The 56,670-nt window shown below is 58.6% G+C and carries 55 protein-coding genes, 1 tRNA gene and 1 pseudogene (1 of these 57 running past the window's edge); 16 read left to right on the forward strand and 41 right to left on the reverse strand.

The window, feature by feature from the left end; all coding sequences use genetic code 11:
* The 4 genes from mutM to radC form a co-directional block, all read right to left on the reverse strand.
* A protein-coding gene (mutM, locus tag GPM19_RS03920) for a bifunctional DNA-formamidopyrimidine glycosylase/DNA-(apurinic or apyrimidinic site) lyase (protein WP_160417556.1) crosses the window boundary here: on the reverse strand, positions 1-521 show its 5' portion. 307 nt of this gene lie to the left of the window's left edge; only the first 521 of its 828 coding nucleotides appear in the window; the start codon lies at positions 519-521; its stop codon lies beyond the left edge, outside the window.
* 131 nt (positions 522-652) lie between these two features.
* Positions 653-808, reverse strand: coding sequence for a 50S ribosomal protein L33 (gene rpmG / locus GPM19_RS03925; RefSeq protein ID WP_027337782.1), 156 nt, complete (start codon positions 806-808; stop codon positions 653-655).
* 45 nt (positions 809-853) lie between these two features.
* Positions 854-1,090 carry a 50S ribosomal protein L28 gene (gene rpmB / locus GPM19_RS03930; RefSeq protein ID WP_160417557.1) on the reverse strand — a complete coding sequence of 79 codons (237 nt, stop codon included), beginning with the start codon at positions 1,088-1,090 and terminating at the stop codon, positions 854-856.
* 228 nt (positions 1,091-1,318) lie between these two features.
* Positions 1,319-1,993: a RadC family protein gene (gene radC / locus GPM19_RS03935; RefSeq protein WP_160417558.1), complete on the reverse strand. Its 675-nt coding sequence runs from the start codon at positions 1,991-1,993 to the stop codon at positions 1,319-1,321.
* 196 nt (positions 1,994-2,189) lie between these two features.
* On the opposite strand from radC, the gene coaBC reads away from it, so the two are divergent.
* From coaBC to argB, 4 genes are all read left to right on the forward strand, one after another.
* Positions 2,190-3,425 (forward strand): bifunctional phosphopantothenoylcysteine decarboxylase/phosphopantothenate--cysteine ligase CoaBC, encoded by a 1,236-nt coding sequence (gene coaBC, locus GPM19_RS03940; RefSeq protein ID WP_202114672.1) that lies wholly within the window; start codon positions 2,190-2,192, stop codon positions 3,423-3,425.
* A complete protein-coding gene (gene dut / locus GPM19_RS03945; protein WP_160417560.1) occupies positions 3,422-3,889 on the forward strand; it encodes a dUTP diphosphatase in 468 nt (155 codons plus the stop codon). The genes coaBC and dut overlap by 4 nt, the downstream gene beginning before the upstream one ends.
* 97 nt (positions 3,890-3,986) lie before the next feature.
* On the forward strand, positions 3,987-5,381 hold the full coding sequence (locus tag GPM19_RS03950) for a phosphomannomutase/phosphoglucomutase (RefSeq protein ID WP_160417561.1): 1,395 nt from the start codon (positions 3,987-3,989) through the stop codon (positions 5,379-5,381).
* Between the two features lie 26 nt (positions 5,382-5,407).
* Complete coding sequence (gene argB / locus GPM19_RS03955; protein WP_160417562.1) at positions 5,408-6,307, forward strand: acetylglutamate kinase; 900 nt, start codon at positions 5,408-5,410, stop codon at positions 6,305-6,307.
* Positions 6,308-6,379: 72 nt separating this feature from the next.
* Here argB and rpoH read toward each other — a convergent pair whose 3' ends face one another.
* The 4 genes from rpoH to ftsY all read right to left on the reverse strand — a co-directional run bounded on the left by rpoH (position 6,380) and on the right by ftsY (position 10,400).
* A complete protein-coding gene (rpoH, locus tag GPM19_RS03960; protein WP_160417563.1) occupies positions 6,380-7,246 on the reverse strand; it encodes an RNA polymerase sigma factor RpoH in 867 nt (288 codons plus the stop codon).
* A 231-nt stretch (positions 7,247-7,477) separates the two neighbouring features.
* Positions 7,478-8,449, reverse strand: a complete 972-nt coding sequence (gene ftsX, locus GPM19_RS03965; protein WP_160417564.1) for a permease-like cell division protein FtsX — start codon at positions 8,447-8,449, stop codon at positions 7,478-7,480.
* Positions 8,446-9,114, reverse strand: coding sequence for a cell division ATP-binding protein FtsE (gene ftsE / locus GPM19_RS03970; RefSeq protein WP_160417565.1), 669 nt, complete (start codon positions 9,112-9,114; stop codon positions 8,446-8,448). Before ftsE ends, ftsX begins: the two co-directional genes overlap by 4 nt.
* Complete coding sequence (ftsY, locus tag GPM19_RS03975; protein ID WP_160417566.1) at positions 9,111-10,400, reverse strand: signal recognition particle-docking protein FtsY; 1,290 nt, start codon at positions 10,398-10,400, stop codon at positions 9,111-9,113. The genes ftsE and ftsY overlap by 4 nt, the downstream gene beginning before the upstream one ends.
* Before the next feature lie 175 nt (positions 10,401-10,575).
* Here ftsY and rsmD point away from each other — a divergent pair, with 175 nt between their 5' ends.
* Entirely contained in the window at positions 10,576-11,115 is a 540-nt protein-coding gene (gene rsmD, locus GPM19_RS03980; RefSeq protein ID WP_319928090.1) for a 16S rRNA (guanine(966)-N(2))-methyltransferase RsmD, read from the forward strand.
* Positions 11,116-11,235: 120 nt separating this feature from the next.
* Complete coding sequence (locus GPM19_RS03985) at positions 11,236-11,424, forward strand: cell division protein ZapB (RefSeq protein ID WP_114485992.1); 189 nt, start codon at positions 11,236-11,238, stop codon at positions 11,422-11,424.
* 8 nt (positions 11,425-11,432) lie between these two features.
* On the opposite strand, the gene GPM19_RS03990 is transcribed toward GPM19_RS03985, so the two are convergent.
* From GPM19_RS03990 to GPM19_RS04025, 8 genes are all read right to left on the reverse strand, one after another.
* Entirely contained in the window at positions 11,433-11,891 is a 459-nt protein-coding gene (locus GPM19_RS03990) for a GNAT family N-acetyltransferase (protein ID WP_160417568.1), read from the reverse strand.
* Positions 11,881-12,783, reverse strand: coding sequence for a hypothetical protein (locus GPM19_RS03995; protein WP_202114673.1), 903 nt, complete (start codon positions 12,781-12,783; stop codon positions 11,881-11,883). Before GPM19_RS03995 ends, GPM19_RS03990 begins: the two co-directional genes overlap by 11 nt.
* Positions 12,780-13,088, reverse strand: a complete 309-nt coding sequence (locus GPM19_RS04000; protein ID WP_160417569.1) for a BolA family protein — start codon at positions 13,086-13,088, stop codon at positions 12,780-12,782. The genes GPM19_RS03995 and GPM19_RS04000 overlap by 4 nt, the downstream gene beginning before the upstream one ends.
* Before the next feature lie 39 nt (positions 13,089-13,127).
* Positions 13,128-14,531 (reverse strand): MFS transporter, encoded by a 1,404-nt coding sequence (locus GPM19_RS04005; protein WP_160417570.1) that lies wholly within the window; start codon positions 14,529-14,531, stop codon positions 13,128-13,130.
* A 76-nt stretch (positions 14,532-14,607) separates the two neighbouring features.
* The gene (locus tag GPM19_RS04010) at positions 14,608-14,988 is read right to left on the reverse strand and encodes a hypothetical protein (protein ID WP_160417571.1); all 381 of its coding nucleotides are present in this window, start codon (positions 14,986-14,988) and stop codon (positions 14,608-14,610) included.
* 81 nt (positions 14,989-15,069) lie between these two features.
* Entirely contained in the window at positions 15,070-16,623 is a 1,554-nt protein-coding gene (lysS, locus tag GPM19_RS04015) for a lysine--tRNA ligase (RefSeq protein WP_160417572.1), read from the reverse strand.
* 115 nt (positions 16,624-16,738) lie between these two features.
* Positions 16,739-17,837 (reverse strand): peptide chain release factor 2 gene (gene prfB, locus GPM19_RS04020; RefSeq protein ID WP_160417661.1). Its coding sequence is split into 2 segments (ribosomal slippage): positions 16,739-17,761 and positions 17,763-17,837, totalling 1,098 coding nucleotides; the frame shifts between segments, so codons are not numbered across the junction.
* A gap of 244 nt (positions 17,838-18,081) precedes the next feature.
* Positions 18,082-19,425, reverse strand: coding sequence for an OmpP1/FadL family transporter (locus GPM19_RS04025; RefSeq protein WP_160417573.1), 1,344 nt, complete (start codon positions 19,423-19,425; stop codon positions 18,082-18,084).
* 280 nt (positions 19,426-19,705) lie between these two features.
* Between GPM19_RS04025 and GPM19_RS04030 the strand changes: the two genes are divergently transcribed.
* Positions 19,706-20,119 (forward strand): MerR family transcriptional regulator, encoded by a 414-nt coding sequence (locus GPM19_RS04030; protein WP_160417574.1) that lies wholly within the window; start codon positions 19,706-19,708, stop codon positions 20,117-20,119.
* A complete protein-coding gene (locus GPM19_RS04035) occupies positions 20,116-22,701 on the forward strand; it encodes a heavy metal translocating P-type ATPase (RefSeq protein WP_227842119.1) in 2,586 nt (861 codons plus the stop codon). The genes GPM19_RS04030 and GPM19_RS04035 overlap by 4 nt, the downstream gene beginning before the upstream one ends.
* A gap of 133 nt (positions 22,702-22,834) precedes the next feature.
* On the opposite strand, the gene GPM19_RS04040 is transcribed toward GPM19_RS04035, so the two are convergent.
* The 11 genes from GPM19_RS04040 to ffh all read right to left on the reverse strand — a co-directional run bounded on the left by GPM19_RS04040 (position 22,835) and on the right by ffh (position 33,722).
* Positions 22,835-23,470 carry a YitT family protein gene (locus GPM19_RS04040; RefSeq protein ID WP_160417575.1) on the reverse strand — a complete coding sequence of 212 codons (636 nt, stop codon included), beginning with the start codon at positions 23,468-23,470 and terminating at the stop codon, positions 22,835-22,837.
* Positions 23,471-23,520: 50 nt separating this feature from the next.
* The gene (locus tag GPM19_RS04045; RefSeq protein ID WP_160417576.1) at positions 23,521-25,317 is read right to left on the reverse strand and encodes a single-stranded-DNA-specific exonuclease RecJ; all 1,797 of its coding nucleotides are present in this window, start codon (positions 25,315-25,317) and stop codon (positions 23,521-23,523) included.
* A gap of 7 nt (positions 25,318-25,324) precedes the next feature.
* On the reverse strand, positions 25,325-26,713 hold the full coding sequence (thrC, locus tag GPM19_RS04050; protein ID WP_160417577.1) for a threonine synthase: 1,389 nt from the start codon (positions 26,711-26,713) through the stop codon (positions 25,325-25,327).
* A gap of 2 nt (positions 26,714-26,715) precedes the next feature.
* Complete coding sequence (locus tag GPM19_RS04055; RefSeq protein ID WP_160417578.1) at positions 26,716-28,032, reverse strand: homoserine dehydrogenase; 1,317 nt, start codon at positions 28,030-28,032, stop codon at positions 26,716-26,718.
* Positions 28,033-28,127: 95 nt separating this feature from the next.
* Positions 28,128-28,895: a DsbC family protein gene (locus GPM19_RS04060; protein WP_160417579.1), complete on the reverse strand. Its 768-nt coding sequence runs from the start codon at positions 28,893-28,895 to the stop codon at positions 28,128-28,130.
* Positions 28,870-29,751, reverse strand: a complete 882-nt coding sequence (gene xerD, locus GPM19_RS04065) for a site-specific tyrosine recombinase XerD (protein WP_160417580.1) — start codon at positions 29,749-29,751, stop codon at positions 28,870-28,872. The genes GPM19_RS04060 and xerD overlap by 26 nt, the downstream gene beginning before the upstream one ends.
* Before the next feature lie 100 nt (positions 29,752-29,851).
* Entirely contained in the window at positions 29,852-30,208 is a 357-nt protein-coding gene (gene rplS / locus GPM19_RS04070) for a 50S ribosomal protein L19 (RefSeq protein WP_160417581.1), read from the reverse strand.
* A gap of 175 nt (positions 30,209-30,383) precedes the next feature.
* Positions 30,384-31,145 carry a tRNA (guanosine(37)-N1)-methyltransferase TrmD gene (gene trmD / locus GPM19_RS04075; protein ID WP_160417663.1) on the reverse strand — a complete coding sequence of 254 codons (762 nt, stop codon included), beginning with the start codon at positions 31,143-31,145 and terminating at the stop codon, positions 30,384-30,386.
* Between the two features lie 50 nt (positions 31,146-31,195).
* Positions 31,196-31,741 carry a ribosome maturation factor RimM gene (gene rimM, locus GPM19_RS04080; protein ID WP_160417582.1) on the reverse strand — a complete coding sequence of 182 codons (546 nt, stop codon included), beginning with the start codon at positions 31,739-31,741 and terminating at the stop codon, positions 31,196-31,198.
* A 60-nt stretch (positions 31,742-31,801) separates the two neighbouring features.
* On the reverse strand, positions 31,802-32,050 hold the full coding sequence (gene rpsP / locus GPM19_RS04085) for a 30S ribosomal protein S16 (RefSeq protein WP_114487608.1): 249 nt from the start codon (positions 32,048-32,050) through the stop codon (positions 31,802-31,804).
* Between the two features lie 238 nt (positions 32,051-32,288).
* A complete protein-coding gene (gene ffh, locus GPM19_RS04090) occupies positions 32,289-33,722 on the reverse strand; it encodes a signal recognition particle protein (RefSeq protein ID WP_160417583.1) in 1,434 nt (477 codons plus the stop codon).
* Between the two features lie 233 nt (positions 33,723-33,955).
* On the opposite strand from ffh, the gene GPM19_RS04095 reads away from it, so the two are divergent.
* A complete protein-coding gene (locus GPM19_RS04095; protein ID WP_160417584.1) occupies positions 33,956-34,756 on the forward strand; it encodes a cytochrome C assembly family protein in 801 nt (266 codons plus the stop codon).
* A gap of 96 nt (positions 34,757-34,852) precedes the next feature.
* On the forward strand, positions 34,853-36,133 hold the full coding sequence (locus GPM19_RS04100) for an HlyC/CorC family transporter (protein WP_160417585.1): 1,281 nt from the start codon (positions 34,853-34,855) through the stop codon (positions 36,131-36,133).
* On the opposite strand, the gene GPM19_RS04105 is transcribed toward GPM19_RS04100, so the two are convergent.
* Together GPM19_RS04105 and GPM19_RS04110 are read right to left on the reverse strand one after the other, a co-directional pair.
* The gene (locus tag GPM19_RS04105; RefSeq protein ID WP_160417664.1) at positions 36,123-36,836 is read right to left on the reverse strand and encodes a 1-acyl-sn-glycerol-3-phosphate acyltransferase; all 714 of its coding nucleotides are present in this window, start codon (positions 36,834-36,836) and stop codon (positions 36,123-36,125) included. The two genes, GPM19_RS04100 and GPM19_RS04105, sit on opposite strands and share 11 nt — an antisense overlap.
* Before the next feature lie 29 nt (positions 36,837-36,865).
* Positions 36,866-37,480, reverse strand: a complete 615-nt coding sequence (locus GPM19_RS04110; RefSeq protein WP_160417586.1) for a TetR/AcrR family transcriptional regulator — start codon at positions 37,478-37,480, stop codon at positions 36,866-36,868.
* 195 nt (positions 37,481-37,675) lie between these two features.
* On the opposite strand from GPM19_RS04110, the gene GPM19_RS04115 reads away from it, so the two are divergent.
* Entirely contained in the window at positions 37,676-38,362 is a 687-nt protein-coding gene (locus GPM19_RS04115) for an SOS response-associated peptidase (RefSeq protein ID WP_160417587.1), read from the forward strand.
* The gene (locus GPM19_RS04120) at positions 38,362-41,232 is read left to right on the forward strand and encodes an insulinase family protein (RefSeq protein ID WP_160417588.1); all 2,871 of its coding nucleotides are present in this window, start codon (positions 38,362-38,364) and stop codon (positions 41,230-41,232) included. Before GPM19_RS04115 ends, GPM19_RS04120 begins: the two co-directional genes overlap by 1 nt.
* Before the next feature lie 26 nt (positions 41,233-41,258).
* On the opposite strand, the gene sbcB is transcribed toward GPM19_RS04120, so the two are convergent.
* The 4 genes from sbcB to minC all read right to left on the reverse strand — a co-directional run bounded on the left by sbcB (position 41,259) and on the right by minC (position 44,696).
* Positions 41,259-42,752: an exodeoxyribonuclease I gene (sbcB, locus tag GPM19_RS04125; protein ID WP_160417589.1), complete on the reverse strand. Its 1,494-nt coding sequence runs from the start codon at positions 42,750-42,752 to the stop codon at positions 41,259-41,261.
* An 88-nt stretch (positions 42,753-42,840) separates the two neighbouring features.
* Positions 42,841-43,101: a cell division topological specificity factor MinE gene (minE, locus tag GPM19_RS04130; RefSeq protein WP_114487617.1), complete on the reverse strand. Its 261-nt coding sequence runs from the start codon at positions 43,099-43,101 to the stop codon at positions 42,841-42,843.
* Positions 43,098-43,916, reverse strand: a complete 819-nt coding sequence (gene minD / locus GPM19_RS04135; RefSeq protein WP_160417590.1) for a septum site-determining protein MinD — start codon at positions 43,914-43,916, stop codon at positions 43,098-43,100. Before minD ends, minE begins: the two co-directional genes overlap by 4 nt.
* Positions 43,917-43,949: 33 nt before the next feature.
* A complete protein-coding gene (gene minC / locus GPM19_RS04140) occupies positions 43,950-44,696 on the reverse strand; it encodes a septum site-determining protein MinC (protein WP_160417591.1) in 747 nt (248 codons plus the stop codon).
* A gap of 253 nt (positions 44,697-44,949) precedes the next feature.
* Here minC and GPM19_RS04145 point away from each other — a divergent pair, with 253 nt between their 5' ends.
* Complete coding sequence (locus GPM19_RS04145; RefSeq protein WP_160417592.1) at positions 44,950-47,766, forward strand: DUF349 domain-containing protein; 2,817 nt, start codon at positions 44,950-44,952, stop codon at positions 47,764-47,766.
* A gap of 73 nt (positions 47,767-47,839) precedes the next feature.
* On the opposite strand, the gene phbB is transcribed toward GPM19_RS04145, so the two are convergent.
* The gene (phbB, locus tag GPM19_RS04150) at positions 47,840-48,586 is read right to left on the reverse strand and encodes an acetoacetyl-CoA reductase (protein WP_160417593.1); all 747 of its coding nucleotides are present in this window, start codon (positions 48,584-48,586) and stop codon (positions 47,840-47,842) included.
* A gap of 286 nt (positions 48,587-48,872) precedes the next feature.
* Between phbB and GPM19_RS04155 the strand changes: the two genes are divergently transcribed.
* Positions 48,873-48,949: transfer RNA gene (locus tag GPM19_RS04155), tRNA-Met, on the forward strand.
* A 251-nt stretch (positions 48,950-49,200) separates the two neighbouring features.
* Here the strand turns inward: GPM19_RS04155 and GPM19_RS15725 are convergent.
* The 5 genes and pseudogenes from GPM19_RS15725 to GPM19_RS04180 form a co-directional block, all read right to left on the reverse strand.
* Positions 49,201-49,423, reverse strand: a pseudogene (locus GPM19_RS15725) (DDE-type integrase/transposase/recombinase); the annotation flags it as partial.
* Between the two features lie 505 nt (positions 49,424-49,928).
* Complete coding sequence (locus tag GPM19_RS04165; protein WP_160417595.1) at positions 49,929-50,753, reverse strand: MipA/OmpV family protein; 825 nt, start codon at positions 50,751-50,753, stop codon at positions 49,929-49,931.
* A gap of 84 nt (positions 50,754-50,837) precedes the next feature.
* Positions 50,838-51,737 carry an IS66 family transposase gene (gene tnpC, locus GPM19_RS04170; RefSeq protein WP_319928091.1) on the reverse strand — a complete coding sequence of 300 codons (900 nt, stop codon included), beginning with the start codon at positions 51,735-51,737 and terminating at the stop codon, positions 50,838-50,840.
* A 108-nt stretch (positions 51,738-51,845) separates the two neighbouring features.
* A complete protein-coding gene (gene tnpB / locus GPM19_RS04175; protein WP_160417596.1) occupies positions 51,846-52,181 on the reverse strand; it encodes an IS66 family insertion sequence element accessory protein TnpB in 336 nt (111 codons plus the stop codon).
* 457 nt (positions 52,182-52,638) lie between these two features.
* Positions 52,639-53,199, reverse strand: coding sequence for a nucleoside deaminase (locus GPM19_RS04180; RefSeq protein WP_160417597.1), 561 nt, complete (start codon positions 53,197-53,199; stop codon positions 52,639-52,641).
* A 126-nt stretch (positions 53,200-53,325) separates the two neighbouring features.
* Between GPM19_RS04180 and GPM19_RS04185 the strand changes: the two genes are divergently transcribed.
* Together GPM19_RS04185 and GPM19_RS04190 are read left to right on the forward strand one after the other, a co-directional pair.
* Positions 53,326-53,814: a pyridoxamine 5'-phosphate oxidase family protein gene (locus GPM19_RS04185; RefSeq protein ID WP_160417598.1), complete on the forward strand. Its 489-nt coding sequence runs from the start codon at positions 53,326-53,328 to the stop codon at positions 53,812-53,814.
* A 122-nt stretch (positions 53,815-53,936) separates the two neighbouring features.
* On the forward strand, positions 53,937-55,121 hold the full coding sequence (locus GPM19_RS04190) for a thiolase family protein (protein ID WP_160417599.1): 1,185 nt from the start codon (positions 53,937-53,939) through the stop codon (positions 55,119-55,121).
* A gap of 69 nt (positions 55,122-55,190) precedes the next feature.
* Here the strand turns inward: GPM19_RS04190 and GPM19_RS04195 are convergent, their stop codons facing one another.
* Together GPM19_RS04195 and GPM19_RS15590 are read right to left on the reverse strand one after the other, a co-directional pair.
* Positions 55,191-55,505: a chaperone modulator CbpM gene (locus GPM19_RS04195; protein WP_160417600.1), complete on the reverse strand. Its 315-nt coding sequence runs from the start codon at positions 55,503-55,505 to the stop codon at positions 55,191-55,193.
* Between the two features lie 3 nt (positions 55,506-55,508).
* Positions 55,509-56,450 (reverse strand): DnaJ C-terminal domain-containing protein, encoded by a 942-nt coding sequence (locus GPM19_RS15590; protein WP_160417601.1) that lies wholly within the window; start codon positions 56,448-56,450, stop codon positions 55,509-55,511.
* Between the last annotated feature and the right edge of the window lie 220 nt (positions 56,451-56,670).

The following is a 56,670-nucleotide window of genomic DNA, read 5'->3' on the forward strand; positions in this document are numbered from 1 at the left end:
CCCACCCCGACCACCACCCGGTTATCCATCAGGAAGGGCTTCACCGCTATTCGACGGCCGCGCGACATCTCGTATAACCGTCTACCGTTGAAGGCCTCGGAAAGCGGTTCGGGACCCAGGTGAACCAAGCGCTTGTCGCTATGCTCGTCGCCCTGCAGCCAATCGACGAAACCAAACCGGCGCGGGTCGTGATAGCGCAGCATCCAGCCATTATCCAGCACCAGATCCACATGGTCGTGCTTGCGTGGAAGCTCTCCCACCCGGGAAATACGCAAGCTACCGGACATGCCCAGGTGCCACAGCAAGGTGGCGCTTTCCTCAGGCGAATCCAGGGGCATCAGCAGGTATTTTGCCCGGCGGGAAAGTGGCTCGATGCGTGCACCGATCAGACGCTCAACAAGGTCCGAAGGCACCGGCACGCGCAAGCGTGACTGACGCACCCGAACCTCGGTAATTTCGGCACCTTCCAGGTAGGGTGCGATACCGCGACGCGTGGTTTCGACTTCGGGCAGCTCAGGCATGATAGCGGCCTATAATGACAGTTTCTGCATACAGCGATTTTACATACAGCGGACATGCAAGAACCCGGCGGCTAGCCGGGTTCTTCAACAGGCACTCGCCTGCGGTGAAAGCGCAATCAACAAGCAAATGCTTACTTGATTTTAGCTTCCTTGTACATCACATGCTTACGCACTACCGGGTCGTATTTCTTGAATTCGAACTTATCCGGCGTGTTGCGCTTGTTCTTATCAGTGGTGTAGAAGTGGCCGGTACCGGCACTGGACACCAGCTTGATCTTGTCGCGCATGGTTTTAATCTCCCAAAAACGTCTGCTTGCAGCCGTAGCTCAAGCTTAAATGGTTTCGCCGCGCTTGCGGATATCAGCCAGAACCGTGTCGATACCTCTCTTGTCAATGATACGCATGCCCTTGCTGGAGACGCGCAACTTGACGAAGCGATTTTCGGCTTCCACCCAGAAACGGTGGCTGTGCAGGTTAGGCAAGAAGCGACGACGCGTCTTACGCTGGGAGTGAGAAACGTTATTTCCAGTCACCGGACGTTTGCCGGTAACCTGACATACTTTGGACATGAGAGCCTCCAACCGCTTGGCGAGTAGTTCAAAACCTGTCGGGCAAACCGGAAAAGGGCGCGCCGGATAACCTCGTAACATCCGTTACCGCGCGACTCAGCCCTGTCCGTGATTCGACCCAAGTTCAAAGGGGGAACTTTATACCAGAGAGACTCCCGCCGGGCAAGCAAAGCCGCTAAATACCTTTGAAAAAGCCCCGAAACCGCTTTATTCTTCATATTCAATTTTTTAGACCCAGCCGCGCTCGGCGAACGAAACCACCTCGCCGTCACCGACCACAAAGTGATCCAGCACCCGCACCTCGAACAACGCCAAGGCTTCCTTGAGCCTCTCGGTGATGCGCCGGTCGGCATCGCTCGGCTCGGCGATACCGGAAGGATGATTGTGCGCCAGGATGACCGCCCCCGCGCCTAGCTCCAGCGCACGCTTGGCGACCTCCCTCGGGTACACCGAGGCGCTGTCCAGGGTGCCGCGAAACAGCGATTCGTAACGGATAATTCTGTGCTGCGTATCCAGAAACAACACGGCAAACTCCTCATGGCCGAGATGGCGCATCTGAGAGCTCAGGTAGTGCTTGACCAAGGCCGGTGACGTCAGTGCATTGCCCCGTGCCAACTGGCTGGCCAGATGACGCCGGGAAAGTTCGAGTGTCGCCTGCAGCTGGGCATATTTGGCGTTACCCAGGCCGTGCGCTTCACAAAAACGCACTTGGTCGGCCTCGAGAAATTGGCGTAGACCACCAAAGGCACTCAGCAAGTCGCGTGCCAGATCCACCGCCGAGCGCCCCTGCACGCCCACCCGAAGAAAGATTGCCAAAAGCTCGGCATCGGATAATGCCTGAGCGCCCAGGTTGAGCAATTTTTCCCGGGGCCGCTCACCTTCCGGCCAATGATTGATTCCCATTCTATCCGCCTCCCTGCCTGATTGTCCCTGGCTTGCCAGGCGGGCCTCGTGACACCGCCCTTCATTATTTTTAGTCCCACCAGTATACCCAGTTGTTTTAGTGAGATAACACTCAGGATAATCCGCGCACTGCCTACGCAAGGCATGGCTGTGGTGGTATGGTAAAATCCCTCAATTAACGATGCGGGAACCCCACATGCTCCCCTTTGCTGGAAAGCGCATCCTGCTCGGCGTGAGCGCCGGCATTGCCGCTTACAAAAGCGCGCTGATCATTCGCCTGCTCAAGCAGGCGGGTATGGAGGTGCGCGTGGTCATGACCGACGGTGCCCAGGCATTTATTACCCCCTTGACGCTGCAAGCCCTTTCCGGCGAGCCGGTGCGCACCTCACTGCTCGATCCCAACGCCGAGGCCGGCATGGGCCATATCGAACTCGCCCGCTGGGCCGACTTGATCTTGATCGCTCCGGGCACCGCCGACTTGATGGCCCGCCTGGCCCATGGCATGGCGGATGACTTGCTCACCACCCTGTGCCTGGCCAGTGAAGCCCCAAGGCTGATGGCCCCGGCAATGAACCAGGCCATGTGGCGCCACCCGGCGACCCAGCGCAACCTTGAGCAGCTTTCCCGCGATGGCTGGCAATGGGTTGGCCCCGATGCAGGGGACCAGGCCTGCGGCGATACCGGCCCCGGGCGCATGAGCGAGCCGGAAGCCGTGGCCGAGGCCGTGTTCAATATCTTTCGCCCCACCCAATCGAGTCGTTCGCGTCACATCGTGATCACCGCCGGCCCCACCCGTGAAGCCCTGGACCCGGTGCGCTACTTATCCAATCACAGCTCCGGGAAGATGGGCTATGCCCTGGCTGGCGCAGCCGCCAGAACCGGCGCCCGGGTCAGCCTGATCAGCGGGCCGGTCAACCTGCCCACCCCTGCCGGGGTGGAGCGCATCGATGTGGACAGCGCCGCCCAAATGCATTCTGCCGCCCAGCGGCTCGCTCAGGGTGCAGATATCTTCATCGGCTGCGCCGCAGTGGTGGATTTTCGCGTTGAAATGCCCGCCGAGCACAAGATAAAAAAACGCCAGAACGAAGACAGCTTGACGCTCATCCTGGTGAAAAATCCTGACATCATCGCGGATATCGCCGCCCTGCCCACCGCCTCACGCCCACTGGTAGTCGGCTTTGCTGCAGAAACTCAGGATGTTGAACACTACGCGCGCGACAAGCTGGCTCGCAAGGGACTGGACATGATTGTGGCCAATGATGTGTCCCAGGCGGGGGGTGTCTTCGGCAGCGATGACAACGCCGCCTGGCTGCTGTGGAAGACACCCGATGGCCAAGCCAGCGAAGCGCTACCATCGCAACCCAAGACACGACTCGCCAGCGATATTATCCAGCGCGCCCTGAATCTGCTAGCTTTTGGAGAGACCCCATGACTGCCTCGGCTTCAGCGCCACGCCTGCAACTCAAACTGCTTGATGAACGCATGCGTGAGTATCTGCCGCATTACGCGACCCAAGGCTCGGCAGGCATGGACCTTCGCGCCCTGCTCGATGCCCCGCTGACGCTTGCTCCGGGGCAGTGCGAGCTGGTTCGCACGGGCCTGGCCATTCATATTGCCGACCCCGCTCTTGCCGGCATGATCCTGCCACGCTCCGGCCTGGGGCATAAACACGGCATCGTGCTGGGCAACCTGGTGGGGTTGATCGACTCCGACTACCAAGGCGAGCTGATGATTTCAGTGTGGAACCGGGGCACGCAAGCCTTCACGCTGGAGCCTTTCGAACGGTTGGCGCAGTACGTGCTTGTGCCCGTGGTGCAAGCCAAGCTTGAACTGGTGGACATGTTCACCGACAGCCTTCGCGGCAGCAGCGGCTTCGGTAGCACCGGCTCTCACTGAGGTATTTGCCAATAGCTTTTTTGCCAAGAGCGTTACCAAGGGCTTTACCAAGGGCTTTGCTCAGCCCTTTTCACTGACACATTCTGCAGGGACGATCATGAATTCCAACTTCGAAAACCCGGTACCCGCTTCCATTTTTCGTGCCTACGATATTCGCGGTATCGTGGACGACACCCTGACCGAAGCCAACGTCGAACTGATCGGCCGCGCCATCGGCAGTGAAGCCGCCGCTCGTGGTGAATCCACCGTCGTCGTCGCCCGTGACGGCCGTCTTTCCGGACCGCGGCTGCAGGCCGCCTTGATGCGCGGGCTCAACGCCGCCGGGCGGGATGTGGTGGATATCGGCATGGTGCCCACCCCGGTGCTTTACTTCGCCACCCATGTTCTCGAGGGCACCTCCTCCGGTGTCATGGTCACCGGCAGCCACAACCCACCAGACTATAACGGTTTCAAGATCGTGCTGAAGGAAGAAACGCTTTCCGGCGAAGCGATTACCGCCCTTCATCAGCGCCTGCAGGACAACCAGCTCGAAAGCGGCCAGGGCAGCATACGCCAGGAAGACCTGCGTTCAGCCTATCTCGATCGCATCCTGGGTGATGTGGTGGTCTCGCGCCCGCTCAAGGCCGTGGTGGATTGCGGCAACGGCGTTGCCGGGGAACTCGGCCCGCAGTTGATCGAAAAACTCGGTGTGGAGACGGTTCCCCTGTTCGCCGAGATCGATGGCAACTTTCCCAATCACCACCCCGACCCCGGCAAGCTGGAAAACCTCCAGGATCTGATCAAAAGCGTTGCCGACACCAATGCCGACATCGGCCTGGCATTCGATGGCGACGGCGACCGCCTGGGGGTGATCACCCCCAAGGGCCGGTTAATCTATCCGGATCATCTGCTGATGGTATTCGCCGCCGACATGCTCGAGCGCAACCCGGGCGCCAAGGTGATTTTCGACGTCAAATGCACCGGCAACCTGACCCGCGTGATCAGCGATGCCGGGGGCGAGCCGGAAATGTGGCGCACCGGGCATTCCCTGATCAAGGCTCGCATGAAGGAAACCGGCGCCGCGCTTGCCGGCGAAATGAGCGGCCACATCTTCTTCAAGGAGCGCTGGTATGGCTTCGATGACGGCCTCTATGCGGCCGTGCGGCTACTCGAAATACTGGCCAAGCAGGACCTCGATGCCGACACCTTCTTCGACAGCTTCCCTCAGGACGTAGGCACCCCGGAAATCAACATCGAGGTCACCGACGAGAACAAATTCGACATCGTGGCTCGACTTGCTCGCGAAGGCGACTTCGGCCAAGGTGTCAAAACCACCCTGGACGGTATTCGAGTGGATTACCCGGATGGCTGGGGTCTGTGCCGCGCCTCCAACACCACGCCCATGCTGGTGCTGCGCTTCGAAGGCAAGGACGATACCGCCTTGGCACGTATTCGCGAGCAATTCGCCCAAGCACTCAAGCAGGCAGCACCGGAACTGGAAATACCTCTCTGAGTGAAAACTGTAGCAAGGGAAACCCGATGAACCCAACCAGCCGCGACCCTCGTGTCGTCGTGGAGGTGCTTTCCGAAGCCCTTCCCTATATCCAGCAGTTCTCCGGCAAGACCGTCGTGGTCAAGTACGGCGGCAATGCCATGACCGAAGACACTCTGATTGACTCCTTCGCTCGCAACATCGTGCTGATGAAGGAAGTCGGCATCAATCCGGTGGTGGTACACGGCGGCGGCCCTCAGATCGGAGAGTTGCTGAAGAAACTCAATATCGAGTCGCGCTTCGTCAACGGCATGCGCGTCACCGATGCCGAAACCATGGACGTTGTAGAGATGGTGCTCGGCGGGCTGGTCAACAAGAGTATCGTCAACCTGATCAATCAGAGCGGCGGCAAAGCCATCGGTTTGACCGGCAAGGACGGCGCTCAGATCCGTGCTCGCCAGCTCCAGGTGGAACACCAGAGCCCGGAAATGACCGCCCCCGAGATCATCGATATCGGCCATGTCGGCGAGGTCGAACACATCTCCACCGAACTGATCGAAATGCTCGCCGCGCGGGACTTTATTCCGGTGATCGCCCCCATAGGCGTGGACGAGAAAGGCCGCAGCTACAACATCAATGCTGATTTGGTCGCCGGAAAGATAGCCGAGGCGCTGGGCGCAGAAAAACTCATGCTGTTGACCAACGTTGCCGGCCTGATGAACGCTGAAGGTGAGGTATTGACCGGGCTTTCCACCGCTCAGGTGGATGATCTGATCGCTGACGGCACCATCCACGGCGGCATGCTGCCCAAGATTCGCTGCGCCCTCGATGCGGTCAAAGGCGGGGTCAAGAGTGCTCATATCATCGACGGGCGCGTGGCTCATGCCGTCTTGCTGGAGATCTTCACCAATGCCGGGGTCGGCACCTTGATCACCGATACCGACTAACCGCAAACGAGACTGAAAAACCCGCTTCCCCGGCCAAGGCCGAAGAAGCGGGTATATTTCAACCTAAAGCCGTTATGCTGCCATGGTATCGCCCATCTTTTGACGAATCTTCTTCATCGCATTCTTTTCCAGCTGACGAATCCGCTCGGCACTGACCCCGTAGATATCCGCCAGGTCATGCAAGGTCGCCTTGTCTTCGCTCAACCAGCGACGCTGAAGAATATCCTGCGAACGCTCGTCCAAGGTCTCCAGCGCCAGCTGCAAGCGGCGCGTGGCATCACCGGCAAAGTCGCTGTCTTCAATCTTGGTAGCCGGATCGGAGGCGGCATCATCCAGATAATGCGCCGGCGACTGATAAACGCTGTCTTCATCGTCGCTGGGTGAGGCATCGAAGCCAGCGTCATAGGCCGAGAGACGCCCTTCCATGTCGCGCACCACTTCCGGCTTGACGTCAAGATCCTTGGCGATGGCCTCGACTTCACTGTTGTTCAGCCATGCCAGGCGTTTTTTCGCGCCGCGCAGATTGAAGAACAGTTTACGCTGAGCCTTGGTGGTGGCGATCTTGACGATACGCCAGTTACGCAGCACGAATTCGTGGATTTCCGCCTTGATCCAGTGCACCGCGAAGGACACCAGCCGAACGCCCTGGTTGGGGTCGAAACGCTTGACGGCTTTCATCAAGCCCACATTACCTTCCTGGATCAGGTCTGCCTGGGGCAGGCCGTAGCCGGAATAGCTGCGTGCGACATGCACCACAAACCGCAGATGCGACAATACCAGACGACGCGCCGCTTCCAAATCGCTTTCATCGTATAAGCGAAAGGCCAGCTCGCGCTCTTCATCAGCGCTAAGCACTGGAATTCCGTTCACGGCCTGGATGTAGCCGCCCAAGTCATGCCCCGGAGAAATCTGGCCTATCGGTAGAAGACTTTTACTCATGTGACGTTTTGTCTCCCTATAAACCTGTTCCATAATATATTTGACCACGAATCAAGCATTGCGATCACTTAAACTGACCCTGCATCTATCTATTTCTGACACTCGATACCATTTTATGCCACTCGATACCGCTGGCTCTGATTACCGATGACAATCGCTGCCCTGCTGGCATTCCTACTGAAATCAACACGACTTGAAATCCAGACATGGACATCACCAGGATGCCTTGCACTAACGCGACCGGATACTCGACAGATGTCGCCCTACCGCAAGCCAAGCGCCCAACCAGCCAAGCAGTGTACTGCAAGATAGCAGAATTGTAGAGCCTGCCAAGTCAAGCTGAGGCAAGCTGAAGCTAGCGCCGTAACTGGCAGCTAGCGCACTCACCGGCAGCGACAGCCAGTGATTGCCCAACGTCAAAAGCCCCAGCGCCAGCAGCCCGCCTCCCACGCCGTACCAGGCACCGCTATACAGAAAAGGACGCCGTACGAAAGCATGGGTGGCGCCGATCAGCATTACCACCTCGATTTCCCGGCGCCGGCTCTCCACCGCCAGACGGATGGTATTGCCCACCACCAGCAACACGCCCAGCCCGAACAGCACCGCCAACGCCAACGCCAAGCGCCGCCCCAATTCTGCAAGATGGCGCAATCGTTCGATCCAGGCAAGGTCCAGGCGTACGTCATCCACGCCGTTCAACTCGCTCAGTACCTGCGAAAGCCGCTGCATCGCCGCCGGCTCGGGTGATGCCGGATGCACGACGATACTTGCCGGTAGAGGATTATCGGCAAGCCCCACCAAGGCGTCATCCAGCCCCAAGGCTTGCTGGAATTCAGCCATCCCTTCTTCCGCACTGATCAAGCGGGTAGCGGCTACCTCGGGTTGCGCCTGGACCGCTTGTTCGATGCGATTTGCCTGCATCTCGTCCACTTCCTGGGCCAGGTAAACGGTGAGGGTGGCACTCTCTTCCAGCTCGGCATCCAACAGCCGCGCGCTGTCCAGCGTCAGCCACAGGGCCGCGGGCAACACCAAGGCGATAGCGATTGCCAGCATTGTCAGAAGGTTACCCAGTGGGTGACGTACCAGCCGCCAGGCGCTGTCCACCAACATGACGCGATGATGTCTCGCCCAGGCACGCAAACGACTGGATAAGCGGGTCTTGTGGCTCCGGGCTCCGCGCTGGGAAGGAGGTATTTGGGTCATGTAGCCCTCTCATCCGCGACCAGGCGGCCGTCGCGCAGGCGCAGGGTGCGATGGCGCAGCCGAGCAATCAATGCCAGGTCGTGACTGGCAATCATCAAGGTCGTGCCGATGCGATTGAAATCCTCGAACAGGGCCATGATATCGGCGGAAAGCTGGGGGTCCAAGTTACCGGTTGGTTCATCGGCAAGCAGTAATGCCGGCTTGTTGACCACTGCGCGAGCAATGCCGATTCGCTGCTGTTCACCGCCGGAAAGCTCGATGGGCAGGGCTTTCTCGCGGTGCAAGAGCCCTACCTTGTCCAGTGCCGCCCGTACCCGACGTGCCGACTCGCGTGGCTCTACGCCCTGAATTTCCAGAGGCAGTGCCACGTTATGAAAGACACTGCGATCGAACAACAACTGGTGGTCCTGAAACACCACCCCGATCTGGCGTCGATAAAAAGGCACTTGGCTGGCATGCAGCCGGGCAATATCATGTCCCGCCACCATCACGCGCCCGCGGCTGGGCTGCTCCAGGCGCATGATCAGGCGCAATAGTGAGCTTTTACCGGCCCCCGAATGGCCGGTAAAAAACACCATTTCACCACGCGCCACACCAAAGTCGATATTGGCCAGGGCTTCGAAACGCCCGCCGTAACGCTTGCCCACGTGTTCGAACGCAATCATGCGTTAGTATCGCCTCGCTGCCGGCCATCCTTGTCGAGCGAGTCTTTCTCGAGCGGGTCTTTGGAAAACAAGGCCTCGACGAAATCCCGCGCCGCGAATGGCCGCAGATCATCCAGACCTTCGCCGACGCCAATAAAGCGAATCGGCATGTTGAGCTGTTTGGCCAAGGCGAAGATAATCCCGCCCTTGGCGGTACCATCGAGCTTGGTCAGGGTAATCCCGGTGACCGGCACCGCTTCATTGAAGGTGCTGGCTTGAGAAATCGCGTTCTGGCCAGTGCCGGCATCCAGCACCAGCATGACTTCATGCGGCGCTTTTGGATCCAGCTTGCCCATGACGCGATGGACTTTTTTCAACTCTTCCATCAGATGGCCCTTGTTGTGCAACCGGCCAGCAGTATCGGCGATCAATACATCCACGCCCCGCGAGGTGGCGGCAGCCACGGCATCGTAGATCACCGAGGCGCTATCCGCCCCGGTATGCTGAGCGATCACCGGTACTTTATTGCGCTCGCCCCACACCTTGAGCTGTTCGACGGCGGCGGCACGGAAGGTATCCCCGGCCGCCAGCATGACGCTCTTGCCTTCACGCTGAAAACGCTGGGTCAGCTTACCGATGGTGGTGGTCTTGCCCACCCCATTGACGCCCACCACCAGAATCACGAAAGGCCCCGGACCTTGCTTGGTAAGTTCAAGCGGTACGGCAACGGGTGCCAACATCGCTTCCAGTTCTTCCTGGAGCGCACGATAAAGCGCCTCGGGCTCGTTGAGTTCCTTGCGTGAGACACGCGCAGTCAGGCTATCGATGATATCGCTGGTCGCCTCGATACCGACATCCGCCATCAGCAGTTGCGTCTCGAGGTCCTCCATCAACTCATCGTCAATCTGCTTCTTGCCCAGAAACAGACCCGCCAGGCCTTCCGTAAAATTGGCGCGGGTCTTGCCTAGCCCGGACTTGATGCGTGCAAACCAACCCTTCTTTTCCGCTACCGGTTTTTCCTGCAATGCCGGTTTGGCCGGTTCAGCCTCAGGCGCGGGGGCAGGTTTTATTTCGGGTTCGGGTTCAGGCTCGGGCACCTTTTCCGGCAGCGGCACTTCCACCTTCGCGGGTGGCGATGGTTCATGCGAGGGCTCAAGAGAGGTCTGCGTCTCCTCGGCAGGCGCTTTTTCCGGCTGTTCACCGGTTTCGTCGCGTTGCTGTTTTACTTCACGCTCTGCTTGCTGAGCGTTTTCCTTGGACTTGGCGTCCTCGTCCTGCTTCTTCTTGCGCTTGAAAAAACCGAGCATCTAGGGAATCCCACTTCAAGGAGTGAACATTTGCTCCATCCTACCATTGCCCATCGAGACTTTGGACAATCAGACCGCTACAATCCCCGCCATGAGACCAAAACGCTCCCCTTCCAAAAATTCCTCTCGTCCGTCGCGAGACCCTCGCGCCAGCGCACCCGACAAGAGTGGGAAATTGCGCATCATCGGCGGAAAATTTCGTCGCCGCCAATTACCGGTGCTGGAAAGCCCGGGGCTGCGCCCCACGCCGGACCGCGTGCGGGAAACACTGTTCAACTGGCTGGCGGCATATGTGGAAGGCGCCCAGGTGCTGGATTTGTTCGCCGGCACCGGTGCACTGGGTATTGAAGCGCTATCGCGTGGGGCGACAAGCGCCTGTCTGGTGGAGCGCGATTCGAAAGTGGCTGCGCAATTGAGTCATAACCTGGCGCTGCTTGAAGTGGAGAACGCCTCGGTGATCAGCCGTGATGTGTCGGCATTTCTCACCACACCCCCCAGCACAGCCTTTTCATTGGTATTCCTTGACCCGCCCTTTCATCAAGCGCTGGTCGAGCCTTGCTGCCAGGCACTGGAAAACGGCTGGCTTACTCCCCAGGCAATGATTTATGTGGAAACCGAGGCCGGCCTGTCACCGCCAGTGCCGAATTGCTGGTCACTGCACCGCGAAACCCGAGCGGGAGAAAGCATTGGCCGTCTTTATCAGCGCCTTTTGTAACATTGGCCAGCTTTTTGTTCCCTTTATCCTCTTGCCGCGCCACGCCCCCGGCGTTACGCTCGCCGCTGTCAATCATTCGGCGAGCGCTACGCACTTGCCTTGGCCCTTTTGGAGGTATCGATGAGTCTGGAACTGTTCAATAAGCTTGAGCAAAAAGTCACTAACGCTGTAGAAGCGTTGGAAATGATGAAAATGGAAAATGACGAGCTGCGTGATGAAAACACCAAGCTCAAGCAGGAACGTGAAGAATGGGAACAGCGCCTGAGTGCCTTGCTGGGCAAGTTCGATAGCATCGACGACCAGAGCTAGGCCCCGAGCTAGAGTAAGTTTGGCGCCATAGGCAAAAGCACCCGCGACATCAATAAGGCATCCTCGCGCCCGGAGCGGCTTGAGTAGTAGCCCTTGCGTCGCCCGTCAAGCTGAAAGCCACAGCGGTGGTAGAGCGTGACAGCCGCTGTGTTGCCGGCCCGGACTTCAAGCAACAGCCGCTCGCTTTGCCACGCCTCCGCGATACTGGCTACCTCTTCCAGCAAGCCTTGCCCCAGCCCTTTGCGCCGATGAAGCGGCGAGACACCCAGCGCCTGAAGCTCGGCATCGAACGGCAGACGCGCCAGCAAGGCGTAACCGCCCAGCTGAGCGCCTTGCCAAACGCCGATCAGCCGGCAGTCAGCGTCGGCCAGTGCCGTGGCCAGCTGATTGGCGCTTGCGCCACTGCCGGCCTCGGCCTCGAGGGCTAGCAACGCCTCCAGGTGTTCGGATGAGAGTTCAATGATCATCCGACTTTTCCCGTGCCGCCTCTTCCCGCGCGTCATCCTCTTTGGCTGCCAGCTGTCGCCAGCGGGTACCAAGTTCGACCAGCTCAGGCCACAAGGCTCGCTTGGCCCCGGCACTTTCAAGTAGCTGTAAAAGGCTCGGCGCCTGCCACACGGGTAAACCTAACGCCTGGCTTTGCACCTGCCCCTGGGCGCTGCTAGCGATATCCAGCACTTCTGCCAAGGTGGCGTGTGTTTCATCGTCTGATGACGACCCACTCCACCACAACACTTGGTTCAATGACCAACCATGGCGCGCGGCGCAACCGGCGATATAAGCCTCCAAGCCCTCACGGGCTTCTTCCAGGGGGTCATCCGCAGGCAGTCCTTCCACCATCGGCCAGTAAAAGGTTTCGATGACCAGCGGCGTGGCTAGCTGAATCCCCGCCGCCTTCAGCATGGCGCTCAGCAGGCGCTGCTCTTCCGTGCTTATCTCACCCGACTGAAGGCTCAGCCAGCGCCCCTCCAGGCAGATCAACGACAGCTGAAAGCGCAGCGGCTGGGCCGGGTCTTGCACGGCTTTCACGCTATCAGCGGCGGGCACTTGTTCCAAGACCGGCGGCTTCTCGCCAGTGGGTGCGCCGGCATCTCCCAGCAACGCCCGCACGTCCCCCAGCTTTACGGGGTTGTCCGTTTTCTTCTGGACAGATGCTTGCTCTTCCTGGCGACTAGAGGCCGTTTGCTGCGCTTCATCGAGCAGAGCATGCAGCTTGGCGCTGGCGTGCTGCGTCTCGAGCTCGGGCGCTTCCCACTCACAGGCGGGAGTGGGCCGGGCATTGGGCAGGCGGTAACGACTGGCCCAGGCGGTAATGCCCATGGCCTGAAGGTATTGCAGACGTTGGACGTCGCCGGTCACTGCCCGCCGCCACGACAATCAGGGGAAGCCGGACGCTCGCCCCCACGCGCCTGCCATTCCAGCGGGGTATAGAGATGCAAGGCCAGGGCGTGCACCGGGCCGGAAAGCTCATCGGCGAGCAAGGCGTACAGCTGCTGATGGCGCTTGACTGGCATCATGCCCTCAAAGCGCTCGCTCACCAAGGTGACCTTGAAGTGCGTTTCAGAATTTTCCGGAACGTTATGCCGATAGCTTTCGTTTTCAACCTGAACATACTCCGGCGCCAGCGCCTGGAGTTTTTCTTCAATCAGTGCCTGCCACTTCATGCCACTTCTCCTATAAAACCAAACCTCAATTATACGCTTTTAGTCAGGACGCGACGATGCCTGACGTTCCAGCATGGCACGCCTGGCCAGGGGCATTCGGGCAAGGCTTGTTCCCAAGGCCAGCAAGGTGGTAAAGGCGCCCAACCAGAGAGTGGCTTGCACCGGTGACCCTGCCGCCAACGCCGCCCCCACCAATGCCACACCCAACGACTGCCCCACCGTACGGGTGGTGCTCATCACGCCGGACACATTGGCACTGCGCTCCGCCGGTAGGCTGGCCATCATTTCGCGATTGTTGGGCGGCTGGAAAAGACCGAAACCCACGCCACACAGGGCCATCCGCCATAACCCTCCCAGCACGCCGGTGGTTTCATCCACCAACGCCAAGGCGACAAACCCCGCGATCAGCAGCAGCAGTCCTGTGCTCGACAACACGCTGGGATTGATACGGTCCGCCAGACGTCCGGCAATCGGCCCGACCAGCATGGTGGCCAGCGGCCAGGGTGTGAACAACCAGGCGGTCTGCAGGGGTGAAAACCCCAATTCCTGTTGATACAGGAACGACAGCGCAACGAAGGCCAACCCTTGACCGACGAAGGCCAGCCCCGAGGTGGAGACCGCCAGGGTGAAGCGGCGCTCGCGAAACACCATCAACGGCAACAGGGGGAAAGGTGCTCGTTTCTGACGCACCACAAACCCCACCCCGGCGGTTAACGACAGCATCGCCCAGCCGCCACTCTGCCAGGGGAGTGCGGTATGCCCCAAGGCATCCATGGCCAGAAAGAAGCTTGCCAACATGCTGATCGACAGCATGGCGCCGAGGAAGTCGAAACTTCCCTGGCGCGGCGTTTCGCGCGGCAAGGCGCGAAAGCCGAAGAACAGGGCGCAGGTGCCCAGAGGCACATTCAAGGCAAATAGCCACGGCCAATCGGCGAAGGAGAGAATCACTCCGCTCAGGGTGGGTCCCGCCGCGTAGCCTCCGGCCACCACCAGGGCGCTCAGGCCCAGGGCGCTACCCAATAGCCGCGAAGGAAAGATCGAGCGATAGATCGACGGCCCAATAGAAAGGGTCGCGGCGGCCCCCAAACCTTGCAGGGCGCGAAACACCAGCAGTGTTTCCAAGCTAGTCGAAAAGGCACTGCCGATGGAGGCCAGCACGAACAACCCGATGCCGAATAGGTACAGGCGGCGCCGCGTGACCAACTCACTGATCGCGGCAAACACCAGCAGGAAAGCGGCGCACGTCACCTGAAAAAGGTTGGTTACCCACACCACTCGGGAGGCGGAAACATTCAGGTCCTGCGCAATGGAAGGCAGCGCCAGGTTGATCATGGTGGTGTCGACCACCGCCATCAAGGTGCCGGTGATCAACGCCAATACCGCCAAGGCCCGTTCATGTCCGGGCAGGCCATCATCACCGGGGCGGGTTTCAAACAATCGCATGCGGATAGGCTTCGTCTAAAACAAGAAACCGGCCGCAGCCGGTTTCTTATGGTTCATCGAGAGCCGGCGCCTGATGCTATTCATTATCCAGCAGCAGCGCATCATCCACTTCGGAAATTTCCAGAGCGGTTTCATCATCCAGATCGATGGCCAGATAGCTGTGTTCCACTTGAAGAAAGCGCTGAAACAGCGACCAATCGAGGCTGTCCGGCCACTGTTCTTCGTCTTCTTCCCAAGCACGCAGCTCGTTTTCCAGGATTTTCGGGTAGCGCTCGCGAACGAAGGTGGCCAGCGCTTCCGGCGTATCCATCTCGGGAATCAGGTAAATCGTGCTTTCACGCTCGACGTCGTCCAATGTCAGGTCGTCGTCTCCCATGGTGGGTTCGAGCGCATTGATCCAGTCTACAAAGTCCTGGGTCGGCCTGACGCTCAGGGCGGAGCGGTTAAGCAGTTTCATGGGAACTCTCCTCGCCGTCGAAACGCCGACCATTATGGGCGTTTGAAGCACTCCTTACCAATTATTCCGCGACTTTCCAGTTTATTCCGGCGCTTCGGGACGCATCGCCGGAAACAGCAGCACATCGCGGATCGAGGCGCTGTCGGTGAACAGCATGACGAGCCGGTCGATGCCGATGCCCTCGCCGGCGGTGGGCGGCATGCCGTACTCCAGCGCGCGGACGTAGTCGGCATCGTAGTACATCGCCTCGATGTCGCCGGCCTCCTTCTCGGCCACCTGCTCGCGGAAGCGCTCGGCCTGGTCCTCGGCGTCGTTGAGCTCCGAGAAGCCGTTGGCGATCTCGCGCCCGCCGACGAAGAACTCGAAGCGCTCGGTGACCAAGGGGTTGCTGTCCTTGCGCCGCGCCAGCGGGCTCACCTCGGTGGGGTATTCGGTGATGAAGGTCGGCTGTTTCAGGCGGTGCTCGACGGTCTTCTCGAAGATCTCGATCTGGATCTTGCCGAGCCCCCAGCCATCCTTGACGTCGATGTCCAGCCGCTCGGCGATCTGGCGCGCGGCGGCCTCATCGGCCAGCGCCTCGGCGTGGATGTCGGAATTGTACTCGAGGATGGCGTCGAACACGGTGATGCGCTTCAGCGGGCTGCCGAAGTCGTATTCGAAGGTCTCGAGCACCTCCCCTTCGCTGTTGCGCACGGTATTGACCACGGTGGTGGTGCCCAGCACCTGCAGGGCCACGCTGCGCAGCATCTCCTCGGTGAGGTCCATCAGGTCATTGTGGTTCGCATGGGCCTGGTAGAACTCGATCATGGTGAACTCGGGGTTGTGCCGGGTGGAGAGCCCCTCGTTGCGGAAGTTGCGGTTGATCTCGAAGACCCGTTCGAAGCCGCCCACCACCAGGCGCTTGAGGTAGAGCTCCGGGGCGATGCGCAGGTACATGTCGATGTCCAGCGCATTGTGGTGGGTAATGAAGGGGCGCGCGGTGGCGCCGCCGGGAATCGGCTGCAGCATGGGAGTTTCCACCTCCATGAAGCCGAGCTCCTCGAAGAAGCGGCGCATGGCGCTGATCACCCCGGCCCGGGTCTCGAACACCTTTCGCGAGTCGGGATTCATGATCAGATCGACGTAGCGCTGGCGGTAGCGCGCCTCCATGTCGGTCAGGCCGTGGAACTTATCCGGCAAGGGACGCAGGCTCTTGGTCAGAAGCTGGGCCTCGACCATCATGACGTAAAGATCGCCCTTGCCCGATTTATGCACCGGCCCGCGCGCGGCAACAATGTCACCGATGTCCCAGCTCTTGATGTCTTCCAGCATGTCCGCCGGTAGGCCTTTCTTGTCCACGTAAAGCTGGATCTGTCCGGCCACATCCTGGATCACGATGAAAGGCCCACGCTGGCGCATGATACGTCCGGCGACGGATGCCTTCCGGCCAAGGGTTTCAAGCTCGGGCTTGTCCTTGTCGCCCAACTCTTCATGTAGCTCGACGGTCAGGCTATCGCGGCGAAAATCGTTGGGAAAGGCACTGGTACCGGTGGCAGCGGCACGCTCGCGACGCGCGGTCAGCTTGGCCCGGCGCTCGGCGATCAGATGGTTCTCGTCATGCTGCGGACTATTGGAGGAAGCGTCCTGATTGGCCATGTCATACCCTATCGGAAAAATTACATACCCGGGCTCGGGAAGAACTTAAATAATCAAAAGTGCTTATATAATTAAAAGTACTTGGAAAATTAAGAGTGTTTAGAAAAAAAGAAGCTCACAAGCCCTGTTTCAGGCTGGCAACGATAAACTGATCCAGGTCGCCGTCGAGCACCTTTTCACAGTTGCTCGATTGCACGCCGGTACGCAGATCCTTGATGCGCTGATCGTCCAGCACATAGGAGCGGATCTGGCTGCCCCAGCCGATATCGGCCTTGGCATCTTCGGCTTCCTGCTTGGCGGCATTGCGCTTTTGCATCTCATGCTCCCACAACTTGGCCTTGAGCTGTTTCATGGCGAAGTCACGGTTGGCATGCTGGCTGCGCTGGCCTTGACAGGCCACCACGATGCCGCTCGGCTCGTGGGTAATCCGCACCGCAGAATCGGTGGTATTGACGTGCTGACCGCCGGCACCGCTGGAACGATAGGTGTCAACGCGCAAGTCCGAAGGATTGATCTCGACCTCGAAGCTGTCATCGATCTCTGGCGACAGAAACACCGAGGCGAACGAGGTATGGCGGCGGCCGCCGGAGTCGAACGGACTCTTGCGGACCAGACGATGCACCCCGGTTTCGGTGCGCAGCCAGCCGAAGGCGTAATCGCCCTGGATGTGGATCGAGGCCGACTTTATCCCCGCCACATCACCGGCGGACACCTCGGTAATATCAGCCTTGAAGCCGTGGCTTTCGGCCCAGCGCAGGTACATGCGCAGCAGGATGTTGGCCCAATCCTGGGCCTCCGTGCCTCCGGAACCCGACTGGATATCCAGATAGGCATTGTTGGCGTCCATCTCACCGGAAAACATGCGCCGAAATTCGAGCTTTTCGAGCGAAGCCGCCAGGCCATCAAGCTCTTTACGCACTTCTTCTACAGTGCCTTCGTCGTCTTCCATCTCGGCGAGCTCGAGCAGGTCGCGGCCATCGGCCAGTCCTTGGTCCAATTCATCGATGGTGGCCACGATGGCTTCCAGGGAGGCGCGTTCCTTGCCTAGCTTCTGCGCGTAGGCCGGGTCGTTCCAGATAGCGGGGTCTTCAAGTTCACGGGTGACTTCTTCTAGCCGATCCTGCTTTTCGGCATAGTCAAAGATACCCCCTAAGAACGTCTGTCCGCTCAGACAGGTCCTTGATGAGGTTATGAATCGGGTTGGTTTCCAGCATGGGTTCGCCCTGATTGAGTGACTGATAACGTTGCGGGGAAGCATTCGCCGCCACAGCGCTTGCTCAGGCCAGGTTCAAGAAAGCCCTGTCTCCAAGACTTGTCCCCAAGAAAGCAGCGTGGCGTGCGGAAAAGGCAGGCATTGTACCCAAATTGGCGATTACTCGCATCCATTGCCCTACTGCAAAACAGACAACCCGGCGAATACCGGGTTGTCTGCGAGCGAAACGTTTCAGACGTCAGGCGTTAGAAGCGGTAGGTCAGCTGCGCGCCGAAACCGTGGGCTTCGTTCTTGTAGTCGGCGGAATAATTCGAGGTGATCGGTGGTGTGCTCTGCCCCGCCACCTTGAAACTATCCGTTTTAGACTGCTCTATATGAGTACTACGTTCGGTCAGGTAGGAATACGCCACGTCGATGGTCAGATCAGGGGTCGGCGACCAACCGGCACCCAAGGAAAAGATGCGGCGATCATCCGAAGGGATGCGCACACTTCGGGTATCATTGTTGGTCGGCGTGAAGTCCAGTGCGACACCGGCACGCAAGGCAAGCTCTGGCGTCAGCTGATACTCACCCCCTGTCGACAAGGCCCAGGCATTGCTGTAATCCTGCTTTTCCAGCGTGATGGCATCTCGCTCGCGCCCATCCACGCGAATCTGCTCGAAACGACTCCAGCGTGCCCAGGAAGCACCGAACATGAGTTTGAGGTTATCGCTCATCTGTTGGGTCAAGGAGAAGTTGACAGTTTCCGGCGTGGTCAAATCAAGAGTGGCATCGTCGGTGACAGTGCCGATGCCCAATTGATCTAGCACCGGCGAAGTTGCTGTAAAATCGCCTTCCAGGTTGTAGTCGACCTTAGAGCGATATGTCAGCCCGAACGTCGTTTCCGGAACCGGCTGGTAGATTATCCCCAGGTTATAGCCCCAGGCCTCGTCCTCACCATCCACGCGGGAATCCGCTTCGGTGAGACCAAGAGGAGTCGCCACCGGCACTTGGCGATGCAGCTCACCCTCGACACGGTTATAAGTCACCCCCGCCCCCACTGACCACTGGTCGTTGAAGCGGTAGGAGACGGTGGGCTGAGCGCTAATGACCTTCACTTCGGTATAGTTGCCCTGATTGCGACCTTGGAAACCGCCTTCATAGTCGGTCTTGGAGCCAAAAGGAGCGTAGACGCCAAAACCGAAAGCCAAGTTGTCATCGACTGGATGAGCGTAAAACGCATAGGGAATCAACGTTCCCGGCACCATGTCGCCATTGTTGGAACCTGTGACTGGCAATGTATCGGTCTGCCCTCCCGTGGCCTGAAGAAATGCCGGGCTACTCTGGGATGCCTGGGCATTGGAAATGCTGCTGTTCACATTCAGGTAAGTACCGCCCGCACTGAGCTGTGCACGATCGAGAAACGACATCCCCGCCGGATTGCCGAAGACGATAGTGGCATCGTTGACGTTGGAACTGCGCCCAGCATGACCGTAACCCTGTCCACTGACACTTTGCTCATTGATTTGATAGCCACCGGCATGAGCCTGGCTGGCGAAGGCTGTGGCAACGGAGACTACCAAGGCAAGCTTGTGGAAATTGTTTTTCATGATGAAACCCTTTTGCTAATGAACCAACATGCTTATTTTTTTAATGCTGGCCGCACTAATTACCTACTGTGCTTGTGTGTACCTGCATGTTTTCTCGCACCTGGCCAAAAGGTTCAAGGGCAAACGTTCGTTTTATTTTGTTTAGCCCCCAGACATTAGTCTAACGTTCGTTTTAAATTATTGTTTTATTCCACCCTCACCTCACCTCAAAAAGTCGCTTGACCTATGGGTAACCCATAGGTTTTACACTAGGTACACTCTCCACCCACCGAGGCCGCCGATGAAAGTCAGTGAACTTGCCAAGCGTTCCGGGGTCACCGCTGAAACCGTACGTCACTACAGCCGGGAAGGGCTGCTCTCTCCCCGGCGTCATCCGGACAACGGTTACCAGCTGTTCAGCGACACCGACCTGCAGCGCCTGAACTTTATCCAACGCGCACGCACCCTGGGCTTCAGCGTGCACGAAATTCGCGACATTCTTCTGCATGCCGACCAAGGTGACTCCCCCTGCCCGCTGGTGCGGGACCTGATGGCCGAGCGTTTGCCTCAAATACATGCACGTATTACCGAACTCCAAGCACTTGCGGCGCGCATGGAACAGGCCCTTGAAACCTGGGCCGACATGCCCGACGGCACACCGGACGGCCACAGCCTTTGCCGCTTGATCGAAAACTTTCCCGAGGACACTCCATGAGCCATACCCTTGAGCGCACGGTTCCCGGCATGAATTGCCAAGGCTGTGTCAAACGCATGCGTGAAGCGATCCAGGCGCAAGACCCCACTGCCGAGGTTATCGGCACACCCGCGGAGAAACGCCTGGATGTGACCAGTAGCCTGGATGAAGCCAGCTTGGATCAGGTACTGGTCGATGCAGGCTTCCCCCCAGGCGAGATTGAGTCACCACCTGTCACGGACTCTTCAGAGCCGGCTTTGGAAGCGGCTTCAAGACAGACTTCAGATAGCTCAGCGTCAGCGCCAACCGACTCGAAAGCGCCTTCCGAGAGCGAGCCTACTATTCGCCTGGCCGTTTCCGGCATGACCTGCGCCGGCTGTGTCAGTAATGTGCAAAAAGCCTTGGAAAAAACACCCGGGGTAACATCCGCCGAGGTCAATTTCGGCACCCACACCGCGCAAGTGCGCGGCAATGCCGACACCCAGGCGCTTATCGCTGCCGTGGACAGTGCGGGCTATTCCGCCGAACCCATTGTCGACATGCGTGAAGCCGAACGTCTGCGTGCGCAAAAGGATGCCGTAACCTACCGGCAACGCCTCAAGGGCAGCGCCTGGTCGCTGGCGCTAGCGGTACCGCTGATGGCTGGAATGTTCATCTATCACCCTCACCCGACGGGGATGGGGCGGCTTTTCTGGTTGGTTATCGGCCTGCTTACTTTGGCGATCCTGATGGGGCCGGGGCGCCACTTCTTCATTAACGCCTGGAGGAATTTTCAACATCATCAAGCCAACATGGATACCCTGATTGCCATGGGCACCGGAACCGCCTGGCTCTACTCCATGATGGTGGTGATATTTGCTCCTTGGCTGCCGGAGATGGCGCTGGGTATCTATTTTGAAGCCTCGGCGATGGTCATTGGCCTGATACTGCTGGGCAATGCACTGGAGTTACGCGCTCGCGGGCGCACCAGCGACGCCCTCAAACGCCTGCTGGATCTGCAAAGCCGCACCGCCCGGGTGATTCGTGACGGTGAAGAGCGTGAGCTCGACATCGATGCGGTACGCGAGAACGACCACATCCGTGTGCGCCCTGGCGAGCGCCTGCCGGTGGACGGGGAGGTTACCGAGGGCAAAAGTCATATCGATGAATCCATGCTTACCGGTGAGCCATTACCGGTGACCAAGCAACCAGGCGACGAGGTCAACGCCGGTACGGTCAACGGCAAGGGATCCCTGGTGTATCGCGCCACGCGCGTGGGTGCCGACACGCGCCTGGGTCAAATCACCGAGCAGGTCGCCAGCGCCCAGAACTCGCGCCCACCCATCGGCCATCTGGCCGACAAGGTCTCGAGTGTTTTCGTGCCTTCGGTGATGATCATCGCCGTGCTAACCGCTTTGGCCTGGTTCAATTTTGGTGCCGAACCCCGGGTGCTGCATATGCTGATCACCGCCACCACGGTGCTGATCATCGCCTGCCCTTGTGCACTGGGCCTGGCCACACCGATCTCCACCATGATCGGCGTGGGCAAGGCCGCCGAGCATGGCGTGCTGGTACGCAGCGGCGATGCCCTGCAGACCGCCACCAAGCTCACCACCCTGGTCGTCGACAAGACCGGCACCCTGACTCAGGGCAAGCCCACCGTGACCGACACACGGATATTTCACGAGGATAGCAGCCAAGTATTAGGGTACGTCGCCGCCCTGGAGCGTAGCTCCGAGCACCCCCTGGCCAATGCCCTGCTCGTCCATGCCGAAGACCAGGGCGCCAGCGCCTCTGAGATTGCTAATTTCGACAGCGTGACCGGGGGTGGGGTAAAAGCGCAGACGACTCAGGGAACTGAATTGCTGCTGGGTAATGCACGCTTGCTCGAGCAGGCGGGGATCGACCTGACTGATGCAGGCGACGTCTCGCGGGAGTGGGAGGAGAACGCTCGCACGGTGGTCTATCTGGCCATGGACGGTCGCCTGGCAGCGGTTTTCGGCATTAGCGACCCCTTGCGTCACGACACCATCGAGGCCGTCAAACGCCTGCAAGCGGACGGTCTGAGCGTGGTGATGTTGACCGGCGACAACCGTCACACCGCCGCCGCCATTGCCCGAGAAGTGGGAATCGATGAGTTTCGCGCCGGCCTGTTACCGGAAGACAAGCACGCCGAAATTGAGCACCTGCAGCGTTCAGGTGCCATCGTGGGCATGGTGGGAGACGGCATCAACGACGCGCCGGCACTGGCCCGGGCGAATGTCGGCTTTGCCATCGGCCAAGGCACCGATGTGGCGATCGAAAGCGCGGGCATCACGTTGATGCGTGGGTCGCTACACGGCGTTGCCGATGCTATCGAGATCAGCCGGGCTACCCTCACCAATATCAAGCAGAATCTGGTGGGCGCCTTTGGTTATAACGTCCTGTGCATCCCGATTGCCGCCGGGGTGCTTTATCCCTTCACCGGCATGCTGCTTTCACCGATGATCGCGGGGGCGGCCATGTCGCTCTCTTCGATCACCGTGGTGAGTAATGCCAACCGCTTGCGCTTGTTCAAGACAAGCTCGGCATCGACGGCCCCCAAAGCCCCTATCTCTACTAAAGCACAGGAGGCGACCTCATGAGCTGGCTGATAAATCTTGCAGGCTTGGGTCTAATCGTGGCGATTGTCTGGTGGTTCTGGCTGAGTGACGCCTGAGGCACCCTTCACAAAAAAGCCGCCCGCCAGTTGAACTGACGGGCGGCTTTTTATTTGACTCAACTCTCTCCGATATAGCGCCCCGGCTTGTGGTTGAGCGCGATGATCAGGTTCAGGATCAAGGCGCCCAGCACCGAGTAAGCCACCCGGTCCGGCGGCAGCAACGCCAGGGCCACCAGCAGAATCACCCCATCGATGCCCAACTGGACATAGCCCGCACGCAGGCCATAACGCTGCTGCAGATACAACGAGAGAATATTGATGCCGCCGAGGCTGGTACGGTGACGAAACAGCATCAGCATGCCGATACCCATCAGGGCACCGCCCATTACCGCCGCATACAGAACCGGCACTTGCTCAAACTGCACCCAACGCTGGGTCAGCTCGGAAAACAACGAGACCAGCCCGATGGCGACGAACGTGCGTAGCGTGAAACTCCACCCCATGCGCTTGATCGCCAGGTAATAAAACGGCACGTTGATCAGAAAGAACCAGGCGCCGAAACCAAGGCTCGACACCCCCGCCGCTTCGCTGGCATAGGTCAGCAATAGCGCCATGCCTGCGGTGCTTCCAGTAAGCAGCACCACATGGGTATAGAACGTCACCCCCAGGCCGACGAACAGCGTACCCAGCAACATCGCCATGATATCTTCGTAGGGCCGATGCGGGTCCCGAGGCAAGTTATCCTCGTGCATGAAAAACATCCTTTTATGCTGTTTTAACAACGGAGGCCAGGCGGGAAGACCTAGCTCGGCTCTGCGTGCTCGACCATCAACTGCAGCGTCTCACGGCCTCGCCAGCGGTTGCGATTGAGCTTGTAGGCACAGTGGAGACTGTCTCCCACGCCGAAGGCGGGCAGCTCTCCCGGCGTCAGCGCCCGAAACCAGATCGCCCGATGCGTCACGGCCCCACTGGACAGCTCCAGCATCAGGTGGGTGCCATCGGCCCCTACCGGCTTGAGCGCTTCGACCAGAAACTCGCCTTCGAACAGGGGGGAGTCGAACTCCCTCCCGTAAGGGCCGAGAGCATCGAGTTCGATCAGCGTTGCCAGATCCAGCTGGGCCGGTGTCAACTGCCCATCGGTCCAGACGCGCGGATAAAGTTGCGTATCCCCCAGCTGCTCGCCAACGGCCTGCAAGAAAGCCTCACGGAAACGTTCCAGCTGCGCTACCGGCACCCCCACTCCCGCCGCGCCTCGGTGGCCGCCGAAACGCGGTAACGTTTCCGGCGCCAAGGCGAAGGTGCGTTGCAGGGCATCACGCAAATGCAGCGCATCGATGGAGCGCCCGGAGCCGGTGAGCATGCCGGGTGCCGAGGCGGGGGTCAGCACCATGGCCGGGCGACCGTAAGCCTGCACCAGACGCGAGGCGACGATTCCCTGAACGCCGGGGTGGCCGTCTTCCAGAAACACCACCAGCGCCGGGTCGCCCGCTGCCAAGGGAACCGCCGCCAGGGCGCGCGCCTCTTCCGCCATGTCCAGCTCGATTGCCTTGCGCGACTGGTTGTCCTGGTCCAAGACCTCAAGCTGGCGCTGCGCTACGGCATCGCTTTCCGCGAGCATGAAATGCAGCGCCGCATAGGGGTCATCCAGGCGCGAACGGGCATTGATTCGCGGCCCCATCTGGAACGCCAGCGTTTCGGCGTTGAAGGGCACACTGTCGGCGCCCAGCCGTGCCGCCATGGCCCGCCAGCAGGCGGCATCCATGCGATTGATCAATTGCAGGCCGAAATTGACCACGGCCCGGTTGGCGGGGCTTTCACCCAGAGAGACACAGTCGGCCACGGTGCCCAGGGCCACATAGGAAAGCCAGGGCGAAAGCTTGGGCGTGGTTGCCGACAGCACCCCCCATTCGATCAGCACGCCCCGCGCCAGCGACATGACCAACCAGGCCACCATGCAGCCGGCGATGGTGGGGTCGGGATAGGCGCAATCGTCCCGGGTGGGGTTGACCACCGCATGCGCGGAGGGTGGCGGGCCTTCCACCGGCAGCGCATGGTGATCGCTGACCACCACATCGATGCCCGCCGCTTTAAGCCGGGCGATACGCGGCTCATCGGAGCTGCCACAGTCGGCGGTAATCACCAGGCTGGGTACCGGCCTGAGCGCCAGGGTACGTTCGACCAGCGGCAGGCTGATGCCGTAACCATCGTGAATACGGTGACCGATCAGGCTGTGCAACTTGCTTTCCGGCACCCCGAACAGCTCGACCAGGGTACGCCGGATCACCACGTGCGACGTAATCCCATCGACGTCGTAATCGGTGAGGATACCGATGTGCTCGCCGTCCACCACCGCCTGGGCGATACGCTCGGCGGCGCGGCGACCATCGGCGAGTTTTTCCGGATGCGCCAGGTAGCGCAAACTGGGGGTCACCAAGGGAGCCAAGTCGCCCACGTAGCCATTCAGCCGACCAGCCAGGATGCGTGCCTGGAGCTCGGAAAGCCCCTCGGCCTGGGCACGGGCGTAAATATTCGCATCACGCAGACGCGGCTCCAGACGGGGCCGCGTCGCACTGTAGTGCGGGTTGCCGGAAGCCGTCATATCACGCTCAACGCCGATTTTCCGCGACGAAGCGCTGCACCGCGGCCAGATCAGCGGGCAGTACCGTGTAACGTTCTTCGCGTTCCAGCAGGTCTTCCATGTGCGGTGGCAATGGCACCCCGGGGAAACCGGCCTTGACCACGGCTTCGGCAAATTTGGCCGGATGCGCCGTAGCCAGGGTGATCACCGGCGTGGACTGATCGGCACGCGCACGTTCGGCGGCGCGATAGCCGGTGGCAGTATGAGGATCAAGCAATTCACCGGTGCGATGATGGGCCTCGCGAATCACTTCCAGAATCGTCGTGTCATTCACGCTATGACTGGAAAACAGCTCGCGCAGCTTGGCCAGGGGCGCATCGGCCAAGGCCGTCGGTTCTTTCTGGAAGCGTTCGAGAAGGTCCGCCACGGCTTTGCCATCACGTCCGTAGGCATCGAACAGCAGGCGTTCGAAATTGGACGACACCACGATATCCATCGAGGGCGCGAGCGTCGCCGCCAGCTCCTTCTTGGAAAAATCGTTGGCCGCCAAGGTGCGATGCAAGATGTCATTGGTGTTGGTGGCAATGATGAACTGCTTGACCGGCAAGCCCATCTGGTGAGCCATGTAGCCGGCGAAGACATTGCCGAAGTTGGCCGAGGGTACGCTGAAGCTGACCTGGCGATGCGGCGCACCCAGTGCTACGGCGGACGCGACGTAGTAGACGATCTGCGCCATGATGCGCGCCCAGTTGATCGAGTTCACCGCCACCAGCCGAGTACCGTTCAGGAAACCCTGATCGGCAAAGCTGGCCTTGACCATCGCCTGGGCGTCATCGAAGTTTCCTTCGATGGCCACATTGAAGACATTGTTGGCCAGTACGGAAGTCATCTGGCGACGCTGGACTTCCGAGACACGGTTGTGCGGGTGAAGAATGAAGATGTCGAGGTTATCGCAATGGCGACAGCCTTCGATCGCCGCGGAGCCGGTGTCGCCGGAGGTCGCGCCCATGATCACCGCGCGCTCGCCGCGCTTTTTCAGGAAGTGATCCAGAATCCGTCCGAGCAATTGCAGGGCCACGTCCTTGAACGCCAAGGTCGGCCCATGAAACTGTTCGAGCAGGAAATGATTGGCATCCAGCTGCTTGAGCGGCACCACGGCGTCATGATTGAAGGTGGCGTAAGCCTCGCGCACGATCTCGCGGAAAGTGTCGTCGTCGATCTCGCCGCCCACGAACGGCTGCATCACCTGAAAGGCGATCTCGGCGTAGGAGAACCCGGCCATGGCGGCCAAGTCATCATGGGAAAGCTGCGGGATGGTTTCCGGCACGTACAGGCCGCCATCACTGGCCATGCCAGTCAGCACCACGTCTTCAAACGACAGCGCCGGCGCCTGGCCGCGTGTACTGATATAGCGCATGTTCACTCCTGCTCGTCGAGGCTTTCCACGCGAATCCGCATCACCGACCCGGCGATATCGGCCATCGCTTCGATCTGACGAATGGCTTCGTTCATCTGCTTTTCCTTGGTGCGGTGGGTCAACAGAATGATCGGCACCAGCTCACCTTCGGTGGCTTCCTTCTGGATTAGAGCCTCGATCGAAATGCCCTGCTCAGACAGGATGGTCGCCACTCGCGCCAGCACACCCGGACGATCCACGGCCAGCAAGCGCAGGTAATAGGCCGTGATGATATCTTCCATGGGCATGATCGGCAGGCTGCCGACATCTTCGCCGATGCCGCTGAAGGCCAGGTATGGCACCCGATAATGGTGGTCGGTGGTGATGTCCCGCGCCACATCGAGCAGGTCTGCCACGACTGCCGAAGCGGTAGGCTCGGCACCGGCACCGGCGCCGTAATACAGGGTCGGCCCTACGGCATCCCCCATGATGGCGATGGCATTCTTGACCCCATGCACATTGGCCAGCAGACGTTCCTTGGGAATCAGCGTGGGATGCACGCGCAGCTCAAGGCCGTGATCGGTGCGCTTGGAAATCCCCAGATGCTTGATCACATAGCCCAGGTTGTCGGCCTGCTGGATATCTTCAGCGGTAATCCGTGAAATGCCTTCGGTGAAGGCCTTGTCGAATTGCAGCGGCACGCCGTAAGCGATGGACGCCAGGATGGTGAGCTTGTGCGCAGCGTCGATGCCCTCCACGTCGAAGGTAGGGTCAGCTTCGGCATAGCCCAGCGCCTGCGCTTCGGTCAGGACGTCTTCGAAGGTGCGCCCTTCATCGCGCATGTGGGTAAGAATGTAATTGCCGGTACCGTTGATGATGCCCGCCACCCACTCGATACGGTTGGCGCCCAGGCCTTCACGCAGCGACTTGATCACCGGGATACCCCCGGCCACGGCCGCTTCGAACGCCACGATCACGCCCTTTTCATGAGCGGCCTTGAAAATCTCGTTGCCGTGTACCGCAATCAACGCCTTGTTGGCGGTGACCACATGCTTGCCATGGGCGATCGCGGTCAGCACCAATTCACGGGCGATATCATAGCCGCCGATCAGCTCGACAACGACATCGATGTCCGGGTTGGTGGCCACTTCAAACACATTGCTGGTGGCCTTGATACCGGTGATATCGCAGTCAGGGTGAATGCTGCGGTGAGCGACCTGTTCAATGACGATCGGCCGTCCGGCGCGGCGAACAATGTCGTCCGCATTCCGGGTCAATACGTTGAAGGTACCGCCACCGACAGTGCCCAATCCACAGATACCTACTCTCACCGGTTTCAATGTCTTTCCCCTTTGCATAACGTGAACATACGAGTGATTTGGCATAATGCGACGGCTGCTACGACAGGCCGCGTGCTCATTGTTGGTCGTGGCGATCAGTCGTCAAGACCCAGCATGTCGGCTAGCCGCTGGGGCGGCACATAGCCCGGCACTAGCCGTCCGTCAGGTAAAATCAATGCCGGCGTACCCTGAACCCCGAGTTGCATGCCTAGATCATACTGGGCTGCAACCGGATTGTCGCAGCTCGATGCGTTAGTCAGTGCCTCGCCTTGCTTGGCACGCGTCATTGCATCGCCTGAATTATCCGCGCACCAGATTTGCTGCATGGTTCTGGCGGCGGCTCCGTTCATTCCGCTGCGTGGAAACGCCAAGTAATGAATTTCGATGCCGCGCTCGTTGAGCTCGGGCACCTGTTCATGCAGCTGAGCGCAGTAGGGGCAAGTCGGGTCGGTAAATACCACCACGGTGGCCCGGGTCGGCTGGGTGCCACGAAATACCACGCGTTCGCTTTCGGGTATTTCCTCAATCGCCGTGGCGCGCTCCTGGTTGCGCGATTGTTCGGTCAGGTTGACCAACCCTTCACCGCTATTGTCGTAAAGATCGCCCACCAGAAAATGACTGCCCGAGGCATTGGAATAGAAAGTTTCGCCACTTTCCAGGCGCACGGAAAAAATACCCTCGAGCGGCGTGGGCTCGACCCGTTCGACCGGCATGCGCTGGCCGTTGACGCTCAGGGTTTCCGTGAGTTGGTCGGGCACCGTATCGGCATTGGCCGACAAAGGCAAAATGGCAGTCGCCAGCGCCAGAAAAAATACAGAGGAACGACGAATCATCAGCTCAACCTCGTGGGTGATGTTCGGCATGTAACGCTTCCAGGCGAGCCTGGGCGACATGCGTGTAAATTTGTGTGGTCGACAGATCACTGTGACCCAGTAACAACTGCACCACGCGTAGATTGGCCCCATGATTCAACAGATGCGTCGCGAATGCATGGCGCAAGGTATGCGGTGACAACGGCCGGCTGATTCCGGCGCAAGCGGCATGCACCTTGATCCGGTGCCAGAAGGTCTGCCGGGTCATCGACTTGTCACCTCGCCCGGGGAACAGCGCCGGACGTGTGACATCCGCCATCAGCGCGGGGCGCGCCCTGTCCAGATAACGACCCAACCAATATCCGGCTTCTTCGCCCAAAGGCACCAGGCGGTCTTTATCGCCCTTTCCTCGCACCCGAACAACCCCTTGCCGCAAGTTGAGCGCATCGGTGGTCAAGCCGACCAACTCCGAGACGCGCAGGCCGCAGGCATATAGAAGTTCCAGCATGGCCCGGTCACGCAACCCCAGGTCAGTGTCGATATTCGGGGCGGCAAGCAGACGCTCCACTTCGTTTTCGTCCAGGATATTGGGCAGCCCAGGGCGCACGCGTGGCAAACGCACCTCTGCCAAGGGGTCATGTTGGATCATGGCGTGCAGTAGCGCCCAGCGATAAAAGCTACGCAAACTCGACAGCAGCCGCGCATTGCTGCGTAGCTGATACCCCGACTCGCGACGCTGTTCAAACCAGACAGGCAGCGCCTCGGAATCGGGATGCAGGATATCCTGCTCAAGGGTGGCGAGATACGCTTGCCAGGCCACCAGATCGCTGCGGTAGGCGCTCAGGGTATGATCACTCGCCCCGCGCTCCAACCACAGCCCATCCAGAAACGCTTCTATCCTGTCCATGGCGTCTCTCTCATCTCATCAACGGACAAAACCCCGCCCCGCAAAGCGGTGACGGGGTCCTGTATGCCCGGGCGCCGCAACGCCCGCGGAAATTCGCTGATTAAGCCAGCTTTTCCTTGATACGGGCAGAACGGCCACTGCGCTCACGCAGGTAGTAAAGCTTGGCCTGACGCACATCACCACGACGCTTGACTTCGAGGGAGTCAACCAGCGGGCTGTAAGTCTGGAAGGTACGCTCGACGCCTACACCGTGAGAGATCTTGCGCACGGTGAAAGCGGAGTTCAGACCACGGTTACGCTTGCCGATCACCACACCTTCAAACGCCTGCAGACGCTCGCGGGTGCCTTCCTTTACCTTGACCTGAACGATGATGGTATCGCCGGGGGCGAAGGGAGGCAGTTGCTTGGACATCTGCTCATTTTCGATTGCCTGGATCACCTTGTTCTTACTGCTCATGTTATTACTCCTGAATAATGTCTTGGCTCACCGCTCGTTGTGCCGGCTGTATCTGGCATGGCTGGCGGGAGCCGTGATCCCGGCGCTCGAAACGAGCTAGGCGGGAGTCGTCATGGGTGACGCAGATGCCGCCCTCGGGTTAGCCCCGGGCATCGCCCTGCACCTCCGCCCTGACCTACCTGCTGGACAGGGCGTGTTCGTCGATAAACTCTTTCAACAGTGTTCGCTGTTCGGCGTCGAGGGTCTGCTTCTCGAGCAGATCCGGACGCCGCTGCCAAGTGCGCCCCAGGGACTGCTTCAAGCGCCAGCGCTTGATCGCCGCATGGTTGCCACTCAGCAGTACCGTCGGCACCTGTCGCCCATCAATTGCTTCCGGGCGCGTGTAGTGCGGGCAATCCAACAAACCGTTGTTGAATGAATCCTCGACAGCGGAATCCTGATGACCAAGAACGCCGGGCACCAGCCTTGCCGCTGCGTCAATCAGTACCATCGCCGGCAACTCACCGCCGCTGAGCACATAGTCACCGATTGACCATTCTTCATCGATGTCACTTTCGACCAGGCGTTCGTCGATGCCTTCATAGCGTCCGGCGACCACGACCAATGGTCCTGCCTCAGCCAGCATCTTGACCCCTTGTTGATCCAGCTTTCGCCCCTGGGGCGATAGATAGATCACCTTGGCCGCCTGACCGGTGGCCTGCTCGGCCCGTTCACGAGCGGCATGAATGGCGGCACGTAGCGTATCCACCTTCATCAACATGCCAGGGCCACCGCCGTAAGGACGGTCATCCACGCTGCGATGTCGATCTGTGGCGTAGTCACGCGGATTCCAGAATTCCAGCGTGATGTGTTGCCTTTCCACTGCCCGACCGGTTACGCCGTGGCGACTGATCGCCTCGAACATTTCCGGGAACAGCGACACCACACCTATCCACATGTCGGAGGTACCCACCTGGCCGTCTCATTCATTGCGTTGCCTGCCCCTTCCTAGAATTCGCTGTCCCAGTCCACCACCATGCGGCGATTTTCCAGGTCCACCTCCAGGATGACCTTTTCAGGCAAAAACGGCAGCAAACGCTCACGCTTGTCGATCGCGTCGTCGTCACCGCGTACCACCATGACATCGTTGGCGCCGGTTTCGAACAAATAGATAATTTGTCCCAACCGCTCGCCGGCCTGAGTGAAGACAGTCAACCCTTCAAGCTCATGCCAGTAAAACTCGTCATCGGAAAGCTCGGGAAGTTCCTGCTTGCTCATGAGAATGTCGGCATCGGCAAGCGCTTCCGCCGCACCGCGCTCATCCACACCCTTGAGCTCGACCACCAGCCCCTTGCCTTGACGACGCCCCTGAAGGACGGTGTAACGTGAAAGGCTCTGCCCTTGGCGTATCCACCACTCCGGGTAGTCCAGAATGCTATCCATGGGGTTGGTGTAGGAATACACCTTGAGCCAGCCTTTCACCCCATAGGGGCTGGTCAGCTTGCCCAGCACCACATGCTCGTCGCCAGAACGGTTGGTAATACTACGATTCATCGACGACCTCACTGTGCTCCCATGATATGCAACTATTGCGCAAGAGTTCGCATGTCAGGCTCAGGCCTGCTTGCGAGCTTCCTTGAGCAATTCAGCAACGCGCCCGGAAACCTGTGCACCCTGGCTCTGCCAGTGAGTCACACGATCCAGATCGACGCGCAGACGCTCTTCCTGACCACGGGCAACCGGGTTGAAGAAACCGACACGCTCGATGAAACGACCGTCGCGGGCGTTGCGTGAGTCAGTAACGGTCAAATGATAGAAGGGACGCTTCTTGGCGCCACCACGTGCCAAACGAATGGTAACCATACGATAACTATCCTTCGGTTGAGGTTACGGGAACGTGAAGTAGCCCTTCAAATAGTTGAAATGACACTTCATGTTGAAGGTGTGCTTCATGGGTAATGCTTGCTTCATGTGGGCCGGCCGGGCCGATTTTCACGGCACTCGCGCATGGCCCACGCATGAAGAGGCCGCATTCTACGCAAATGCGCAGGGCTTGGAAAGCCTGACGGCCAGAAAACCCCAGAGCCGTCAAGCCGAACGCTTACCGGCGGGGCATACCACCGGGGCCGCCCATGCCCCCCATACCACCGGGACTGCCCGGGCCACCGCCCGGGCCACCGCCCGGGCCACCGCCACCCATCATGCCGGACATGCCGCGCATCATTTTCTGCATACCGCCTTTCTTGCCGGCTTTTTTCATCATCTTTTGCATCTGCTTGTGCTGCTTGAGCAGACGATTGAGGTCCGGCACCTGCAAGCCCGCTCCGGCGGCGATACGCCGCTTGCGCGAGCCATTGATGATGTCCGGCTTATGGCGTTCCTTGGGCGTCATGGAGTTGATCAAGGCTTCAAGCTTGCCCAATTCCTTTTCCGGGCCGGGGCCCTGAGCCATTTCTGCCATCTGTCCCATGCCAGGCAGCTTGCCCAGCAGACCGCCCATGCCGCCCATTTTTTTGAGCTGCTGGAGCTGATCGCGGAAATCTTCAAGATCGAAGCCTTCGCCTTTCTTGACCTTTTTGGCCAGCTGTTCGGCCTTGCTCTTGTCGACGGTACGCTCAGCTTCCTCGATCAGGGAAAGCATGTCGCCCATGCCGAGAATGCGCGATGCGACCCGGTCGGGGTGGAATGGCTCCAGGGCGTCGACCTTCTCCCCCACCCCCATGAACTTGATCGGCTTGCCAGTGATATGGCGCACTGAAAGCGCCGCACCGCCGCGCGCATCACCATCGGCCTTGGTCAGGATGACCCCGGTCAACGGCAAGGCTTCATTGAAGGCCTTGGCGGTATTGGCGGCATCCTGACCGGTCATGGCATCGACCACGAACAGCGTTTCCTGCGGTGAGACGGCTTTGTGCAGCGCCTGGATCTCGGCCATCATCGCTTCATCGATCGCCAGACGACCGGCGGTATCGATCAAGAGCACATCATGAAACTGAATCTTGGCGTGCTTGATCGCCGCTTCGGCGATGTCGACCGGCTTTTGATCAGAGCGCGAGGGGAAGAAATCCACCTCGACTTCCTTGGCCAGGGTTTCCAGCTGATCAATCGCCGCCGGGCGATAGACATCCGCCGACACCACCAGCACTTTTTTCTTTTCTCGCTCGCGCAGATAGCGCGCCAGCTTGGCAACCGAGGTGGTTTTACCCGCCCCTTGCAGGCCGGCCATCAATACCACCGCGGGAGAGCCTTTCAGGGTAAGCCCTTCGTTGGCTTCCCCCATGATCGCTTCAAGTTCCTGCTGGACGATCTTGACGAACTGCTGGCCCGGCGACAGGCTTTTCGACACTTCCTGCCCGACCGCGCGCTCGCGCACCCGCTCGATAAAGGCTTTGACCACCGGCAGGGCGACATCCGCCTCGAGAAGCGCCTTACGCACCTCGCGCAGGGTATCCTTGATGTTGTCATCGGTCAGGCGAGCCTGACCTTTGATCGATTTCAGCGTCTGGGATAGACGCTCACTGAGACTCTCAAACATGGGGCGCTTGCCTCCGTCGCTTTGCACATCACGACCTGAAATAATTTGGGCGCGATTATACGCCCTGTGGCGCCGAGTCTCCATGGTCTGCGAAGATGTCATTGGGCTATGACTGTGCGGCGCCATCAGGATTGGTTATAGTAACCGCCTTGATACATAGTCTCTGATAAATAGAGCTTGATCCAGACAACCGATTCATTTGCAACGCGCTGGCAAGGCGCACGGATAGCACAATGCAGGCGCTCCCTTTCGCCACTCTAGCCTTTGTACTTTACGTTGCCGCCGCCATCTGGCAAGGCATGACGCTTTTACGTCGCGTCCCCCCACGTCCCGGCATAGTGCGCCTGCTCGGGGCGCTCGGGCTGTTGATGCACATTCCGGTCGTGGTCGAACTGGTCTCTCAATCGCCCGGCTTGTTGCCGGGCCTGACCACCAGCGCCACTGTATTGATGGCGGTAGTGGTCAATCTGCTTCTGGTCGCCAGCCTGTTCAAGCCGGTACTCAATGCCGCCATCGCGCTGTTTCCCCTGGCCGGACTGGCGCTCGTCATGGCTACCTGGCTGCCCAGCCAGGGGCGCGAAACTGGACTGACCCCGGGTATCTTTCTCCATGCGGCCAGCTCCGCCCTGGCATTTGCCATGCTCGCCATCGCGGCAGCACAGGCCGTGCTGGTGGGGCTTCAGAATCAGGCGCTGCGTCATCATCATATCCGCGGCATCGTCCAATCACTGCCTCCTTTGACCACCATGGAGCGCCTGTTGTTCGAACTGGTGTGGGCGGGCGTCATTCTCCTTACCTTATCGATTATCAGCGGCTTGGTGTTTCTGGATAACATCTTTGCGCAACACTTGGCGCACAAGACCGTGCTCTCGTTGGCAGCTTGGTTGATTTTCACTACCTTGCTGGTAGGTCGCTACCGTTTCGGCTGGCGAGGCATGCGCGCGGTGCGCTGGACCCTATGGGGATGCGGCCTACTGCTGCTGGCTTATTTCGGCAGCAAGTTCGTTCTGGAAATTCTGCTCAACCAAAACTGACACTTGGCCAGGGGCAAGGCGACGTTTCGCCAGCTTGACACATTGCCCCTCGCTCCCTACAAATCAAGCCTGACACGTTACAGAGGACCTTTCGACTTGAGCGACGACTTCCCCTTGGGGTTATTGTTCGGCCTGCTAGCTTTGCTTGTTTTACTTTCCGCTTTTTTCTCAAGCTCTGAAACCGGCATGATGTCCATCAACCGTTACCGCTTGAGCCATCAAGCCAATAGCGGTGACAGCCGAGCAAAGCGCGTCGTTCGGCTCCTGGCACGACCCGACCGCTTGATTGGCGTGATTCTGATCGGCAACAACTTCGTCAATAACCTGGCCGCTTCGATTGCCACGATCATTGCCATTCATTACTTTGGCGAAGTTACCGGGCCGGTGGTGGCGACATCGTTATTGACCATCACCATTCTGATTTTTGCCGAAGTCACCCCCAAGACCTATGCCGCGATTCGCCCCGAACGGGTGGCCTACCCCACCTCCGTGGTGCTCGAACCTCTGCTCAAGCTGCTTTACCCCTTGGTATGGCTGGTCAACGTGATTTCCAATAGCTTGCTCAAGCTGGCCGGGGTCAAGAGCGTGGAAGGCGGCGGGGACAATCTGAGCCGGGATGAATTGCGTACGATCGTGCATGAAGCGGGCACCCTGATCCCCTACCGTCACCAGACCATGCTGCTGTCGATTCTGGATCTGGAAAACGTCACGGTGAACGACATCATGGTGCCCCGCCATGAAGTCGTCGGGATTGACCTTGATGATTCACTCGAAGACATTCTGACCCAGGTACGCACCAGCCAGCACACGCGGGTACCGGTGTATAAAGGTGACATCAACAACATCATCGGAATGCTGCACCTTCGCAATGCGGCTCGCTTTCTTTCCCGTGACGAAGTGACCAAGGCGGCCATCGTTCAGGAAGCGCGTGACCCTTATTTCATCCCTGAATCGACGCCCCTGCATACACAGTTGCTCAATTTCCAGAAACAGAAACGCCGTATCGGTATCGTTGTCGATGAGTACGGGGATGTCGACGGCTTGGTCACGCTGGAAGATATACTCGAAGAGATCGTGGGCGAGTTCACTACCGACGTCTCGGAAGACCAGGAAATTCATCAGCAGGAGGATGGCAGCCACGTCATCGAAGGCACCGCCAACATCCGGGAAATCAACAAGGCACTAGGCTGGCAGCTACCCACCGACGGCCCCAAGACCTTGAATGGTCTGATTCTCGAACATCTGGAAGCCTTCCCCGAGGGTCCCGCCTGCTTGCAGGTAGGTAACACGCGGATGGAAATCCTGGAGATTCGCGACAACTTGATTACCTCGGCACGCTGCTGGCAACAAGGCCGCCTGGCACGCGCTAGGAACTGATCTGTTCGTCATCCGCCACGGCGGTCAGTACCCGCACTCGCGCCTCCAGATAATGCCGCAACGCATTCTGACGCGCCCGCCCTTGGCTTACCAACGCCTGGGGCGTTACCGGCGAGCCAAAGCGCAGGCTGACGCGGGCGCGCCAGCGGCGCGGCCACTTTTTCAGCGCGGGCCCTTCATGATGAGAGGTCCAGGATCCCCATAGCCCGGTGATGCCGGCCGGAATCACCGCCACGGGGTCACGCGCTAGAATAGCGTCCAGGCCGCGCCGAAAGGTATGCACTTCGCCATCCGTGGTCAATTTTCCTTCGGGAAACACCATCACCACTTCGCCGTTACGTAACGCTCGGCTGATCGCTTCCAGGGCTTCGCGCAGCGATCCCGGATGGCGCCGCTCGGATTCGATGGGAATGGCGCCTACCAGACGAAACCACCAGTTCAGCCAAGGGGACTCGAAGATGCTTCGCTCCATCACGAAGCGCAACGACCGAGGACAGGCGCCGCCCAATATGAGGGCATCCATGAAGCTGACATGATTGCACACGATCAATGCCGCGCCTTCTCGAGGCACATGCTCGAGGCCGTGAACCCGCAAACGATAGCAAAGCCGCATGATCAGCAGGATCAAAGGCCGCAGGAGCTGGCGAAGGCCGCGCAGCAGCCAATAACGGCTGGGCTTCAATGCACTCAATAACGCCGCCATTCCCAGCGAACCGGCTAGCCACCAGGCTGTCATTTAGGGGGGTCCCGGTGATTCAGGCCCGCCAGCACCGTACTCATCAACTGATCGAGCAATTCATCCACTTCGAGCCGCTGACCCTGCCAATACCCCAAGCGCTCATTCAGTCCCAGCTGCACCAACCCATGCACACTGCCCCAGAGAGTACGACTCAGCCGACTGGCTTCGAGGTCGTCGAGCGCCGGTTGGTAGCGCTTCAAGGCGGCTTCCACTTGCATGAACAAAGCGCCGATCAAGTCACCCTGACGTTGATCCAACTCGCCTTCTTCAGCCAGGGGATGATCAAACAGCAGCTGCCAGCGGTAACGATCCGCTTCGGCAAAATGCCAATAGGTATGCGCCAAGGCGCGCAACCAGGGCTCCGGGGCGTCGTCATCCAGACTGGCGATGGTTTGTTGCAGGCGCGCCAGCGTTTCCACGTTGACGTGCTGCAACAAGTTGTTGAAGCTGCCATATAACTTGAGTAGCGTACTGGGCGCACAGCCCACTTCTCGGGCCAGCGCACGCAGCGACAGGTTGTGAACTGGCCGCAAGGCAAGCCAGGCATCACAAGCCTGCATGACCTGCGCATGTAAGGCATCGGGCGCATGCTGTCTGGGACGAGCCATGGTTTTCTCTATTTGAACGACTGCGACAAGGAAACGCTTCACTACGCTTTAGCGCAACAAAGTACTGATATAGGATACCTTACATCGAACAGTGTTTTCGATACTAGAAACATACATTTCACGGTTTATTGCACCCCTGGTTCCGGCCAAGCCATCGGTCATCGTTATTTTACTGTGTTGCGTCAGGAGACTCGCATGACCGGACGCCTACATGTTCACGGGCTCAACCCCACCCGACTACTTCCCATGCTGGAACTCAGCCAGGCGTTGATTGAATCGCCTAACCTGGCGCCGCGCCAGCCTATTTCGGCCATTCGTCGTGAAGGCAGCACCACTTGCCTGACCACGCTCTTCTGGGGTTTGACACCGCCCTGGCTGAACGTGCTCGATCATGCACCGCATTGTGCACGTGCGGAGTCGCTGGAAAGCCGCAGCATGTTCCGCGAAGCCTTTCACGCACGGCGTTGTCTGATACCCGTCACCGGCGTCTATATATGGAAATCACGTCCTCGCGCCAAGCAGCCGTTTCTGGTCACCGAGGTCGGTCGTGCCCCGCTGCTGCTGGCTGGAATCTGGTGTCGCTATCATACCAGCTTGACGCAATTCAACGACTCCACCGCCCTGATTACGGTACCGGCCAATGCCTGGCTTTCCCGGCTGAGTGATCGCTTGCCCGCGATCATCCACCCGGATCAGGCGCCCTCTTGGCTCGACCCTGCGACCCCGGTTGAAGAGGTCAACGCCTTGCTGACTCCCGCGCCTTTGGAACTGTTAGGCGCATTTCCGGTATCAACTAGGGTAAACAACCCTGCCTATCAGTCATCGGACTGCGCCTATCCGGTTGGTTCGATGCTGCGCTGGGCTTCGTCTCAGGAGCTTTAATGTCTCATCTTGCCCGCTTATCCGGCCGGCCCCGGCGTCATTTTGCGACCCTGGCCGGCACGCTATTGACCGGCACACTGCTTTCCGGCACTGCCTGGTTCGCTGATTCGGCTTGGGCCTTGTCCGACGAGGACGCCCTGGCCGACGTAATCAAGCCGATCGTCAGCCCTTACGACAGCCGAGACTATCGAGTTCTGGCGCTGGAAAACGGCCTCACCGCCTTGCTGGTCAGCGACCCCGATGCCGACAAGGCGGCCGCTTCGATGAATGTCAGGGTGGGTAGCGCCCAGGATCCCGAAGACTTGCAGGGTCTGGCTCATTTTCTGGAGCACATGCTGTTTCTGGGCACGGAGCCTTACCCTCAAGCCGACGCTTATCAGAGCTATATTTCCCGAAATGCCGGTTCACACAATGCTTTTACCGCCTCGCAGGACACTAATTACTTCTTTGATATAGAGCCTTCGGCATTGCCCGGCGCCCTGGATCGCTTCAGCGCTTTCTTTATTTCGCCGCTGTTCAATGCCGAACGGCTGGAAAGCGAACGCAACATCGTGCATTCCGAGTACATGGCGCGCATTCGTGATGAAGGACGCCGAGAAAACGATGTCCTCAACCAGTTGCTGAACCCCGAACACCCCACTACCCGCTTTGCCGTAGGCAGCCGCGAGACGTTGGCAAGCCCGCCACCGGGCGAACCTGACCTACGCGAAAGGGTGATCGAGTTTTATCACAACCATTACGGCCCTAATGTCATGCACTTGGCCGTGGTGGCGCCACAACCGCTCGACACCCTGGAAAGCTGGGTGGTCGAGCGCTTTGCCGATATCTCGGATCGTGGGCTCGAGGCGCCGGTGATTGAAGAGCCGTTGGCCACGGAAGGAACACTGCCTAGTTATGCCGAAATGCAGTCACTGCGTGACGACCACGAAGCACGCTTTTCCTTCCCGATCCCCGACCCGATCAACGACTACCAGCACAAGCCAGCGGATCTCGTGGCCCACCTGTTAGGCCATGAAGGCGAAGGCAGCCTCTTGGACGTGCTGCGTGAAGCCGGCCTGGCCGACGGCCTTTCTGCGGGCGTCGGACGCAGTGACGGCCAGGATGCGCTGTTTTCCGTGTCGATCAGTTTGACTCCGGAAGGCGCCGAGCAGCTCGATGTCATTCAAGCCACGCTATTTGCTGCCATTGAACTGATTCGTGGAAACGGCCTTGAGGCTTGGCGTTATCAAGAACAGGCCCGGCTTGCCGAACAGGCGTTTCGTTTTCAGCAACGCGGTGCGCCTCAACAGGAAGCCACCCATCTGGCGATGAATCTGTCGCGTTATCCGCTGAAGGATGTGCAGTACGCCCCCTACCGCATGGAGGGCTTTACCCCTGAACGCACTAAAGCCTACGCAGATGCCTTACGCCCGGAGACGCTGATTCGTCTCTATAGCGGCCCTGACGTGGAAGGCGATAGCATTTCCCCCTGGTTCCAGGCTCCTTGGGACGAGGTCGAGAGCATCGCCACTAGAGAGGCCTTGACCGGCCTGGCCCTGCCCGAGCCCAACCCCTTTATCGCTGAAAACCTGGAAATTATCGAAGGGCAGGGTGACAAGCCGACGGCCTTGATCGACACGCCTTCCTTCGCCTTCTGGCACTTGCAAAACGATAGTTTCAACACGCCCAAGGTCGAATGGCGCCTTAGCCTGCAACACCCCAGCGTCAGCCACTCCGCGGAAGAAGCGGTGCTCGCCCGGCTACTCGCCGGCTGGCTCAACGATAGCCTTAACGAGCGGCTTTATCCGGCACGGATAGCCGGCCACTCGATGAATGCCTATGCGCATGCTCGCGGCATGACGCTGGCTTTTTCCGGCTGGCGCGATGGACAGGCGCCCTTGATGGAAGAGGTGATCACCCAACTCAAGGAAGGCCATATCGATCCCGCCACCTTCAAGCGTGTGCGCTACCGCTACCAGCAGCAATGGCAGAACGCCCCCCAGGACGCCCTCTACCGTCAGGCGAGCGACACCCTGAGCGAGGCATTGATTCGTCCCCAATGGTCTACCGAAGCGCTGCTGGAAGCCAGCGATGTCTTGACCCTGCACAACCTGGAAGATTTTCGTCAGCGCTTTGTCGATGGGCTCTATGTCGATGCAATGGCGGTGGGCAACCTGACGCCCGAGCAGGCCCAGGCGCAAGCCAAACAGCTAAGGGCCATGTTGTTGCCGCGTCTGACGCGACGCGACATCCCATCCTTGACCCCGCTTGCGGTAGGCGATGACGCCCCGCTATTGCACCCCCACAGTGAGCGCAATGAGTCTCTGGTGCTGCGTTACCTGCAGGGCAATGAACGCTCGCTTCAGGAGCAGGCAGCGTTGAGCGTGCTCGGCCAATGGCTGGACACACCCTTCTATCAGCGTCTACGCACTGAACAACAACTGGGCTATGTAGTCAATGCCGGCTACTCCCCCCTACTCGACGCCCCGGGAATTGCCTTGATGGTGCAGTCCTCGGACGTGGATAGCGCCGGAATCGCCGAGCATATAGATACCTTTCTGAAAAACACTGGGACACGCCTCGTAGCTCTTGACGAGGCCGATCTGGCACCGTATCGCCAAGCGGTGCATGACCAATTGCAGCAACGCGCTACCAGCCTCGGCAGCTTGGCCAATCGCTACTGGCAAGCCACGGCTCTTGATGAGATCAATTTCGAGCGACGCGAACAACATGCCGCTCGGGCCCTGGAGGTGAGCGTGGATACGCTGCAGACGTTGTGGCCTTCACTGCTCGAACAGTCGCTGGATATCCGCTTCGACCCAGGTGTCACTCCCAGTGAGCTGCAGGAATTCCGCGAGTCTCGCCCACCCCTGCCAAGCGCTGACGATTAAACGCAATGACCCACCGGCCCAAGCCTTCACGCATCGAAGGCTTGGGCCGGCATGATCGATTCGACGTACATCACCAGCTCTTCCAGAATCTGTCGCTCGTATTGACTGAGCGGCTGCTGATTGTAACGCGCTATTTCACGGGCGAAGTCCTTCAAGGTAAACCCGGCCAGGGCGCTGTCATTCATGCGCGTCCAGCGAAAGGTTTCCCACTGGGTGAGCTCTTCACCTTCCAGGGTTTCCGGATAGTTTCGGGCGCGATAGCGAAACAGCATTTCCTCCAGCCGTGAATCCTGGAACGCAAAGCGCTTACCCACCAGGCCCCAGGGCGGCGTTGCGCGCACCGCCTGCATTTCCCGACGGTCCGCTGGCGAGAAAAACCCACCCGAATAGAGCATCAGGTCCGGGTCGTGAATTTCCTCTGCGTAAGGGGCGTTGAACACTTCGATGACCTTCGCCGCCACGCCGCTCGCCTCGCGCAAGGTTTTCCAGTGCGCACGGCACATCGCCATATCCAGCCCCAGGCGCTTCACGATGTCGCCATACTCGCCCTGCTGCGAGCCGGACACATCCTTCAAGGCCCCCGCGGGGAACACGACCGGACATTTGTTGAGATGAATCACCTTGAGCGGAATGCGCGTGTCGCCTTCCGCCAGGTCTTGCTGGCTGACGAATACTCGCTCGCGGATTTGCTCGGCGCTCAACGCCATGAGATCGGCGGGGTCGACGCTCAAATCGTAAACAATAATCCCGTTAGCATTGGTAGGATGTTCCGCCAAAGGCAGCACCAGGGCACCACAAGCTCGCGCAGCCGGATAGCGACGCGAGATGTGCAGCAGCGGCTTGCCGCCGGGCAAGTCCACTTGCCGCGCCACGGCACGCTTGCCACGTAACCCCAGAAGATAGTCGAACAGCTTGGGATTGCTTGCCTTGAGCAAACGCGCCAAGGCAATCGTGGCGCGCACATCCGCCAAGGCGTCGTGAGCGCCTTCATGGGCGATGCCATTGGCCTGGGTAAGATGTTCAAGCTTGAAACTGGGAGCCCCATCTTCGCGCAGCGGCCATTGGATTCCCTCAGGACGCAAGGCATAAAAGGCTCTTACCACATCGATCAGATCCCAGCGCGAGTTGCCGTTTTGCCATTCACGCGCATAAGGATCGATGAAATTACGGTAAAACAGCTGACGGCTGACTTCATCGTCGAACCGCAAACTGTTGTACCCCACCACGCAGGTGCCGGGTTCGCTCATGCACTCCAGAATGCGCCCGGCGAACTCGGTTTCCGGCAGGCCGTGGCGACGGGCCTTCTGGGGTGTAATCCCGGTGATCAGGCAAGCGACTGGATGCGGCAGGTCATCATCGGCAGGCTTGCAGTAAAGCTCGAGAGGCTCGCCTATTTCATTGAAGTCGGCATCCGTGCGGATGGCCGCAAACTGAGCCGGGCGGTCGCGGCGAGGATCAGCCCCGAAGGTTTCATAATCGTGCCACAGGTAACTGACCGGGGCGGCATTGGTCGGCGCCATGAACTAAGCACTCCGCTAGGCAAATAAAACCCCAAGCCTAGCACACCCCTTGCGTTCGGTTATCACCCAACTCACCCGGCCATCCGGCTCAATCCCTTTCACTTTTAGGCAAGGTCACGTTCAACTCGAGCACCGAGCAGTTATCTTCGCTATCCAGCGAGATCTGAATGGCATCGTCCCCCACATGCACATAACGACGGATAACCTCCAATAATTCACGCTCGAGCATCGGCATATAATCCGGCTGGCCCCGCTGACTACGCTGGTGAGCCACGATGATCTGTAGGCGCTCCTTGGCTACCGAGGCCGACTTTTTGCGCTCACGCTTCAAAAACTCCAGCAGTTTCATCGACGACCTCCCCCAAACATACGGCTCAGCAGTCCTTTTTTCTGCCACTCATGAAAGCGCAGCGGTACGTCTTCACCGAGTAACCGCGACACGGTATCGGTATACGCCTGGCCGGCATCGCTATCTGCATCATGCGTCACAGGTACGCCCTGGTTGGAAGCCCGCAACACCGCATCGGACTCCGGAATCAGCCCCAATAGATTGATCGCCAGGATTTCCCGGATATCATCCAGTGTCAGCATATCGCCTTGGGTCACGCGCTCCGGGTTGTAGCGGGTAACCAATAGATGCTCCTTGATCGGATCATCGCCTTGCACGGCACGTCGCGTCTTGGATGACAACAACCCCAGAATACGATCCGAGTCACGCACCGAGGAAACTTCCGGGTTGGTGACTACAATGGCTTCGTCGGCGTAATACATCGCCAATTGAGCGCCTCGTTCGATACCTGCCGGGGAGTCACACAGGATATAGTCGAACGTTTCTTTCAGTGTATCGAGAACCTCCTCAACGCCTTCCTGTGTCAGGGCATCCTTGTCGCGTGTCTGGGAAGCGGGCAGGATAAAAAGGTTTTCGACACGCTTGTCACGGATCAGCGCCTGATTGAGTCCTGCTTCTCCCTGGATCACATTAACCAGGTCATAAACCACCCGGCGCTCACACCCCATGATCAAATCAAGGTTACGCAGCCCCACATCGAAATCGATGACCACTGTTTTTTTGCCACGCAGGGCAAGGCCGGTGGCAATGGCTGCTGCACTCGTGGTTTTTCCAACACCCCCTTTACCGGAGGTAACTACAATAATCTTGGCCAAGATATGGATCCTTACTTTATAAGTCTTTCGCTATTATACCAACGGTCGAATTTCTAGCTGCTCGGCCGAGTAATGTACTTCTGCAGGTGCCCCAAGCAGTCTTGAATCAATGTCTTCCAAGCGTTTGTAATTGCCTCCTACCGACAGTAGTTCGGCATGCAGTTCCCGGCAGTAAACACCTGCTGATAAATCACCATGGATACCCGCCAGTGCACGCCCTCGCAATGCACCATAAACATGAATATTGCCTGCTGCCAGCACCTCGGCACCCGCATTGACCGCCCCGACCACCACCAGGTCACCCTCGGCGGCGCTCACCTGCTGGCCGGAACGTACCGTGCCACGATAAAGACGCGTAGCGGCTAATTCGCCACTCGCAGCTTGCGGTGCGGGAAGCGGCTCCGTGGGCTTGCTGTTTTCAGTATCCACGGTTTCCAGGATTCGCCCACGACCGCCATCACTGGAAGGAAACCAGCCCAACCCGAGTGCCCAGGCCGATTGCTTGACGGGTTCAGCTCCTCCCTTGACGGCGACGGGAAGCAGTTTGTGGTCGCGGCACACGGCACAGATACGTTCAAGCGCCAAGTGCGGCTCATTCAGTTTTTCCACACTGAGCACCACCGGTGTATGCTGGAAAAATGCTGGCGACTGGGTCAGCTTACCGGCTAATTGGCGGCGGATGCGCTCCGGGTCGGCACTGTTTAACTCCATGATAGTCATCGGCAACATGCCGCCTTTGAAGGTAAAGGCCATGGTGGCGCTATCCATTTTTAGGCTCATTGCCGAACTCCACGTCATGTTCAGGTAAAATCAAGCTCAGATAAAATAAGCGTAGTGCATTGAAAGCCATCGTAAGGCTTGGATTTCAATCCAGGCAATGCCAAGTTTGGCATTCTCATTTTCTTAGAGGCTTTCTTAAGCACTACCCAGTAAGGCAAAGCTAAGCGACAGCGCCAACGACTGCAACCGCTGAATGTAACAAATGCTCGGCTTGTCATTTTTTCACGCTACGTGTTCCTCAGCAGGATGATTCATGCACGGACTGTTAAGACGCCTGTTTGCCCCACGCTGGCAACACCCCGACGCCGCCGTACGCCGCGAGGCATTAGCACGGCTTGACCCCCAGCGCCCCGAACAACGCCAGGCACTTCAGCACCTAGCCCAAGATGAAGACAGTAACATCCGGCTGGCAGCCTTGGTGGCATTAGTCGATCTTCAGGCACTGCTTGATGGGTACGCTGCTCAAATAGATAATGAGGCCTGGTTTGCCGAGGTGAGCCGTCAGCTTTGCGGTCAGACAGGGCACGCTGATCTCGCCAGTCGTCAAGCGCTGATCGAGACTATCACCGATGCACGTTTGCTCAACACCGTAGTGCTGCAGGGTGACAATCTCGATTTGCGTCTGGCGGCCTTGGCCCAACTTAGTGCGCCTGATGATCTTATTTATCAAGCTTGCCATAACGGAGTAGCGCTGGTGCGCCACAGTGCTGCCGAACGCCTGCATGAGGAAGCTGACCTCAAGCGCCTGCTCAAGGAGGCTCGGCGTGATCGCCAGGTAATACGCACCGCCCGTGAGCGTCTTACACGGCTACGGGCCGACAGCCAATGGTTTCATGACCAATATCAGCAGCGTGAAACCTTGCTGACCCGCCTGGAGCAGCATGCTCGTATGGCTTGGGAGCCTCTTTATGGGGGACGTTTTCGTCATCTGCAGCGTGAGTGGGAGGCTCTCAAGGCGTCTCCCGATTCTACCCAGGAGGCCCGTTACCAGGATGCTTGCCTGACCTGTCGCAAGACGTTGCGCGATCACGAAGCCCAGGAACAAGCACGCCTGGTCGATCAACAGCGCCAGGAAGACGCCAACCAGACCCGTGACGAACTCCTTGAAGGAATAGAAGAAAGCCTGGAAAGCATCTGTCACGGTGCCACCCTGATGACGCAGGACATTGCCAGCTTGCGTTCCCAGAAGCAGCTTCTGGCTCATCGCTGGCAAGCGCTCTCCGACATTCATCCTGCCAGCGAGCAGCAGCAACAACGTTATACCCGCATGATGCACGACTACGAGCGCTGTTATCACGCATGGGAACGCTGGCAACTGCTTGCCAAGGAAGTGGAAAATGCGCTGACCGAGCATGACCTCAAGGCATTACAGGCGCTGACCAAACAGAGCCAATGGCCGGAACACCTGACGCCCCCGGCACTGCTCGTTCGCGCCAGAGAAGCCTTGGCATCCTCACAAGGCGAGCAAACGGATGCCACTGCCACTGAAAAGCTCGATAGTCTTGCCGAGCAACTTGACAGCTTTGAACAGTTTCTCGAACGCGGCGCCTTCAAGAGTGCCAGCAGATTACATCAACGCATCAAGCCCCAAATCGAAGCATTATCTTCTCGCAACAGCAGCCGGCCATTGAAAAACAGGCTTAAGAAACTTGGGGCTCGACTGGCTGAATTGCGTGACTGGCGAGGATTCGTTGCCGGCCCCAAACGTGAACAGCTGTGTGAGTTGATCGATGCCTTGGCTAACGACACGGCAATGGACGAAGCGGCCCTAGACCGTCGTCATCGTCAACTGGTAAAGGAGTGGAGAGACTTGGGCGATGCGGCGGCCAATCGTGAACAGTCTGCTCGCTTTCGTCACTCCTCGGACCGTATTCAAGCCCGCCTGGCGCCTTGGCGTAAAGGTTTGGCAGAGGAGCGTCAGCAGAATCTCATGGCGCGTGAAGCCTTGTGTGAACAGCTCGAAACGCTGCTCGCTCAACCTGCTGAAGATGCAGACCCGGATGTATTGCGTCAGATTCGCGACAAGGCGCGCCAGCAATGGCGGCATTATTCACCGGTACCTCGTGAGCAGGCCGAGACCATTGGACGACGTTTCGGCAAGGTTCGCCACCACCTTCAGGCGCTGATTGATCAACGCGCGCATACAATTGCCACCACCAAACGCGATCTGATCGAGGCCACTCGTCACCTCTTGAGTGACGAGACATTGGCACCTCCGGAGCGCGCCACACAAGCCAAGGCACTACAAAAGCAATGGCGCTCGCTGGGGCGCGCTCCCAAAGGAGAAGAACAAACGTTATGGCAGGAATTTCGCCAGCTGTGTGATCAAATATTTATGCTGCGCGACGCCGCCCAGGCCCAACAAGCCAAGCCGCAGCAAGACCAGCTGGATGCCATGCAGCAACTAATCGAGCGCCTGGACAGCTGGCAACCCAGGGAGGCCAGCGAAGTCGAAATTCTAGAGGATATACTCAAGGAGGCTGCCACACTTGAGCCACTGCCGCGCAATCGACGTGGTGAAGGCATGCAGCGGCGGCTCAGCGGGATCGTACGCACAAGACGCGAACACTTGAATCGGCTGGAGGTGGGCGAGATCGTACAATACTGGCGCGAGCTATATCCCTTGCTCAATGCGCATCTGGCAGCGGATGCAGCGTTTATCAACCATAACGTTACTCAGGAGGTCATCGCTCAAGCGGTTGTCACCGTCCCGCTAAAGCCATCCTTCCAGGCCGCTCACGAGAAGCGCAACAAGGCACGCCGAGACGCCAGTAACACCTCCCTGGATAGCATCATGCCCGAGGTCGAAGAAGCACTGGCTCGCAATCGGGTGCACTTGTCATTACTGGCCATGGGCCGGGTACGTCAACGCGATGAGCCACTACGCCTGGCGATTCAAGTGGAAAGGCTCAACGAAGGCCTCGTTCAGCCTCTTACTCCCGCCTCCGAGCTGACCGATGTGCTTGCTGAACTTCTCGCCATTGGCCCCATCTCCGAGGCGCTATGGCAAGACGAAGCCGCCGAATTGGATGAACTTCTTGGCCGCCTGGTCCGTTTACCTCCGCCTTGAAGGAAAAGCAAGACAGCAAAACGGGAGGCCAGGCCTCCCGTTTTTTATGCAGCGAAAAAGCTGGTGTACCGATTCAGCCCATGAACTGGCCGCCGTTGATATCGATATTGGCCCCGGTAATGAAGCCCGAATCTTCGTGAGCAAGAAACGCAACCAGACGGCCGATTTCTTCCGGTGTACCGAAGCGCTTGATGGGAATACCTTCACGAATGGTTTCCCGGACTTTTTCGGGAATCTTCATGATCATGTCTGTCGCAATATAGCCAGGCGATACCGTGTTCACGGTAATACCCTTGGTGGCGGTTTCCTGAGCCAACGACATCGTCAGGCCATGCATACCGGCTTTGGCAGCCGCATAGTTAACCTGGCCGAACTGGCCCTTGCGCCCATTGATCGAGGAAATATTGATAATCCTCCCGTAGTTTTGCTCAAGCATCGACTCAACCACACCACGGCAGGTGTTGAAAACGCTATTAAGGTTGGTATCAATGACTTGGTACCATTGGTCGTAAGTCATACGCTTCATGGTGCCGTCGCGGGTGATGCCGGCACAATTGACCAGCACTTGGATAGGGCCATGCGTTTCGTTGATCTCACGGGCACCTTCGAGACAGGCATCATGGTCGGAAAGATCGATACCGGAAAGAGCGATGTTGGTATAGCCATCGGCTTTTTGTGTCTCCAGCCAGGTTTTAGCCTTATCCGGGTTATGGTACCCCGCAACCACCTGAAAACCCGCATCCGCCAAAGAACGACAAATTGCCGTACCGATACCACCAGTTCCACCAGTTACCCAGGCGACGGGGACTTGATTTGCCATTGACTACCTCCCTGATAATGACTCATGGCTTGGCAACATGTTGCTTGCTGGCAAGCCATTCTAGTGAAAAGCGCTCAAGCGCCTTTTTATTACAATCTTGGCGGTCGATGCCCTGATTCTAATGAGGCCCCAACGACCGCAACGTTATAGTTTTTCACATTTGTAAATTAAGCATAGTCCTAACATCACCATGTTGCAGCAGAATGAAAGCAACTACCATAAGCTAATCGTTTTAAAGCCACGCTTGACATAATCCAGAAAAAGAGTAGTATGCATCTCACGTTGATGCGGGGTGGAGCAGTTTGGTAGCTCGTCGGGCTCATAACCCGAAGGTCATCGGTTCAAATCCGGTCCCCGCTACCATTATTTTGAAAGGCAGATCAGTCACTTACTGGTCTGCCTTTTTTTTGCTTGGTTTTTCGATCTTCTCTGTGCCCACATTTTTTGACCGCCTTGAGCCGCAAAAAATCGCATGAGCTTCAGGCGACAGACCAGCATTTTCCTCCGTCCGTTTATTCCCCCAGCGCTAGCCTTTCTTACGTAAGCGTCCGGCAATCCCATCTTGAGCCTGGCACTGCGGGCCGTCAGGATAGTGTCCACTCGTGGTGGACGGCATTGTCGAAGTGCAATACCGGTGGATTGTGCCAGCAGCCTTCCCGCAGCAGAGCACGCTCAACCAGCTTTTTGTGCCAGTTCACCGGACTCGGCTTCATGGATTTCCGAGGCAATGATCTTGCGGCTGTAGATGTCCATGATCAGGTACAGATACCAGTGCTGGCCACGCACCGCTGATGGACAGTAACTGATGTCATAGCCCCAAACCTGGTTAGGGCCTTTCCCGGTGAAGCGGTGAAGCTGGTCGACTTCAGCACTTTGCGGGGCGGCTTCATGCGCCCCCGATGATTCAGTTGCCAGATAAACGCCTTTGTCAACCAGTGACGGCACAATCTGTGACTGTGGCAAACTCCGATACCGGGGTTGATTGCAGGCGCTCAGAATAGCCAGCTCCTCGGCCTGTGTGAGTTTATGGGGCTGGTCGGCCGTTTCCACTACAAAGGCAAGCCTGGCTTCGGGGGACCAGTCTTCCCCGGTGGTGCGATTACCTGGCATGGGCATGCCCTGTTGTCGACAGTGTTTCAGCCAACTATACAGAGTCACGTCGGATATACCTTCCTCGGCCGACACCGACAGGTCCCTTCGGTTCTGTGGAGGCAACAGCTTCTTCAGCACTGCGGCTTTACGTTCTTCAGAATAACGTGGCATGAATGATCCCATGCCACCCCCGCTAGTGAAATTCAGGCGAAATCGCCAACTGGAAAACTAGGCTGATAGAGGGGGAACATCAAAAAACATAAATGAAGCCAACACCGATCTCCGCTTCATAATCATTCCGAGATATGGGGCTATCTGAAACGTCACTCCCATAGGCTTCGTAAAGAGCTTCACCGAAAATCTGCCAGTTTTCGTTCAAGTAATTTCGATAGTTAACATTGACACCAGTTGATCTATACCCGCTATCAACATCGGTTTCTGTAAGACCTGAATCTATGGATTGCTGTGTGTTCACACCAAAGTCCCGGTTGGCTAACTTACCATCGTGGAAAGTGACAGCAGCGCCAACTTCCCAGCCCGTGCCGTTAGGTTCGCAACCCAAACAAGTTCCTGCGCCGAAAATCCCTAGCGTACCGATTTCTCCTGTTAATACACGGCCATCTAAAAAGTAACGCCAATCTTCTGCAAGGGCATGACGCACTTCCAACAGCAATGTCGCTCCAGAATTCGATTCGCCTAACCCATCCAGTCTGCCATCTTCTGAATCACCCTCTTCACGGCCCTCTTCGTAGCCTACTGAGGCTTGAAACAACCAGGCATCCTTGGCCAATGTCCGCCACCCAATTGCTTCACCTGCCCAGAAAAAAATGTGTTCACCAGTTCGCCACTGAACACCCCCAGCCGGGTCGATCTCAAACTCGAATTCGTCCGAACCCTCATAAGCAGTCTCGTATTCAACGCCCAGCCCAAGCCCAAAGCCCCAACCATCGCCATCCGTAAAATCGTCGATAGAAGGAAGCGGAACGAGAGGGGTTCTCGCCTCCGTCGCATTTACCGATCCGAAACATGAAAGAGCGCCAATAAATGTGACGACATGAAGCACTATTTTTTTCATGATTTTTTCACCTATGAAGCAGGAGGTGGTAATACGTTTTACTCGTCACTATAGATGATTATTTTTAACGTAAGAGTTTAGCCATCACGCATTGTCAGGTATAGCCGGTTTCCAGTTGTGGGGCAATAGCTCGTCTATGGCTCTGTTCTTCTGCGTCGGTAGACGCGTCATGACATCCTTCAGATAGGCGTAAGGATCATGCCTGTTCAGCTTGGTCGACTGGATCAGGCTCATGATGCTGGCCGCTGCGCAGTGAGCCGGCGAACAACCAGTTGCGGCGCCCCTGTGCCGGGGACGGATCAGATTCTCTATCCGATTATTATCGATAGGCAACCGGCCGTCATCCAGGTAGCGCGTCAGGGCTGCCCAGCGTTTCAGGCTGTAGTCCATCGCTTTCGCCATTGCTGAGCCCTCCGGCACTTTCTCGCGATGAGCCAGCATCCAGCGGTATAGCGTGTCGGCGATAGGCCTCGCTCTGGTATCGCGTAGCCGTTGGCGTTCTTCCGCGGTGAGCGATTTGACCTCACGCTCTATCTGGTAGAGCTGACCGATCAGGTCGATGGCCTGCTCGGCGATCTGGCTCTTTTCAGTAACGTGCAGATCAACGAACTTGCACCGTGCATGAGCCATGCAGCCGATCTCGGTGACGCCGGCAAAGCTCTGTCTGTAGCCACCATAGTCGTCGCAGACCAACTTGCCTCGCCATTCACCCAGGAAGTCGCGAGCATGGTGACCACCGCGTCCTTCACTGAAGTCGTAGACCACCGCCTTCAACTCTGTGTAAGGCGTGGTGGCATAGGCCCAGAGGTAGGTGCGATGGGTCTTCTTTTTACCCGGTGCCAGCATCGGGACCGGCGTCTCGTCAGCATGCAGCACCGGCTCTTTAAGTAGCAGATCACGCAGCGCATCGACGAGGAGCTGAAGCCGTAGGCCGCATAGGCCGACCCACTCGGCGGAGTTGATCGGGAGAGAGCTGAGACAGATCGAGTGGCATAGTCATATGCTGAGTATGCCAGCCCTTGAGAAATAGCGGGATTAGCAGATCCGCGAATAGCAGATCAGGAGGTTCTATGCCCTTTCTGGCCGGAGAGGTCAGAGCGTTAAGATAACCCCGTTGGCACCGAGACGCTGCCAGGGGAGGCCTTGTACCAATGTCACGACCTGTTCCGCTGATAACTCAATCCGGTCTCTCCGCCACGTCTCAGCCCAGTGGAACTTACCCTGCTTCAGACGCCGGGCACACAGCCAGATACCCAGTCCATCATGAACCAGCACTTTCATGCGGTTACCGCGGCGGTTAGCAAACAGATAAGCGCAATGCGGCCGAGCGGCGCCAAACACCTTCACGACCCGAGCCAGGGCTGTATCCGGGCCAGCGCGCATGTCAAGCGGCTCGGTAACCAACCAGATTTCGTCAATACAGATCACGATAGCAAATCCTTCAGCAACGCCCGGCAGCCCTGTTGATCAGATACTGGCCATTCGACTGTTACGACGCCGTTAGCCCTCGGTATCAATAGGCGAATATAGTCTGTCCGACTATTATGCTGAGTAGTTTCCGGTGCGGACGTGCCTGATACTGGCACTGGATCGAACGCGCGCGGATCATTTCTGGGCGTCTGTCGGCGCGCTTCACGAATCCACTTGTGTACTAGGTTGGCGTTCAATGCATTCTCTAACGCGATGCTGGCCACTGAGGCGCCGGCCTGTGGGCAGGCGTTGATATAATACTGGCTTTGAATTCTGGACTGTAACGGCGGCGCTTGCGGGGCGCTTCCAACACGCTTAATTCGGTCATGGTAGTGTCCACTAAGAAATAGGTGGACACCTACCGTCAAGGAAATCGCGGTTCAGTGGAAGGTGTGTTCACCGGTCGCATACTTTCTTACCGCATACCCTTCCAGTCTTCACGCTCAAGCTCAGGATTTTCTTCGCGGAAGCGCGCGTAGAGTGTAATACCTTGGGTGTCTTCCAAAATATCGACCTGAACTCCCTTCTCGCGCAGCAGCGCTTCCGTGCCCGCGGCATTGGTGATATCGCCCACCACAACACGCGAGACGCCGCGCATATGCAGCAGCGTGGCGCAGATCTCGCAGGGGCTCAAGGAGGTGAACAGGGTCGTCTGGCTGAAGTCGAGTCGGCCCGCATCGCGCATGGCAGCGGTCTCTCCATGGTTGTAAGGATGGTTCTCCTGCACCAGGGTGTTATGCCCCTTGCCAACAATCCGCCGCGTCACGTTATCGATAATCACCGCGCCGATGGGACAGCCGCCCTCGTCATAACTTTTGCGCGCCAGCAGCACCGCGACCCGCATGAGATCGGCATCGCTCAGGCGACGAATGAAGGCCTCATCCATCAACGCCGACAGGCTGGCGGTGGGCATGTGGGCAATGGCTTTCAGTGCCGCCTCGGTGACCTGCGTTTTTTCGTTTAATAGTGATTGCATACTCGCGCCCTTCGGTTTGCCGAGGTTAATAATGGTAACTAGGCTGATTCTAGTGATGTTCAATGCATTAGCATTAGCATCGTCATTTCCTATTCGCCGCACCGTATTCGACAGGAGATTGAAGCTATGTCCAGTCCTGAGCACAAGCAGAAGATCTGGAAGATGATCAAGGATATCAAAGTCGGCATGCTGGTTACGCTGGATGGCGATATGCCTCGTGCCCGGCCGATGCACCTGGTTCAGGATGAATATGATGGCACCCTGTGGTTCTTCACCCGCCGCAGTGCCGAGAAGGTCTTTGAAACCGCCAGTGATCACGACGTCTGCCTCAGCTTCTCCGATCAGGAAGAAGGCGTGTACGTGTCGCTCTCGGGCCAGGCCAACCTCACCGATGACCGCGAGCTGATCGAAAAATACTGGAACCCCTTCATCGGGGCCTGGTTCCCTGAAGGCAAGGACGACCCGGACGTGGCTTTACTGGAAATCAAGGTACAGATGGGTGAGCACTGGAAGGCCAAAGAGAGCAAGACGTTCCAGCTCTATGAGATCGCCAAGGCCAACGTCAAGAAAGACGCTACCCCGAACCTGGGCGAAAATGAAAAGTTCGGCGGCTGACTTCGTTCTGACGCCGGCACTGGCTGGCCTGCCATGGCCTCGGCGCCAACTCAGTGCTATAGGTGAAATGTCCTGATCTGCGGCCGCTCCGGCCGTTTACCCAAACGATTAGAGGAGTATTTATGTCAACTCGCGACGTCGTCATCTGCCATCCCGTCCGCACGGCCATCGGCACCTATGGCGGCAGCCTCAAGGACACCCCCGCCACCGACCTGGGCGCACAGGTCATTCAGGAGACCCTTTCCCGCGCCGGGCTTGCCGCCGAGAAGGTGGATTCGCTGGTGATGGGTCACGTGATTCAGGCGGGCTGTCGCATGAACTCGGGCCGTCAGGCCGGCATTGGCGGAGGGCTTCCCGTGGAAATCCCGGCGCTTACCGTCAATCGGGTCTGCGGTTCCGGCGCCCAGGCAGTGGTCAGTGCGGCCATGGAGGTCTGGAGCGGCATGGCTGACTGCGCGATTGCCGGCGGCATGGAGAACATGGACCGCGCACCCTACGTGATGCCCCAGGGGCGCTGGGGCGCACGCATGGGCGACGTGACCATGCACGATACTATGCTGCTTGACGGCCTCAACGACGCCTTCAGCGGCAAGCACTCCGGCTGGCATACCGAAGATCTAGTGAGCCGCTACAGCATCTCCCGCGAAGACCAGGACATTTGGGCGCTGCGCTCTCAGCAGCGCTTCTCCAAGGCCCAGGAAGCCGGCCACTTCGATGCTGAAATTGCCGGGGTGGAACTCACTAGCCGCAAGGGTACCACCACCTTCGCCCGCGACGAGCACAACCGCCCGGATATCACCCTGGAATCGCTGGGTAAGATGAAGCCCGCTTTTCGTAAAGAAGGTACCATCACCGCAGGTAATTCCCCCGGTCTAAACAGCGGCGCGGCGGCGATGATCGTTGCCGAACGCGACTGGGCCGAGCAGCAGGGCCTCACCCCCGTGGCCCGCCTGGTGGCTTTCGGCATCAGCGCCGTGGAGCCTGGCTACTTCGGCATCGGCCCGGTACCGGCAGTCAAGCAGGCGCTTGAGCGCGCCGGCTGGTCGGTGGATGATCTGGACCGGGTGGAGATCAACGAGGCCTTCGCCGCCATTGCCTTGGCCTGCCAGCGCGAACTCGGCCTGCCGGAAGAGATCGTCAACGTGGAGGGCGGCGCTATCGCTCACGGCCATCCGATTGGTGCCACCGGCGCGGTTCTGACCACACGGCTGTTACATGCCATGCAGCGTAACGGCGAACACCGCGGCATCGTCACTTTGTGTATCGGCGGCGGTCAGGGCATCGCACTGGCACTGGAAACCCTCTGACGCTCGGCCGCTGGCATGTCACGACGCGCCAGCGGCTTGTCTCGAGCTTGACTCTTCGGGACCAAACACCTAGTCATCAACCAGTCCCGCAGCCCGCAAGCGATCCCTCAGGCGCTGGTTCTCCTCGATCAGGTCGGTCGCCAAGGCGGCGAGCTCGGGCGCTGCCTCGAAGTCACGCTCCAGCTGACTCAGCCGTCGGGCACGGGTCAGGTCATGACTGGTGAAGCGCCAGCTCGCCATATAGGGCGAACCATCGGCCAGCAGACCGCTCTCGATACGCTCGACGACCCAATCGGTTTCCACCGAGCAGGCACGAGCCAGATCCTCGAGGGTCAGGGTCGCCTCATCGATCAGTTCGCCTCTGATGATACGCTGCTGCACCATGTCCTAACCTCCCCTGCGTTGGCGCGGGTCGAAAGCGAGTTCATGCGCCATAGTCTTATACAGTTCGCGTGCCTTGTCGGTATCGGCCGGGGGCAGTACCACCTCGAGTTCCACATAAAGATCACCCGGCTCCGGCCCTGGGATACCCCGCCCCTTCAGGCGCAATCTGCGACCGGTCTGTGACCCGGCAGGCACCTTAAGCTTCACCATTCCCGAGGGAGTCGGGGTTTCGATACTGGCCCCCAGAGCGGCCTCCCAAGGTGTCACCGGTACTCTTTGATGTACATCCCGCCCCTCGACCCGATAACGCGAATCCGGCGTGAAGTGAATTTCCAGATACAGGTCACCCGCCGGGCCACCTCCAACACCGGGACTGCCCTGCCCCGTCAGGCGAATATGCTGGCCCTCCTTGACGCCCTTGGGGATACGCACGCTCAGGGTGTGTTCCCTGGAAACCACATGGCCTTGCGCATCAAGCTCGGGCACTTGCAGAGTGATCGCCCGGGTCGCGCCATGGAAAGCATCTGCCAGGTCGATATTGATCTTGGCGTGACGGTCCTCGCCGCGCATCTGATAGCTGCGGCTCCTTCGCCCTGCCCGGCCACCTTGACCAAACAGGTTGGCAAAGAAGTCACTGAACTCACCGAAATCGGCCTCCTCAAAACCACGCCCGCTGAACTCGAAGCCCGCATCCCAGTCAGGGGGCGGCTGAAAATCCTGTCCCGACCGATATTGCTGAGCCAGCTGGTCATAGGCGAGACGCTTCTCCGGATCGGACAGCACTGCCTTGGCCTCATTAAGCTCTTGCATACGCTGTTCGGCTTCAGGCTCCTTGCTGACGTCGGGATGAAACTTACGCGCCAGCTTGCGGTAGGCTTTCTTGATTTCCTCGGTCGTCGCGGTCTTCGCCACCCCGAGCACTTGGTAGTAATCCTTGAATTCCACTTATGAAAGCTCCGACAGAGACCATGACCATCCAGAAGCGCGATGACAACCGTGCCACTCCTGAAAGGAACCAGCGGTTTGACTCAAGTCTAGTCGAAAATGACGGAGGAGAGCTGGCAGTGGAAGAAAATCTCGTGTTCGCGCTCTTGGCATCACCCTGATGATTCCGGTGGCTTTTTTATGTGGGCTCAAGCGAAGCAAGCTGACACGATATAGCTAA

Source organism: Vreelandella zhuhanensis, assembly GCF_009793355.1.
GTDB lineage: Bacteria > Pseudomonadota > Gammaproteobacteria > Pseudomonadales > Halomonadaceae > Vreelandella > Vreelandella zhuhanensis.

Bases quoted from the DNA above. Each gene is read 5' to 3' on its own strand.
- phbB (WP_160417593.1), bottom strand. From the start codon at position 48,586: ATGGCAAATCAAGTCCCCGTCGCCTGGGTAACTGGTGGAACTGGTGGT.
- ftsE (WP_160417565.1), bottom strand. From the start codon at position 9,114: ATGATTGCGTTCGAACACGTGGGCAAGCGTTACGGCGGGCGTTTCGAA.
- rpmB (WP_160417557.1), bottom strand. From the start codon at position 1,090: ATGTCCAAAGTATGTCAGGTTACCGGCAAACGTCCGGTGACTGGAAAT.
- GPM19_RS04045 (WP_160417576.1), bottom strand. From the start codon at position 25,317: ATGACGGCTTCCGGCAACCCGCACTACAGTGCGACGCGGCCCCGTCTG.
- GPM19_RS04165 (WP_160417595.1), bottom strand. From the start codon at position 50,753: ATGAAAAAAATAGTGCTTCATGTCGTCACATTTATTGGCGCTCTTTCA.
- GPM19_RS04105 (WP_160417664.1), bottom strand. From the start codon at position 36,836: ATGGCGGCGTTATTGAGTGCATTGAAGCCCAGCCGTTATTGGCTGCTG.
- GPM19_RS03950 (WP_160417561.1), top strand. From the start codon at position 3,987: ATGAATTCCAACTTCGAAAACCCGGTACCCGCTTCCATTTTTCGTGCC.
- rpoH (WP_160417563.1), bottom strand. From the start codon at position 7,246: ATGAGTAAAAGTCTTCTACCGATAGGCCAGATTTCTCCGGGGCATGAC.
- GPM19_RS04190 (WP_160417599.1), top strand. From the start codon at position 53,937: ATGTCAACTCGCGACGTCGTCATCTGCCATCCCGTCCGCACGGCCATC.
- thrC (WP_160417577.1), bottom strand. From the start codon at position 26,713: ATGCGCTATATCAGTACACGCGGCCAGGCGCCGGCGCTGTCGTTTGAA.
- radC (WP_160417558.1), bottom strand. From the start codon at position 1,993: ATGGGAATCAATCATTGGCCGGAAGGTGAGCGGCCCCGGGAAAAATTG.
- GPM19_RS04010 (WP_160417571.1), bottom strand. From the start codon at position 14,988: ATGAAACTGCTTAACCGCTCCGCCCTGAGCGTCAGGCCGACCCAGGAC.
- dut (WP_160417560.1), top strand. From the start codon at position 3,422: ATGACTGCCTCGGCTTCAGCGCCACGCCTGCAACTCAAACTGCTTGAT.
- argB (WP_160417562.1), top strand. From the start codon at position 5,408: ATGAACCCAACCAGCCGCGACCCTCGTGTCGTCGTGGAGGTGCTTTCC.
- GPM19_RS03990 (WP_160417568.1), bottom strand. From the start codon at position 11,891: ATGATCATTGAACTCTCATCCGAACACCTGGAGGCGTTGCTAGCCCTC.
- minE (WP_114487617.1), bottom strand. From the start codon at position 43,101: ATGAAACTGCTGGAGTTTTTGAAGCGTGAGCGCAAAAAGTCGGCCTCG.
- GPM19_RS04035 (WP_227842119.1), top strand. From the start codon at position 20,116: ATGAGCCATACCCTTGAGCGCACGGTTCCCGGCATGAATTGCCAAGGC.
- rpsP (WP_114487608.1), bottom strand. From the start codon at position 32,050: ATGGTTACCATTCGTTTGGCACGTGGTGGCGCCAAGAAGCGTCCCTTC.
- GPM19_RS04145 (WP_160417592.1), top strand. From the start codon at position 44,950: ATGCACGGACTGTTAAGACGCCTGTTTGCCCCACGCTGGCAACACCCC.
- GPM19_RS04005 (WP_160417570.1), bottom strand. From the start codon at position 14,531: ATGCGATTGTTTGAAACCCGCCCCGGTGATGATGGCCTGCCCGGACAT.
- ftsX (WP_160417564.1), bottom strand. From the start codon at position 8,449: ATGACCCAAATACCTCCTTCCCAGCGCGGAGCCCGGAGCCACAAGACC.
- sbcB (WP_160417589.1), bottom strand. From the start codon at position 42,752: ATGGCGCCGACCAATGCCGCCCCGGTCAGTTACCTGTGGCACGATTAT.
- GPM19_RS04030 (WP_160417574.1), top strand. From the start codon at position 19,706: ATGAAAGTCAGTGAACTTGCCAAGCGTTCCGGGGTCACCGCTGAAACC.
- coaBC (WP_202114672.1), top strand. From the start codon at position 2,190: ATGCTCCCCTTTGCTGGAAAGCGCATCCTGCTCGGCGTGAGCGCCGGC.
- ffh (WP_160417583.1), bottom strand. From the start codon at position 33,722: ATGTTTGAGAGTCTCAGTGAGCGTCTATCCCAGACGCTGAAATCGATC.
- GPM19_RS04120 (WP_160417588.1), top strand. From the start codon at position 38,362: ATGTCTCATCTTGCCCGCTTATCCGGCCGGCCCCGGCGTCATTTTGCG.
- ftsY (WP_160417566.1), bottom strand. From the start codon at position 10,400: ATGCTCGGTTTTTTCAAGCGCAAGAAGAAGCAGGACGAGGACGCCAAG.
- rplS (WP_160417581.1), bottom strand. From the start codon at position 30,208: ATGAGCAGTAAGAACAAGGTGATCCAGGCAATCGAAAATGAGCAGATG.
- GPM19_RS04025 (WP_160417573.1), bottom strand. From the start codon at position 19,425: ATGAAAAACAATTTCCACAAGCTTGCCTTGGTAGTCTCCGTTGCCACA.
- lysS (WP_160417572.1), bottom strand. From the start codon at position 16,623: ATGGCCAATCAGGACGCTTCCTCCAATAGTCCGCAGCATGACGAGAAC.
- xerD (WP_160417580.1), bottom strand. From the start codon at position 29,751: ATGGACAGGATAGAAGCGTTTCTGGATGGGCTGTGGTTGGAGCGCGGG.
- GPM19_RS03985 (WP_114485992.1), top strand. From the start codon at position 11,236: ATGAGTCTGGAACTGTTCAATAAGCTTGAGCAAAAAGTCACTAACGCT.
- GPM19_RS04195 (WP_160417600.1), bottom strand. From the start codon at position 55,505: ATGGTGCAGCAGCGTATCATCAGAGGCGAACTGATCGATGAGGCGACC.
- GPM19_RS04000 (WP_160417569.1), bottom strand. From the start codon at position 13,088: ATGAAGTGGCAGGCACTGATTGAAGAAAAACTCCAGGCGCTGGCGCCG.
- GPM19_RS04110 (WP_160417586.1), bottom strand. From the start codon at position 37,480: ATGGCTCGTCCCAGACAGCATGCGCCCGATGCCTTACATGCGCAGGTC.
- rpmG (WP_027337782.1), bottom strand. From the start codon at position 808: ATGCGCGACAAGATCAAGCTGGTGTCCAGTGCCGGTACCGGCCACTTC.
- rimM (WP_160417582.1), bottom strand. From the start codon at position 31,741: ATGAATCGTAGTATTACCAACCGTTCTGGCGACGAGCATGTGGTGCTG.
- GPM19_RS04115 (WP_160417587.1), top strand. From the start codon at position 37,676: ATGACCGGACGCCTACATGTTCACGGGCTCAACCCCACCCGACTACTT.
- minC (WP_160417591.1), bottom strand. From the start codon at position 44,696: ATGAGCCTAAAAATGGATAGCGCCACCATGGCCTTTACCTTCAAAGGC.
- GPM19_RS04185 (WP_160417598.1), top strand. From the start codon at position 53,326: ATGTCCAGTCCTGAGCACAAGCAGAAGATCTGGAAGATGATCAAGGAT.
- GPM19_RS04180 (WP_160417597.1), bottom strand. From the start codon at position 53,199: ATGCAATCACTATTAAACGAAAAAACGCAGGTCACCGAGGCGGCACTG.
- GPM19_RS04060 (WP_160417579.1), bottom strand. From the start codon at position 28,895: ATGCCGAACATCACCCACGAGGTTGAGCTGATGATTCGTCGTTCCTCT.
- trmD (WP_160417663.1), bottom strand. From the start codon at position 31,145: ATGTGGATAGGTGTGGTGTCGCTGTTCCCGGAAATGTTCGAGGCGATC.
- GPM19_RS04040 (WP_160417575.1), bottom strand. From the start codon at position 23,470: ATGCACGAGGATAACTTGCCTCGGGACCCGCATCGGCCCTACGAAGAT.
- GPM19_RS04095 (WP_160417584.1), top strand. From the start codon at position 33,956: ATGCAGGCGCTCCCTTTCGCCACTCTAGCCTTTGTACTTTACGTTGCC.